Source organism: Caballeronia sp. KNU42, assembly GCF_053760385.1.
Window position 1 is genome coordinate 345,701 of sequence record NZ_CM132388.1, and the last position, 57,671, is coordinate 403,371.

50 protein-coding genes and 1 pseudogene (2 of these 51 running past the window's edge) are annotated in these 57,671 nt (G+C 60.2%); 38 read left to right on the forward strand and 13 right to left on the reverse strand.

Going from position 1 to position 57,671, the window contains the following annotated elements; all coding sequences use genetic code 11:
* The 10 genes from ACSOSP_RS01430 to ACSOSP_RS01475 all read left to right on the forward strand — a co-directional run.
* Window positions 1-1,082, forward strand: the 3' portion of a protein-coding gene (locus tag ACSOSP_RS01430) for a 1-deoxy-D-xylulose-5-phosphate reductoisomerase (RefSeq protein WP_455309154.1). The gene continues 124 nt to the left of window position 1, outside the view; 1,082 of the gene's 1,206 nt are visible here — the last part of the coding sequence; its start codon lies off the left edge, out of view; it ends in the stop codon at window positions 1,080-1,082.
* Window positions 1,083-1,089: 7 nt separating this feature from the next.
* Window positions 1,090-2,475, forward strand: a complete 1,386-nt coding sequence (gene rseP, locus ACSOSP_RS01435) for an RIP metalloprotease RseP (protein ID WP_455309155.1) — start codon at window positions 1,090-1,092, stop codon at window positions 2,473-2,475.
* A gap of 100 nt (window positions 2,476-2,575) precedes the next feature.
* A complete protein-coding gene (gene bamA, locus ACSOSP_RS01440; RefSeq protein ID WP_455309157.1) occupies window positions 2,576-4,888 on the forward strand; it encodes an outer membrane protein assembly factor BamA in 2,313 nt (770 codons plus the stop codon).
* A gap of 175 nt (window positions 4,889-5,063) precedes the next feature.
* A complete protein-coding gene (locus tag ACSOSP_RS01445; RefSeq protein ID WP_031364016.1) occupies window positions 5,064-5,582 on the forward strand; it encodes an OmpH family outer membrane protein in 519 nt (172 codons plus the stop codon).
* A 16-nt stretch (window positions 5,583-5,598) separates the two neighbouring features.
* Entirely contained in the window at window positions 5,599-6,738 is a 1,140-nt protein-coding gene (gene lpxD / locus ACSOSP_RS01450; RefSeq protein ID WP_455309158.1) for a UDP-3-O-(3-hydroxymyristoyl)glucosamine N-acyltransferase, read from the forward strand.
* A 112-nt stretch (window positions 6,739-6,850) separates the two neighbouring features.
* Window positions 6,851-7,324: a 3-hydroxyacyl-ACP dehydratase FabZ gene (gene fabZ, locus ACSOSP_RS01455; RefSeq protein ID WP_455309159.1), complete on the forward strand. Its 474-nt coding sequence runs from the start codon at window positions 6,851-6,853 to the stop codon at window positions 7,322-7,324.
* Between the two features lie 108 nt (window positions 7,325-7,432).
* A complete protein-coding gene (lpxA, locus tag ACSOSP_RS01460; RefSeq protein WP_455309160.1) occupies window positions 7,433-8,221 on the forward strand; it encodes an acyl-ACP--UDP-N-acetylglucosamine O-acyltransferase in 789 nt (262 codons plus the stop codon).
* An 11-nt stretch (window positions 8,222-8,232) separates the two neighbouring features.
* Window positions 8,233-9,399: a lipid-A-disaccharide synthase gene (lpxB, locus tag ACSOSP_RS01465; RefSeq protein WP_455309161.1), complete on the forward strand. Its 1,167-nt coding sequence runs from the start codon at window positions 8,233-8,235 to the stop codon at window positions 9,397-9,399.
* Window positions 9,399-10,136, forward strand: a complete 738-nt coding sequence (gene rnhB / locus ACSOSP_RS01470; protein ID WP_455309162.1) for a ribonuclease HII — start codon at window positions 9,399-9,401, stop codon at window positions 10,134-10,136. The genes lpxB and rnhB overlap by 1 nt, the downstream gene beginning before the upstream one ends.
* 11 nt (window positions 10,137-10,147) lie before the next feature.
* Complete coding sequence (locus ACSOSP_RS01475; protein WP_455309163.1) at window positions 10,148-10,942, forward strand: TrmH family RNA methyltransferase; 795 nt, start codon at window positions 10,148-10,150, stop codon at window positions 10,940-10,942.
* Between the two features lie 958 nt (window positions 10,943-11,900).
* On the opposite strand, the gene ppsR is transcribed toward ACSOSP_RS01475, so the two are convergent.
* Complete coding sequence (gene ppsR, locus ACSOSP_RS01480; protein WP_455309164.1) at window positions 11,901-12,719, reverse strand: posphoenolpyruvate synthetase regulatory kinase/phosphorylase PpsR; 819 nt, start codon at window positions 12,717-12,719, stop codon at window positions 11,901-11,903.
* 586 nt (window positions 12,720-13,305) lie between these two features.
* Here ppsR and ppsA point away from each other — a divergent pair.
* From ppsA to ACSOSP_RS01495, 3 genes are all read left to right on the forward strand, one after another.
* On the forward strand, window positions 13,306-15,711 hold the full coding sequence (gene ppsA, locus ACSOSP_RS01485; RefSeq protein WP_455309165.1) for a phosphoenolpyruvate synthase: 2,406 nt from the start codon (window positions 13,306-13,308) through the stop codon (window positions 15,709-15,711).
* A 97-nt stretch (window positions 15,712-15,808) separates the two neighbouring features.
* Window positions 15,809-16,237 (forward strand): NfeD family protein, encoded by a 429-nt coding sequence (locus ACSOSP_RS01490; protein ID WP_455309166.1) that lies wholly within the window; start codon window positions 15,809-15,811, stop codon window positions 16,235-16,237.
* A gap of 69 nt (window positions 16,238-16,306) precedes the next feature.
* Complete coding sequence (locus ACSOSP_RS01495; RefSeq protein WP_455309167.1) at window positions 16,307-17,248, forward strand: SPFH domain-containing protein; 942 nt, start codon at window positions 16,307-16,309, stop codon at window positions 17,246-17,248.
* A 99-nt stretch (window positions 17,249-17,347) separates the two neighbouring features.
* Here the strand turns inward: ACSOSP_RS01495 and smpB are convergent, their stop codons facing one another.
* Window positions 17,348-17,797, reverse strand: a complete 450-nt coding sequence (gene smpB / locus ACSOSP_RS01500; protein ID WP_047896703.1) for an SsrA-binding protein SmpB — start codon at window positions 17,795-17,797, stop codon at window positions 17,348-17,350.
* Between the two features lie 99 nt (window positions 17,798-17,896).
* Between smpB and ACSOSP_RS01505 the strand changes: the two genes are divergently transcribed.
* From ACSOSP_RS01505 to guaA, 5 genes are all read left to right on the forward strand, one after another.
* Window positions 17,897-18,331, forward strand: a complete 435-nt coding sequence (locus tag ACSOSP_RS01505; protein ID WP_455309168.1) for a type II toxin-antitoxin system RatA family toxin — start codon at window positions 17,897-17,899, stop codon at window positions 18,329-18,331.
* Window positions 18,331-18,660: an RnfH family protein gene (locus tag ACSOSP_RS01510; RefSeq protein ID WP_455309169.1), complete on the forward strand. Its 330-nt coding sequence runs from the start codon at window positions 18,331-18,333 to the stop codon at window positions 18,658-18,660. Before ACSOSP_RS01505 ends, ACSOSP_RS01510 begins: the two co-directional genes overlap by 1 nt.
* Before the next feature lie 224 nt (window positions 18,661-18,884).
* On the forward strand, window positions 18,885-20,345 hold the full coding sequence (guaB, locus tag ACSOSP_RS01515; protein ID WP_455309170.1) for an IMP dehydrogenase: 1,461 nt from the start codon (window positions 18,885-18,887) through the stop codon (window positions 20,343-20,345).
* 2 nt (window positions 20,346-20,347) lie between these two features.
* The gene (locus ACSOSP_RS01520; protein ID WP_455309171.1) at window positions 20,348-21,154 is read left to right on the forward strand and encodes a hypothetical protein; all 807 of its coding nucleotides are present in this window, start codon (window positions 20,348-20,350) and stop codon (window positions 21,152-21,154) included.
* Between the two features lie 206 nt (window positions 21,155-21,360).
* Window positions 21,361-22,941 (forward strand): glutamine-hydrolyzing GMP synthase, encoded by a 1,581-nt coding sequence (gene guaA / locus ACSOSP_RS01525; RefSeq protein WP_455309172.1) that lies wholly within the window; start codon window positions 21,361-21,363, stop codon window positions 22,939-22,941.
* A 107-nt stretch (window positions 22,942-23,048) separates the two neighbouring features.
* Here the strand turns inward: guaA and ACSOSP_RS01530 are convergent, their stop codons facing one another.
* The 9 genes and pseudogenes from ACSOSP_RS01530 to ACSOSP_RS01570 all read right to left on the reverse strand — a co-directional run bounded on the left by ACSOSP_RS01530 (window position 23,049) and on the right by ACSOSP_RS01570 (window position 31,244).
* Window positions 23,049-24,008 carry a TIR domain-containing protein gene (locus ACSOSP_RS01530; protein WP_455309173.1) on the reverse strand — a complete coding sequence of 320 codons (960 nt, stop codon included), beginning with the start codon at window positions 24,006-24,008 and terminating at the stop codon, window positions 23,049-23,051.
* A 158-nt stretch (window positions 24,009-24,166) separates the two neighbouring features.
* A pseudogene (locus ACSOSP_RS01535) lies at window positions 24,167-24,502 on the reverse strand (addiction module antidote protein); the annotation flags it as partial.
* A gap of 1 nt (window position 24,503) precedes the next feature.
* Complete coding sequence (locus tag ACSOSP_RS01540; RefSeq protein WP_455309174.1) at window positions 24,504-24,800, reverse strand: type II toxin-antitoxin system RelE/ParE family toxin; 297 nt, start codon at window positions 24,798-24,800, stop codon at window positions 24,504-24,506.
* Window positions 24,801-25,120: 320 nt separating this feature from the next.
* Window positions 25,121-25,564 carry a PaaI family thioesterase gene (locus tag ACSOSP_RS01545; RefSeq protein WP_455309175.1) on the reverse strand — a complete coding sequence of 148 codons (444 nt, stop codon included), beginning with the start codon at window positions 25,562-25,564 and terminating at the stop codon, window positions 25,121-25,123.
* Window positions 25,565-25,627: 63 nt separating this feature from the next.
* The gene (locus ACSOSP_RS01550; RefSeq protein ID WP_455310799.1) at window positions 25,628-26,404 is read right to left on the reverse strand and encodes an oxepin-CoA hydrolase, alternative type; all 777 of its coding nucleotides are present in this window, start codon (window positions 26,402-26,404) and stop codon (window positions 25,628-25,630) included.
* 24 nt (window positions 26,405-26,428) lie between these two features.
* Window positions 26,429-27,157 carry a TetR/AcrR family transcriptional regulator gene (locus tag ACSOSP_RS01555; protein ID WP_455309176.1) on the reverse strand — a complete coding sequence of 243 codons (729 nt, stop codon included), beginning with the start codon at window positions 27,155-27,157 and terminating at the stop codon, window positions 26,429-26,431.
* Between the two features lie 140 nt (window positions 27,158-27,297).
* Window positions 27,298-29,226 carry an acyl-CoA synthetase gene (locus tag ACSOSP_RS01560; RefSeq protein ID WP_455309177.1) on the reverse strand — a complete coding sequence of 643 codons (1,929 nt, stop codon included), beginning with the start codon at window positions 29,224-29,226 and terminating at the stop codon, window positions 27,298-27,300.
* A 2-nt stretch (window positions 29,227-29,228) separates the two neighbouring features.
* Window positions 29,229-30,038, reverse strand: coding sequence for an enoyl-CoA hydratase/isomerase family protein (locus ACSOSP_RS01565; protein ID WP_455309178.1), 810 nt, complete (start codon window positions 30,036-30,038; stop codon window positions 29,229-29,231).
* Window positions 30,039-30,059: 21 nt separating this feature from the next.
* Complete coding sequence (locus ACSOSP_RS01570) at window positions 30,060-31,244, reverse strand: acetyl-CoA C-acyltransferase (protein ID WP_455309179.1); 1,185 nt, start codon at window positions 31,242-31,244, stop codon at window positions 30,060-30,062.
* Between the two features lie 609 nt (window positions 31,245-31,853).
* On the opposite strand from ACSOSP_RS01570, the gene ACSOSP_RS01575 reads away from it, so the two are divergent.
* The 5 genes from ACSOSP_RS01575 to ACSOSP_RS01595 all read left to right on the forward strand — a co-directional run bounded on the left by ACSOSP_RS01575 (window position 31,854) and on the right by ACSOSP_RS01595 (window position 35,961).
* Window positions 31,854-33,062: a porin gene (locus tag ACSOSP_RS01575; protein ID WP_455309180.1), complete on the forward strand. Its 1,209-nt coding sequence runs from the start codon at window positions 31,854-31,856 to the stop codon at window positions 33,060-33,062.
* A gap of 26 nt (window positions 33,063-33,088) precedes the next feature.
* Window positions 33,089-34,438 carry an MFS transporter gene (locus tag ACSOSP_RS01580; RefSeq protein ID WP_455309181.1) on the forward strand — a complete coding sequence of 450 codons (1,350 nt, stop codon included), beginning with the start codon at window positions 33,089-33,091 and terminating at the stop codon, window positions 34,436-34,438.
* Between the two features lie 23 nt (window positions 34,439-34,461).
* Entirely contained in the window at window positions 34,462-34,929 is a 468-nt protein-coding gene (locus tag ACSOSP_RS01585) for a MaoC family dehydratase (RefSeq protein ID WP_455309182.1), read from the forward strand.
* 157 nt (window positions 34,930-35,086) lie between these two features.
* The gene (locus ACSOSP_RS01590; protein ID WP_455309183.1) at window positions 35,087-35,527 is read left to right on the forward strand and encodes a cupin domain-containing protein; all 441 of its coding nucleotides are present in this window, start codon (window positions 35,087-35,089) and stop codon (window positions 35,525-35,527) included.
* A 77-nt stretch (window positions 35,528-35,604) separates the two neighbouring features.
* Window positions 35,605-35,961, forward strand: coding sequence for a nuclear transport factor 2 family protein (locus ACSOSP_RS01595; protein WP_455309184.1), 357 nt, complete (start codon window positions 35,605-35,607; stop codon window positions 35,959-35,961).
* Here ACSOSP_RS01595 and ACSOSP_RS01600 read toward each other — a convergent pair.
* Window positions 35,947-36,819, reverse strand: a complete 873-nt coding sequence (locus ACSOSP_RS01600) for a helix-turn-helix domain-containing protein (protein WP_455310800.1) — start codon at window positions 36,817-36,819, stop codon at window positions 35,947-35,949. The genes ACSOSP_RS01595 and ACSOSP_RS01600 overlap by 15 nt on opposite strands.
* Before the next feature lie 316 nt (window positions 36,820-37,135).
* Between ACSOSP_RS01600 and ACSOSP_RS01605 the strand changes: the two genes are divergently transcribed.
* The 15 genes from ACSOSP_RS01605 to ACSOSP_RS01675 all read left to right on the forward strand — a co-directional run bounded on the left by ACSOSP_RS01605 (window position 37,136) and on the right by ACSOSP_RS01675 (window position 57,230).
* Window positions 37,136-38,065, forward strand: a complete 930-nt coding sequence (locus tag ACSOSP_RS01605) for a LysR family transcriptional regulator (protein WP_455309185.1) — start codon at window positions 37,136-37,138, stop codon at window positions 38,063-38,065.
* Window positions 38,066-38,191: 126 nt separating this feature from the next.
* Entirely contained in the window at window positions 38,192-38,626 is a 435-nt protein-coding gene (locus tag ACSOSP_RS01610) for a MarR family winged helix-turn-helix transcriptional regulator (protein WP_455309186.1), read from the forward strand.
* Between the two features lie 84 nt (window positions 38,627-38,710).
* Window positions 38,711-39,826: an HlyD family secretion protein gene (locus tag ACSOSP_RS01615; protein ID WP_455309187.1), complete on the forward strand. Its 1,116-nt coding sequence runs from the start codon at window positions 38,711-38,713 to the stop codon at window positions 39,824-39,826.
* Window positions 39,827-39,844: 18 nt separating this feature from the next.
* Entirely contained in the window at window positions 39,845-41,419 is a 1,575-nt protein-coding gene (locus tag ACSOSP_RS01620) for a DHA2 family efflux MFS transporter permease subunit (protein ID WP_455309188.1), read from the forward strand.
* 8 nt (window positions 41,420-41,427) lie between these two features.
* Window positions 41,428-42,852, forward strand: a complete 1,425-nt coding sequence (locus ACSOSP_RS01625; protein WP_455309189.1) for an efflux transporter outer membrane subunit — start codon at window positions 41,428-41,430, stop codon at window positions 42,850-42,852.
* 118 nt (window positions 42,853-42,970) lie between these two features.
* Window positions 42,971-46,162, forward strand: a complete 3,192-nt coding sequence (locus ACSOSP_RS01630; RefSeq protein ID WP_455309190.1) for a DEAD/DEAH box helicase — start codon at window positions 42,971-42,973, stop codon at window positions 46,160-46,162.
* A gap of 204 nt (window positions 46,163-46,366) precedes the next feature.
* Window positions 46,367-46,753, forward strand: a complete 387-nt coding sequence (locus ACSOSP_RS01635) for a helix-turn-helix domain-containing protein (RefSeq protein WP_455309191.1) — start codon at window positions 46,367-46,369, stop codon at window positions 46,751-46,753.
* Entirely contained in the window at window positions 46,750-48,027 is a 1,278-nt protein-coding gene (locus ACSOSP_RS01640) for a type II toxin-antitoxin system HipA family toxin (RefSeq protein WP_455309192.1), read from the forward strand. The genes ACSOSP_RS01635 and ACSOSP_RS01640 overlap by 4 nt, the downstream gene beginning before the upstream one ends.
* 404 nt (window positions 48,028-48,431) lie before the next feature.
* A complete protein-coding gene (locus ACSOSP_RS01645) occupies window positions 48,432-50,144 on the forward strand; it encodes a thiamine pyrophosphate-dependent enzyme (RefSeq protein WP_455309194.1) in 1,713 nt (570 codons plus the stop codon).
* Between the two features lie 458 nt (window positions 50,145-50,602).
* On the forward strand, window positions 50,603-52,273 hold the full coding sequence (locus ACSOSP_RS01650) for a fatty acid--CoA ligase (protein ID WP_455309196.1): 1,671 nt from the start codon (window positions 50,603-50,605) through the stop codon (window positions 52,271-52,273).
* Window positions 52,270-52,734 carry a MaoC family dehydratase gene (locus ACSOSP_RS01655; RefSeq protein WP_455309197.1) on the forward strand — a complete coding sequence of 155 codons (465 nt, stop codon included), beginning with the start codon at window positions 52,270-52,272 and terminating at the stop codon, window positions 52,732-52,734. The genes ACSOSP_RS01650 and ACSOSP_RS01655 overlap by 4 nt, the downstream gene beginning before the upstream one ends.
* A 66-nt stretch (window positions 52,735-52,800) precedes the next feature.
* A complete protein-coding gene (locus tag ACSOSP_RS01660) occupies window positions 52,801-54,507 on the forward strand; it encodes an alpha/beta fold hydrolase (protein WP_455309199.1) in 1,707 nt (568 codons plus the stop codon).
* 86 nt (window positions 54,508-54,593) lie between these two features.
* The gene (locus ACSOSP_RS01665) at window positions 54,594-55,016 is read left to right on the forward strand and encodes a phasin family protein (protein ID WP_455310802.1); all 423 of its coding nucleotides are present in this window, start codon (window positions 54,594-54,596) and stop codon (window positions 55,014-55,016) included.
* 79 nt (window positions 55,017-55,095) lie between these two features.
* Window positions 55,096-55,929 carry a poly(3-hydroxyalkanoate) depolymerase gene (gene phaZ, locus ACSOSP_RS01670; RefSeq protein ID WP_455309200.1) on the forward strand — a complete coding sequence of 278 codons (834 nt, stop codon included), beginning with the start codon at window positions 55,096-55,098 and terminating at the stop codon, window positions 55,927-55,929.
* Complete coding sequence (locus ACSOSP_RS01675; protein ID WP_455309201.1) at window positions 55,926-57,230, forward strand: DUF445 domain-containing protein; 1,305 nt, start codon at window positions 55,926-55,928, stop codon at window positions 57,228-57,230. The genes phaZ and ACSOSP_RS01675 overlap by 4 nt, the downstream gene beginning before the upstream one ends.
* A gap of 28 nt (window positions 57,231-57,258) precedes the next feature.
* Here the strand turns inward: ACSOSP_RS01675 and ACSOSP_RS01680 are convergent, their stop codons facing one another.
* Window positions 57,259-57,671, reverse strand: the 3' portion of a protein-coding gene (locus ACSOSP_RS01680; RefSeq protein WP_455309202.1) for a LuxR C-terminal-related transcriptional regulator. Its footprint extends 2,320 nt past the window's final position; 413 of the gene's 2,733 nt are visible here — the last part of the coding sequence; the start codon falls outside the window, past its right edge; its stop codon occupies window positions 57,259-57,261.

Genomic DNA, 57,671 nt, shown 5'->3' on the forward strand with positions numbered 1-57,671 from the left:
AGCTCGTCGACCAATGCGTGCGGTTCCAGCCGGAAGTGGCGGTGGTCGGTGACGCCGATACCGCTGCGAAGGTCTCCGCCGCGCTGCGTGCCCAAGGATGCAAGACCGAAGTGGGCTACGGCCCGCAAGCGCTAGTGGACGTCTCCGAGAGCGCAAGCTGCGACACGGTGGTCGCCGCTATTGTCGGTGCTGCGGGGCTGGCGCCCACGCTGGCTGCCGCGCGTGCGGGCAAGCGCATCCTGCTCGCCAACAAGGAAGCGCTGGTCATGTCGGGCAAGATTTTCATCGACGCCGTGCATGACAACAACGCGGTGCTGCTGCCGGTCGATAGCGAGCACAACGCGGTATTCCAGTGCATGCCGCGTGAAGTGGCGCTGCACGGCGGGGTATCGAAGATCATTTTGACGGCATCCGGCGGTCCGTTCCGCACCCGCGAGCCGTCAACGCTGCGCCACGTCACGCCCGACGAAGCCTGCAAGCATCCGAACTGGGCGATGGGCCGCAAGATTTCCGTCGATTCCGCCACGATGATGAACAAGGGCCTCGAAGTGATCGAGGCGCACTGGCTTTTCAACGTGCCGGGCTCGCGCATCGAAGTACTGATTCATCCGCAAAGCGTGATTCATTCGCTCGTTTCATACGCGGACGGTTCCGTGCTCGCGCAACTGGGCAACCCCGACATGCGCACGCCGATCGCGTATGCGCTGGCATTTCCGGAACGCGTGGATTCCGGCGTCGCGCAACTCGATCTCGCGCAAATCGCGACGCTCACCTTCGAGAAACCCGACCTGAACCGTTTCCCTTGCCTCGCGCTTGCGCTGAAAGCGCTGGAAGCCGGCGGCACCGCAAGCGCGGCGCTCAACGCGGCGAACGAGGTCGCGGTGGAAGCGTTCCTGGCTCGCCGCATCGGCTTCATGGCGATCGGGGAAGTGGTCGAGCGCGTGTTGAACGTGTTGCCGAACGGCAGCGCATCCACACTCGATGAAGTGCTCGCCGCCGATGCCGAAGCGCGTCGCCTGGCAGGCGAGTTCGCCGCTTTGCTGACAGCTGACGCGCCGCACGCCGAACGCGTCCTGCACTGAGGTCGCCATGAACTTCCTGATCGAAATCGTTGCATTTGTGGTGGCTATCGGCGTGCTGGTTGTCGTCCACGAGTTCGGCCATTACAGCGTCGCGCGGATGTGCGGCGTGAAGGTCCTGCGATTCTCGGTCGGGTTCGGCAAGCCGCTCGTGAAATGGGTCAGCAAGCGCACCGGCACCGAGTGGACGATTGCCGCGCTGCCGCTGGGCGGCTACGTGAAGATGCTCGACGAACGCGAAGCGGAAGCAAGCATTCCCGAAGCCGATCTGCCACGCGCATTCAACCGGCAGCCGGTGCTCAAGCGCATCGCGATTGTCATAGCCGGTCCGGTGGCGAACTTCATCCTCGCCATTTTGCTGTTCGCCGGCGTGTTCGCGGGCGGCGTCTCCGAACCGGCTGCGATTCTCTCGGCGCCTGCGCCCAACACCGTCGCCGCGAAGGCGGGCTTCGAGGGTGGCGAGACGATCGTTTCAATGCGCGATGTGCAGAGCGACAGCGATGCGAGCGGCGAGACGCATAAGGTGCGTTCGTGGTCCGACCTGCGCTGGAAACTGCTCGACGCGTCATTCGATCATCGTCGCGTCGTGCTCACCGCCACGACGAACCACGGTACGTTCGATTTTCCGGTGAGTGTGGGCAAGATCGACGACCAGGACGCCGATCAGGATTTCATGGATAAACTCGGCTTCGAGCCGGGTGGCGGCACGTTGGCGGTGGCCGGTGTGGAAGCGGGCAGCGCGGCGGCGAAAGCGGGCTTGCAGGCGGGTGATGTGCTGCGTGCTATCGACGGCAAAAAGATCGATAACGCGATGGGTTTTATCGATTACGTGCAGCATCGTCCGGGTACGCCGGTCTCGCTCACCGTCGAGCGCAACGGCGCGCAGCGCGCGGTGCAGATCGTGCCGGAGCTTAAGCAGGACGCTGCCACGCATCGCGATGTCGGGCGGATCGGTGCGTCGCTCGCGACCCGGATTCCATCGGTGGACGTGCGTTACGGACCGGTGGAAAGCCTGCATCTGGGCGTCAAGCGGACCTGGGACATCAGCATTTATTCGCTGCGCATGTTCGGCCGGATGATCACCGGCGAAGCGTCGCTGAAAAATCTTTCGGGGCCGGTGACGATCGCCGACTACGCGGGCAAGAGCGCGCGGCTTGGTTTGTCGGCGTTTCTGTCGTTCCTCGCGCTCGTGAGTATCAGCCTCGGCGTGTTGAACTTGTTACCGATTCCGGTTCTTGACGGTGGGCATCTGTTATATTATTTGGTTGAAGCCGCAACCGGCAAGGCCGTGTCAGATCGCTGGCAGCTGGTTTTGCAGCGGGCGGGTCTTGTTTGCATCGTCGCCTTGTCGATGATCGCGCTCTTTAATGACCTTGCGCGCCTGATCCGCTTTTGATCCGGCTGACCGTTTCACCTTGATCCTTTTTCATCCTGTCCGGCGGCGCTTGAACGAACGCCGTCCGGCTTGATGCAGCTATACACACTGGGGAAGCACGTTGTTCAAACCTCATCGCTTTGTTCCTAAGTCGGCTGTGGCCGCAGCATTGGCCGCAACCGGCATGGCGGCGCACGCGACAACGCCGTTTGTCGTGCAGGACATCCGGATTGACGGCCTCCAGCGCATTGAACCTGGTTCGGTATTCGCCTACTTGCCTATCAAGCAGGGCGACACGTTCACCGACGACAAAGCCTCCGAAGCAATTCGCGCGCTTTATGCAACGGGCTTCTTCAACGACGTCCAGATCGCCACACAGGGCAACGTGGTGGTCGTGCAGGTGCAGGAGCGTCCGGCCATTTCGCAAATCGACTTCTCGGGCATTCACGAGTTCGAAAAGGACAACCTGGCGAAGGCGTTGCGCGCGGTAGGCTTGTCGCAAGGCCGCTCGTACGACAAGGCGCTCGTCGACAAAGCCGAGCAGGAGCTCAAGCGCCAGTACCTGACGCGCGGCTTCTACGCGGCGGAAGTCACGACCACCGTCACGCCGGTCGACCGCAATCGCGTGCAGATCCTGTTCTCGGTGGCGGAAGGTCCGAGCGCGAAGATCCGCCAGATCAACTTCATCGGCAACAAGGCGGTCAGCACGAGCACGCTGCGCGACGAGATGCAGTTGTCCACGCCGAACTGGTTCTCGTGGTACACGAAGAACGACCTGTACGCGAAAGACAAGCTCACGGGCGACCTCGAAAACGTACGCTCGTACTACCTGAATCGCGGTTATCTCGAGTTCAACATCGACTCGACGCAGGTGTCCATCTCGCCCGACAAGAAGGACATGTACCTGACGATCGCGCTGCACGAAGGCGAGCCGTACAAGATCAGCGCAATCAAGCTCTCGGGCAATCTGCTCGACCGTCAGGCCGAGCTGACCAAGCTGGTCAAGATCAAACCGGGCGACCGTTTCTCGGCCGAAAAGCTGCAGGCAACCACGAAGGCCATCGTCGACAAGCTTGGCGAATATGGCTACGCGTTCGCGCAGGTCAACGCGCAGCCGCAGATCAATCAAGCCGATCACACCGTCGACCTGACGCTGAATGTGGACCCGAGCCGCCGTGTGTACGTGCGGCGCGTGAACATCGTCGGCAATACGCGTACTCGTGACGAAGTGGTGCGCCGGGAAATGCGTCAGCTCGAAAGCTCGTGGTTCGACTCGAGCCGGCTGGCGTTGTCGAAGGATCGCGTGAATCGTCTCGGTTACTTTACCGACGTCGACGTGACCACGGTTCCGGTCGAAGGCACGAATGACCAGGTGGACGTGGACGTGAAGGTCGCGGAAAAACCGACCGGCGCGATTACGCTCGGCGCGGGTTTTTCGTCGACGGACAAGGTGGTGCTGTCGGCAGGCGTGTCGCAGGACAACGTGTTCGGTTCGGGTACCAGCCTCTCGGTCAACGTCAACACGGCCAAGACGTACCGGACATTGACGGTGACGCAAGTCGATCCGTACTTCACTATCGACGGTATCAAGCGCATTACCGACCTGTATTACCGCACGTATCAGCCGCTCTATTACTCGACGGATTCCAGCTTCAAGATCGTTACCATCGGTGGTGACCTGAAGTTCGGCATTCCGTTCTCGGAGCAGGACACGGTGTACTTCGGTGCGGGTCTCGAGCAGAACACGCTCGATATCGATTCCGCTACGCCGCAAAGCTATATCGACTACGTGAAGGAATTCGGCCGCGTCGTGAACAACGTGCCGGTGACGGTTGGCTGGTCGCGCGACAATCGTGACAGCGCCTTGGTCCCGAGCCGCGGTTATTACACGCAGACGAACGCGGAATACGGTACGCCTGCGGGTAACACGACGTACGTCAAGGTTGACGCCCAGGCGCAGTATTACTACTCGTTCGCACGCGGCTTCGTGCTCGGCCTGAACTTGCAGGGCGGCTACGGTAAGGGCCTGCAAGGCCAGACCTATCCGATTTTCAAGAACTACTATGCCGGCGGTATCGGCTCGGTTCGCGGTTATGAACCGAGCTCGCTGGGTCCGCGTGATACGACCACGGGCGACCCGATCGGCGGTTCGCGCATGGCGGTGGGTAACATCGAATTGACCTTCCCGTTGCCGGGTACGGGCTATGACCGCACGTTGCGCGTCTTCACCTTCCTTGACGGTGGTAACGTCTGGGGCGATCCGGGTCAGGGCGGCACCAGCACCGGTGCGAACGGCTTGCGGTATGGTTACGGTTTCGGTCTGGCGTGGATCTCGCCAATCGGCCCGCTCAAGTTGAGCCTGGGTTTCCCGGTGACGAAGCATGCCGGCGACCAGTATCAGAAGTTCCAGTTCCAGATTGGTACGGCGTTCTAAATCCGATCGGAATGTGTGATGTGGGTGCCCGGTTTCCGTTCTTGTCGCGGAACCGGGACGCCTGATGCAGTCGCTTGACTTGATTGAGCAAGATAAGTCAGTGGTGTAAATAAGCAACGTGAGGAAGACTTTGCGAACCGGTAAGCTTTCGAAACATGTAGCGTTGGCGCTTGTTATGTCGGTGACGCTCGGCCTGATGGGTGCCGCCAAGGCAGAGGCGCAGGAGACCCGGATTGCAGCCGTCAACTCCGATCGCATCTTGCGTGAGTCATCGGCGGCCAAGGCTGCGCAGACGAAGCTCGAACAAGAGTTTTCGAAGCGGGACAAGGCGTTGCAGGACATGGCAGCGCGCCTGAAGACCATGTCGGACGCAATGGACAAGAACGGCGCCTCCATGGCGCCTGCCGACCGTGCCGCCAAGCAACGTGATTTGTCGCAACTCGACCAGGACTTCCAGCGCAAACAACGCGAGTTTCGCGAAGACCTGAACCAACGTCGCAACGAAGAACTCGCTGCGGTGCTGGACAAGGCTAACAAGGTCATCAAGCAGATTGCCGAGGCGCAGCATTACGACCTGATCGTGCAGGAAGCGGTATATGTCAGTCCGCGTATCGATATCACCGATCAGGTGCTGAAGGCGCTGGCCGCGAACCAGGCGAGCCTGTCGATCAATCCAGCTAGTAGTTCGAACTGATCGGGAGCGGGTCCGGATGGCATCTGACAGCGCGATCACGCTCGGTGAACTGACACAGCGCTTCGGCGGAGACATAGCAGGCGATGCGGCGCATCGAGTGAACGGCCTCGCGCCGCTCGACAAAGCCGGTCCCACGCATCTCGCCTTTCTCGCGAACCAGAAATACCTGTCTCAGGTGGAAAGCACGCGGGCAGGTGCGGTGCTGATCTCGCCAGCGGATCTGGAAAAAGTGGCGGCGCCGGAAGGGCGTAACTTTATCGTCACGGCTAACCCCTACGCTTATTTTGCGCGCGTGGCGCAGGTTTTCATCGACCTCGCGACGCCGCCGGTCGAACCTGGCGTGCATCCCACGGCGTTTATCCATCCTGGCGCGAAGGTAGCTGCCACCGCGGTGATCGGGCCGCACGTCAGTGTGGAAGTGGGCGCGGAGATTGGCGAGCGGGTGAGGCTGGATGCGGGCGTGACGATTGGCCGGGGCGTGAAACTGGCTGACGATGTCCATCTTTATCCCCACGTCACCGTCTATCATGGTTGTAAGCTTGGCGCGCGCGTGATCGTGCATGCAGGCGCGGTGATCGGTGCGGACGGATTTGGTTTTGCTCCGGATTTCGTCGGCGATGGCGACGCACGCACCGGCAACTGGGTCAAGATTCCGCAAGTCGGCGCCGTGGTCGTGGCGCAGGACGTGGAAATTGGCGCGAACACGACGATCGACCGGGGCGCGATGGCCGACACGGTGATCGAGGAAGGCGTAAAGATCGATAATCTGGTCCAGATCGGGCATAACTGCCGGATTGGCGCGTTCACGGTGATCGCCGGCTGCGCGGGCATTGCGGGCAGCACGAATATCGGGCGGCACTGCATGATCGGCGGCGCGGTGGGCATTGCGGGCCACGTGACGCTGGCGGACTACGTGATTGTCACGGCGCAGTCGGGCGTGTCGAAATCGCTGCTGAAGCCGGGCATGTACACGAGCGCATTCCCAGCCGTGAACCACGCCGACTGGAACAAAAGCGCTGCCATTGTGCGTAATCTGGACAAGTTGCGCGAACGCATCAAGACGCTCGAAGCGGCCGTGGCCGCGGGCACTGAGGCAGATAACACCCCGGATAACATCCCGGGCAGCACTTCAGGCGGCAATTCAGGCAAGCATTAAGACGGTAAAAACCGGCATCCCACGCGACACCGCTTGTTGTTCGTGGCTTTACGAGCCAACGAGCGGTGTCGCAGTCAACACCCGCGCTGCGAAGCGCGCGAGCAGAACGACTATGAGCACCGAAAAAATCAATCTAGACATCCATAAGATTCTCACGTTGCTGCCGCATCGGTATCCGATCCTGCTCGTCGACCGTGTACTCGAACTCACGCCGCATCAGAGCATCAAAGCGCTGAAGAACGTGACGATCAACGAGCCATATTTTCAGGGTCACTTCCCGACACGGCCCGTGATGCCCGGCGTGCTGATTCTCGAAGCGCTTGCGCAGGCAGCCGCGCTGCTTACGTTTGCCGAGGAGAAGGAACCACACGATCCGGAAACGACTCTGTATTACTTCGTGGGCATCGACAAGGCGCGCTTCAAGCGCGTGGTCGAACCCGGCGACCAGCTGATCCTGAACGTGAACTTCGAGCGCTACATGCGCGGCATCTGGAAGTTCAGCGCGCGCGCCGAAGTGGACGGTGCGGTGGCAGCCGAAGCCGAGCTGATGTGCACCGTCAAGAACACGGCCGCTGACGCGAAGTAACAGTGACGCCAGCCGTGCCCAGCCGTGCCTTAAGCGCTGGCGCGGCAGAGCAGAGCAAACTCAGCAACAGACAGCAACAGACAGCAACAGAACACCAAGCGAGGGCGCATGAGCAAGATTCACCCTACCGCGATTATCGAGCCGGGCGCGCAGCTCGACGAATCCGTCGAAGTCGGCCCGTACGCGATCATCGGACCGCACGTGCAGATTGGCGCGCGCACGACTGTCGGCTCGCACAGCGTAATCGAAGGCCATACGGTCCTCGGCAGCGACAACCGCATCGGCCACTACGCATCCGTCGGTGGTCGGCCGCAGGACATGAAGTACAAGGATGAGCCCACCCGGCTCGTGATCGGCGACCGCAATACCATCCGCGAATTCACCACCATCCATACCGGGACGGTGCAGGACACGGGCGTGACCACCATCGGCGACGACAACTGGATCATGGCGTACGTGCACGTAGGCCATGACTGCCAGCTTGGCAGCAACATCGTCATGTCGAGCAACGCGCAGCTGGCGGGGCACGTGATCATTGGCGACCATGCGATCGTTGGCGGCATGTCGGGCGTGCATCAGTTCGTGCGCATCGGCGCGCATTCCATGCTGGGCGGCGCGTCAGCGCTAGTGCAGGACATCCCGCCGTTCGTGATCGCCGCAGGTAACAAGGCTGAACCGCACGGTATCAATGTAGAAGGGCTGCGCCGGCGCGGCTTTTCGGCCGAGGCTATTTCGGCGCTGCGTTCGGCGTACCGCGTGTTGTACAAGAGCGGTGCGACGCTGGAAGAAGCGAAGGCGCAATTGCGCGAACTCGCTTCCGCGGGCGGCGACGGCGACGCGCCCGTGACGGCGCTGGCTGATTTTATCGACGCGTCGCAGCGCGGCATCATCCGTTGACCGAGCGCCCGATGTCGCTGGCTCCCGCCCCTTTGCGCGTAGCGATGGTGGCGGGCGAGCCGTCAGGCGATCTGCTTGCCGCGTCGCTACTCGAGGGCCTGAACGAGCGCTTGCCGGCTGGCACGCAGTTCAACGGCATTGGCGGTCCGCGCATGACGGCCGCCGGTTTCGATGCCCATTGGCCCATGGACAAGCTCACGGTGCGGGGTTATGTCGAAGCGCTGAAGCATATTCCCGAGATTCTGGGCATCCGCAACGAGCTCAAGCGGCAACTGCTCGCGGAGCCGCCGTCGGTGTTCATTGGCGTGGATGCGCCCGATTTCAATTTTGGTCTCGAACACGCGTTGCGTGACGCCGGTATTCCGACGGTGCATTTCGTGTGTCCGTCGATCTGGGCGTGGCGCGGCGGGCGGATCAAGAAGATCGTCAAAGCCGTCGATCACATGCTGTGCGTGTTCCCGTTCGAAACGGCGCTCATGGAGAAGGCGGGTATTGCGTCCACGTACGTGGGCCACCCGCTCGCCGATGAAATTCCGCTCGTGCCTGACGTTGAAGGTGCGCGCCGCGCGTTGGGCTTGCCGGAAGGCGGCCCGATCATCGCCGTGTTGCCGGGCAGCCGGCGTTCGGAGATCGCGCTGATCGGCCCGACGTTTTTCGACGCGATGGAGCTCATGCAGCTTCGCGAACCCGGTGTGCGTTTCGTCATGCCGGCAGCGAATGCCGGGTTGCGCGAGTTGTTGCAGCCGCTGGTTGCCGCGCATCCGAATCTCGCGCTGACGATCACTGAAGGCAACGCTCAGGTCGCGATGACCGCCGCCGACGCCATCCTGGTCAAGAGCGGCACGGTCACGCTGGAAGCGGCATTGCTCAAGAAGCCGATGGTCATCTCGTACAAGGTGCCCTGGCTGACGGGCCAGATCATGCAACGGCAGGGTTATTTGCCGTATGTCGGTTTGCCGAACATCCTGGCCGGGCGGTTTGTCGTGCCGGAGATTCTCCAGCATTTCGCGACGCCTGAGGCGCTCGCCGACGCCACGCTGCAACAGTTGAACGACGAAGCGAACCGCGCGACACTGACGGAAATCTTCACGGAAATGCACCACGCGCTGCGTCAGAACACGGCTCAACGTGCTTCGGAGGCCGTGGCGCAAGTGCTGGAAACGAGGAGGCCGCGGTAATGGCGAAGATCGTCGTGAAGGGTGTGGTTCGGCGCGCGGGCAGGCAAACCCTGCAGCCTGCGTTCGACTTCGATGTCGATACGCCCTCCGACGTCATCTGCGGTGTGGACGAAGCCGGTCGTGGCCCGCTGGCGGGTCCGGTGGTGGCGGCAGCGGTGATCTTCGATCCATCGAAGCCAAAAATTCGCGGACTCGACGACTCGAAGGTCCTGAGCGCGAAGAAGCGCGAGGAACTGTACGAGAAGATCATCGACCGTGCGCTGGCCTATTGCGTGGCTTCGGCGACGGTCGAGGAAATCGACACGATCAACATTCTCCACGCCACCATGCTCGCGATGAAACGCGCGGTGGAAGGGCTCTCGGTCACGCCGACGGTGGCGAAGATCGATGGCAACCGGTGTCCCCAGTTGTCGATGCGCTCGGTGGCCGTCATTGGCGGCGACGCGTTGATTGCGCAGATTTCGGCTGCATCCATTCTGGCCAAGGTCACACGTGACCGGATGCTGCTGCAATTGCATGAAGTCCACCCCGTTTATGGATTCGATGCCCACGCCGGTTACGGCACGCCGCAGCACCTGAGGGCGTTGCTTGAACATGGGCCTTGCGAGCATCATCGGCGTTCGTTTGCGCCTGTTCGTGAAGCGCATGCGCGAATGGGCACGGTGTTGCCGGTCGTTGCCGCTGCGGCGCTGGAAGCGGCTGCCGTGGAGCAGGGTATCGACGCTCCTCCGTTCTGAATTCTCCCCAAGTGAAAGCCATTACCTCGCGGGATAACCCGCTTTACAAGCGCCTGAAGGCGCTCGCCGGATCGACCGCGCAGCAGCGGCGCAGCGGCCACGCGTTGCTGGAAGGGCTGCATCTCGCCAGTGCTTATCTCGATGCTGCGGGGCAGCCTGAGACGTGCGTCGTCACCGAAGGCGCGCTTCATCACGAAGAAGCACGGCAGATTGTCGGGCGCATCGATCCCGCGCACGTTTATACGTTGCCCGATGCTTTGTTCGGACAGCTATCGAGTGTCGTGCATGGTGTGGGGATGGTGCTGCTGGTCGAGAAGCTCGAACCACCTTTGCCTGAACGCATTGCCGGGACGTGCCTGATTCTCGATGGCATCCAGGACGCCGGCAATGTCGGATCCATTTTGCGAAGTGCGGCAGCGGCCGGCATTCAGCATGTATTTTGCGCGCCGGGGACGGTGTATGCATGGTCGTCGAAGGTGCTGCGCTCGGGCATGGGCGCGCATTTCCTGCTTGGCATTTACGAGGATGTTGAGCCGGCGGAATTGATTTCGCTGCTTGGCTCTGAGGTACAGGTGACCGTCACTGATTCGCACGGCGCCCAAGCGATCTACGATGCGGATTTGTCCGGGCCCGTGGCCTGGGTCATGGGTAATGAGGGCGCGGGTGTCTCGTCGTTCTGGCGCGAGCGCGCGACGCTTCGGGTGACTATTCCTCAGCCGGGCGGCATGGAGTCGCTGAATGTGGCGGCGGCTGCCGCGATTTGCATCTTTGAACAGTGTCGGCAGGGGAGAGGGCGCTCGCGCTAGGGGTTCGTGCGGTAGCGGTCGGAGTCAGTGCTGGGTTGCTGCTTTCAAGGTTAGTGGTCTGCTTAGGTTTGCTAATCTCTTTATCACTATTAGCCACTGCGCGTGGCGGCGCGTCATTTCTTTGTCCAAAGCGACAAAGAAACGAAGCAAAGAAAGCGCTTTCAAAACGAGGGCTCATAAGTTGACCCAGCGTGCAGTTTCCACGTTTTTGGCACCCCAAAAGCACGGTGCTCGCCAGAGCGACGGATGTGTGAAACCCTCCTTCTCCGAACACGGATACCCACACGCTTCGCCACCAGTGACTGAACCTGCCACAGGTGCACCCCGCGCTATCCGCGAAAAACCATCTTCCGAATTTGTACGCACGCCGAACCACGTCGCCAACCCACCACGAAACAAGTTGCTCGGATAGATGAGGCCTTACCAGCAAAAAAAGCCGGGGCCGATCATGCCGACAAGCAGCTAAACTGCGAAGAGCCGCGGCATCAAACAGACGTGAGGCCGTGCGGGTTTCCTTGGCAATAGTGCTTGCCCGAGAGCGTGCGGGGCGAAGCGTGTGCGTGTAAGAATTCGCGAGAAGGAGGGGTTCAAACATCCGTGGCTCTGGCGAGCACCGTGCTTTTGGGGTGCCAAAAACGCACAGGGTGCACGCTAGGTCAACTTATGAGCCCGCGTTTTGAAAGCGCTTTCTTTGCTTCGTTTCTTTGTCGCTTTGGACAAAGAAATGACGCGCCGCCACGCGCAGTGGCTAATAGTGATAAAGAAAATAGCTCGCTCACGCAGACCACTAACCCCGAAAGCAGCAACCCGGCAATGACCCCGACCGCTAGCGCCAGAACCTAGCAACCCGGCAATGACCCCGACCGCTAGCGCCAGAACCTAGCAACCCGGCATTGACCCCGACCGCTAACCCGGAAACCACCAAAACCCCAAAACCGTCCACCGGCGCGAGCAAAACCTAGTAATACGAAGGCCGCTCCAACCGAATCTCCTGCAAAATGGTCGTAGCGATTTCCTCAATCGACTTATGCGTCGACGATAACCACTTGACCCCCTCGCGTTTCATCATTGCTTCGGCTTCGTTGATCTCATAGCGGCAATTCTCCAGCGCCGCATACTTGCTCCCCGGGCGCCGCTCATTGCGAATCTCCGCGAGCCGTTGCGGATCGATCGACAAGCCGAACATCTTTTCCTTGTACGGCAGCAACGGCGTCGGCAACCGCCCGCGCTCAAAATCTTCCGGAATCAACGGATAATTCGCTGCCTTCACGCCGTACTGCATCGCCAGATAAAGCGACGTCGGCGTCTTGCCGCTGCGCGACACGCCGACCAGGATCACATCGGCGTCCGACAGGTTGCGATTCGACTGGCCGTCGTCGTGCGCCAGCGAAAAATTGATCGCTTCGATCCGCTTCTTGTATTCATCCGTATCCGCGTTCTGGTGGACCCGGCCCATCGCGTGCGTCGACTTGATGTCGAGTTCCAGTTCCAACGGCTCGATAAACGTCTGGAACATGTTCAGCACCAGCGCGTTGGACCGCTGCACGATCTCGTTCGACGCACTGTCCACCAGCGTGGTGAACACAATCGGCCGACGGCCATCGAGCGAAACCGCCTCGTTGATCTTCGCGATGGTCGCGCGCGCCTTGTCGGTCGAATCGACAAACGGCACGCGCACGAGCCGGAATTTCTGGTCGAACTGGGACAGGATCGAATGCGCGAAGGTCTCGGCAGTGATCCCGGTGCCATCGGAAACGATGAATACGGTAGGCGGCATCGGCGTGAAGGTGCGTGAAATTACGTGAAATGAATTGACGGTGATTATGGCCGATTAAAAAACCCGCCATATTGACGCAAACGCGTGAATATCACTACCCACCAACGCCGTGGCGCGCATGGCGTCGGGCGAATAGCTCCAAACTAAGCGTCCGCTAAAACGCGCGATGTGCGCCGCCACACCATGCGCGTGTGAGGGGTCTCATTACGCAGCGTTTTTATGCCCTGCCATGAAACATTTTCAAGAGGTAGCACGGTAGAATAGCGGCAACCTGTTCGATAAGCAATTGCGGGCGATTAATCATCGATTCACGGAAGTTACCGCCTATTCGTGCGTTTTCGAAACAAAACGTAGATTTTGTAGGCAGTTTTAACCGATATCGATGTGTTTCGACGGCGTGCTTTTCAGCGTCGCAAGGTGGTTCATGGAAGGCTTCACGCCCCAGGTGCCGCACCTTCGAATACGCGTAGAGAAGCGGCATGTGCTTATCAAACAGGTTATGCAGGTTGCGTACGCGCTTCCAATGAGCGCCGCCGCTTCGAGCCCACTTGCATGATCGTGAATTCCATCCACCTTAGGGGCTTACATGACTAACGAAGCTAACGTTGCAAAGGACCAGGCGTATGTAGTGCCATTCGAGCAGTTGCGAATGACCGATGTCGACATTGTCGGCGGCAAGAACGCGTCGCTCGGCGAAATGATCAGCCAGCTCGCCGAAGCCGGCGTGCAGGTGCCGACTGGTTTTGCGACGACGGCGCAGGCGTTTCGCGATTTCCTGCATCACAACAACCTGACCGAGCGCATCGCCAAACGTCTGGAACTCTTCGACGTAGACGACGTGAAAGCACTTGCCGAAGCCGGCAAGGAGATCCGCCAATGGATCGTCGACGCGCCGATGCAACCGCGCCTCGAAGAACTGATTCGCAAAGGCTTCGACACGCTGCAAAACGGCTCGCCGGAGGAGCTTTCGTTCGCCGTGCGCTCTTCGGCGACCGCTGAGGACTTGCCGGACGCATCGTTCGCGGGTCAGCAGGAAAGCTACCTGAACGTGGTCGGCATCGAGGAAGTGCTCGACCGCATGAAGCACGTGTTCGCGTCGCTGTATAACGACCGCGCTATTTCGTATCGCGTGCACAAGGGTTTCACGCACGCTGAAGTTGCGTTGTCGGCGGGCGTGCAGCGCATGGTCCGCTCGGACGTGGGCGCGGCCGGCGTGATGTTCACGCTCGATACCGAATCAGGCTTCAAGGACGCCGTGTTCATTACGTCGAGCTATGGTCTCGGCGAAACGGTCGTGCAGGGCGCAGTCAACCCGGACGAGTTCTACGTCTTCAAGACCACGCTCGAACAAGGCAAGTACCCGATCATCCGCCGCTCGATCGGCTCGAAGCTCATCAAGATGGAATTCACGAGCGCTGGCGAAGCCGGCCGCGTGAAGACCGTCGACGTGACGCACGAGCAGCGCAACCGCTTCTCCATCACCGACGAAGACGTGATCCAGCTCGCGAAGTACGCGGTGATCATCGAAAAGCATTATCAGCGTCCGATGGATATCGAGTGGGGCAAGGACGGCCGCGACGGCAAGATCTTCATCCTCCAGGCGCGTCCTGAAACGGTGAAGAGCCAGGCTGCGGGCAAGGCCGAAATGCGCTTCAAGCTGAAGGGCCAGTCGAACGTGCTGGCCACGGGCCGCGCTATCGGCCAGAAGATTGGTGCAGGTCCCGTGCGCGTGATTCACGATCCGTCGGAGATGGATCGCGTTCAGCCCGGTGACGTGCTGGTCGCCGACATGACCGACCCGAACTGGGAGCCGGTGATGAAGCGTGCATCGGCCATCGTGACGAATCGCGGCGGCCGGACCTGCCACGCGGCCATCATCGCGCGCGAACTGGGCGTGCCGGCAGTGGTCGGTTGCGGTGACGCCACCGACGTGCTGAAGGAAGGCCAGTTGGTGACGGTGTCGTGCGCTGAAGGCGATGAAGGCAAGATCTACGACGGCTTGCTCGAAACCGAAGTGACCGAAGTCGAACGCGGCGATCTGCCCGAGATTCCGGTCAAGATCATGATGAACGTCGGCAATCCGCAACTCGCGTTCGACTTCTCGCATCTGCCGAATGCAGGCGTGGGCCTGGCGCGGCTCGAGTTCATCATCAACAACAACATCGGCGTGCATCCGAGGGCGATCCTCGAGTACCCGAACATCGATGCCGACCTGAAGAAGGCCGTGGAAAGCGTCGCGCGCGGTCATGCATCGCCGCGAGCGTTTTATGTCGACAAGCTGACCGAAGGCATCGCGACGATCGCGGCGGCGTTCTATCCGAAGCCGGTGATCGTGCGCTTGTCCGACTTCAAGTCGAACGAGTACAAGAAGCTGATCGGCGGTTCGCGTTACGAGCCGGACGAAGAAAACCCCATGCTCGGCTTCCGGGGCGCATCGCGTTACATCTCGGAGGATTTCGCCGAAGCCTTCCAGATGGAATGCGTCGCGTTGAAGAAGGTGCGCGAAGAGATGGGCCTCGACAACGTCGAGATCATGGTGCCGTTCGTGCGTACGCTGGCGCAGGCTGAGAAGGTCGTTGGCCTGCTCGAGAAGTTCGGCCTGAAACGCGGCGTGAACGGTCTGCGGCTGATCATGATGTGCGAGATTCCGTCGAACGCGATTCTTGCCGAAGAGTTCCTGCAGTTCTTCGACGGCTTCTCGATCGGATCGAACGACCTGACGCAGCTCACGCTGGGCCTGGACCGCGATTCGGGCATGGAGCTGCTCGCAGTCGACTTCGACGAGCGCGACCCGGCTGTGCAGTTCATGCTCAAGCGCGCGATCGAAACGTGTTTGCGGCTCGGCAAGTACGTGGGTATTTGCGGTCAAGGTCCGTCGGACCATCCAGACCTCGCCGAATGGCTTGCGAAGGAAGGCATTGAGTCGATGTCGCTGAATCCGGACACGATCATCGACACATGGAAGACGCTGGCCAAGGCTTTGAATAAGTAAAACATGCGGCTGCATCGAAAGTGGATCAAGCTTTCAAAACAGTAAGCGTGCTATAACACCCCGGACGTTCCGGGGTGTTTTTGTTTGGAGGTAACGCATGGCTGCTAACGGATATTTTTGGTGGATCGGCGCCGGGGTGCTCGTGTTGCTCGAGCTGATGTCCGGTACGTTTTATCTATTGATGGTGGCGATTGGTTTTATCGCGGGCGGCATCGCGCATTTGCTTGGCGCGGGGCTGGAGATCGAGCTGCTCGTGGCCGCGCTGGTCGCGATGATCGCGGTCACTGTATTGCGGCGCTCGAAGCTGGGGCACATCACGCGGCGCGATGCATCGCATGATCCGGGCGTGAACCTGGACATCGGCGAGACGCTGAAGGTGAACGAGTGGCACGAGGGCCGCGCGCGGGCGTTGTATCGCGGGGCGGAGTGGGACATTGAACTCGCGCCGGGGGAGACCGAAGGCGCGCATATGTACAGGATCACGGCGTTTTCCGGCAACACGCTGGTGGTGGCGGCAAAACGCTGAGATGTTGGACCGGGGTTTGAGCCTGCATAAGCAGCTCAATAGGCAAGACACGCATAACAAGGAGTAGAGATGGACGTGACTATCATCGGGGCAATTTTGCTGATCATCGTCATCGCGATTGCCGCGCAGACGATCAAGATCGTGCCGCAACAACATGCATGGGTGCTGGAGCGGCTCGGGCGCTATCACGCGACGCTGACGCCGGGGCTGACCATCGTCGTGCCGTTCGTCGACCGCGTGGCCTACAAGCACGTGCTCAAGGAAATTCCGCTCGAAGTGCCAAGCCAAGTATGTATCACGCGCGACAACACGCAGCTGCAGGTGGACGGCGTGCTGTACTTCCAGGTGACCGACGCCATGAAGGCGTCGTATGGGTCGAGCAACTTCATCTACGCGATCACGCAGTTGTCGCAGACCACGTTGCGTTCGGTCATCGGTAAGCTCGAACTCGACAAGACTTTCGAAGAACGCGACTACATCAACCACAGCATTGTCACGTCGCTCGATCAGGCCGCGGCGAACTGGGGCGTGAAGGTGCTGCGCTATGAAATCAAGGATTTGACGCCGCCGAAGGAAATCCTGCACGCAATGCAGGCGCAAATTACGGCCGAGCGTGAGAAGCGGGCGGTGATTGCTGCGTCCGAAGGTCGCAAGCAGGAGCAGATCAATATTGCATGGGGCGCGCGCGAGGCGGCCATTCATAAGTCCGAAGGCGAGCGTCAGGCGCAGATCAATCAGGCTGAAGGCGAGGCATCGGCCATTCTGGCGGTGGCTGTGGCGAATGCTCAGGCGATTGAGAAGATCGGCGCGGCGATACAAACAGCCGGCGGCGTGGAAGCGGTGAACCTGAAGGTTGCCGAGCAATATGTGACGGCGTTCGGGAACATCGCGAAGCAGGGCAATACGCTGATCGTGCCGGGGAATTTGTCGGAGATGAGCTCGATGATCGCGTCGGCGCTGAGCATCATCAAGGGCGATGGAACGGCCGGCAGCGTGATTCGTAAGAGCTGAAGCCTTACGTAGAATCAGCAGCCGCATGAAAAAAGGGCGTCGACTTATATGGTCGACGCCCTTTTTGATTGGATATGCTCCCGATCATGCTGGTGGTGCTCAATGCTTGGCGCCGCGCATGATTTGCGCTTTTTCGCGTTCCCAGTCGCGCTTTTTCTCGGTTTCGCGTTTGTCGTGCAGCTTCTTGCCCTTGGCCAGACCAATCTCGCACTTCACGCGGCCGCCTTTGTAGTGGAAGTTCAGCGGAACAAGCGTATGCCCTTTCTGCTCGACCTTGCCGATGAGCTTCGAGATCTCTTCGCTGTGCAGCAGCAGCTTGCGGGTGCGGACCGGGTCCGGATGGATGTGGGTCGACGCTTCCGGCAACGGGCTGATATGCGCGCCGATCAGGAACAATTCTCCGTCGCGAATGATGACGTAGCCTTCCTTGATCTGGCCGCGGCCGGCCCGCAACGCCTTGACTTCCCACCCTTCCAGCACGAGCCCCGCCTCGTAGCGATCTTCGATGAAGTAGTCGAAGAAGGCTTTTCTGTTGTCGATGATGCTCATGAATGAAAAGTGCCTAACTCGTTTAAAATCCTGATTTTAGCAGCGCGGGCGAGGTAAAGCCCGCAAAGCTTCCCACTCTTGCCACGCGTTGCGCCCTTTATGGCAGATGTCCAGAAAACTGTATTGATCCGTCATTCTGCAGAGCAGATGTTCGACCTCGTCACCGATGTCGCCGATTACCCGAATTTCTTGCCATGGTGTGGAGGTGTGGAAGTAGGTCGACACGACGAACACAGCATGGAAGCGAAGATCCACATCAACTTCAAGGGCATCAAGCAGCATTTCGCCACACGTAATGTGCATACACGACCGACTACCATCGATATGGAGTTCATGGACGGCCCTTTCAAGAAGTTCACCGGGTACTGGCGTTTTACACCGCTGCGGGCGGACGCCTGCAAGATCGAGTTCGCGTTGCACTACGAGTTTTCGAACATCATTCTCGAGAAAATCATCGGGCCGGTTTTCAATCACATTGCGCACACGTTCGTGGATTCGTTCGTGAAGCGCGCCGATCAGCGGTACGGCAAGTGATGACTCTTTCCGTTGAGGTTTGTTATGCGCTGCCGGAGGGGAAGAGTGCTGTGCGCGCGCTTTCCCTGGGCGAAGGCGTGACTGTGCGGGAGGCAATCGATGCAAGTGGTTTGCTTGCACAGTTTCCCGAGATCGACCTGAACGTGCAGAAAGTGGGCGTTTTCGGGAAGATCCAGGCGCTGGATGCGGTTCTCGCCGATCACGACCGGGTGGAAATTTATCGGCCGCTGAAGGTTGATCCGAAGCTGGCGCGGCAAAGGCGGGTTGAAAAGACGCGGCGCGGCGGGTCTATTGAAGGGCGGCGGTGGACGCGCAAGGAAGCGCGGTAAGAAGCGCGGTAAGAAGTGCGATAAGGCTGATCTGGGCGCGCGCGGCATCTTTGCAGGTATCCGCAAAACCGAACTTGTACCGAACACAAATCGAGCGAAAAACCGAATCGGCGAGGCGCGTAAATTGCGGTAAAAAATGGGGAACACCGCGTAAGCTGCTGTTCGGGCAGTGAAAATCCGGGGAACTATCGGTATAATTCGGTTTTGCGCCCATAGGATTTGCCATGCGTCTGATCCAGAAAGCACTCACGTTCGATGACGTGCTCCTCGTGCCCGCGTTTTCCAACGTTCTCCCGCGCGACACCAGCCTGAAAACACAGGTTACCCGCAAGATCTCCCTGAATATGCCCCTGCTGTCCGCCGCCATGGACACAGTCACCGAAGGCCGGCTCGCTATTGCGATGGCCCAGCTCGGCGGTGTCGGCATCATTCACAAGAACCTTACCGCTGCCGAACAAGCCCGCGAAGTCGCGAAAGTAAAGCGCTTCGAATCCGGCGTGGTGCGCGATCCGATTACCGTTCCGCCGCAAATGAAAGTGCGCGATGTGATCGCTCTCACGCGGCAGCACGGCATTTCCGGCTTTCCGGTGGTGGAAGGGCCGAAACTGATCGGCATCGTGACGAACCGGGACTTGCGCTTCGAAGAACGTCTCGACGACGAAGTGCGCAAGATCATGACGCCGCGTGAACGTCTCGTGACCGTCAAGGAAGGCACGCCGCTCGCCGAAGCCAAGGCGCTGATGCACAGCCATCGGCTGGAACGTGTGCTGGTGGTCAACGACGCGTTCGAATTGCGCGGCCTCATGACCGTCAAGGACATCACCAAGCAGACCGAACACCCGGATGCCTGCAAGGACGAACACGGCAAGCTGCGCGCTGGCGCGGCAGTGGGCGTGGGTCCGGAGAATGAAGAGCGCGTTGAGCTGCTGTCGGCGGCGGGCGTGGACATCATCGTCGTGGATACGGCGCATGGTCATAGCCAGGGCGTGCTTGAACGTGTGCGCTGGGTGAAGCAGAACTATCCGCACATTGAAGTGATCGGCGGGAATATCGCTACGGCCGCAGCCGCCAAGGCGCTCGTGGAATATGGCGCCGATGGCGTGAAGGTCGGTATCGGGCCGGGTTCGATCTGCACGACGCGGATCGTGGCGGGTGTGGGTGTACCGCAAATCACGGCGGTGGCGAATGTTTCGGACGCGTTGCGCGGTTCGGGCGTGCCGGTGATCTCCGACGGTGGCGTTCGTTTTTCCGGTGATGTCAGCAAGGCGCTTGCCGCCGGCGCGGACGCCGTGATGATGGGCAGCATGCTGGCCGGCACGGAAGAATCCCCCGGCGACGTGTTCCTGTTCCAGGGCCGCCAGTTCAAGGCGTACCGCGGTATGGGTTCGGTCGGCGCGATGAAGGACGGCGCGGCGGACCGGTATTTCCAGGACAACTCGGCGAATATCGACAAGCTCGTGCCTGAAGGCATCGAAGGGCAGGTGGCTTACAAGGGCTCCGTCAACGCCATCCTGTTCCAGGTGGTCGGCGGCGTCCGGGCGAGCATGGGGTATTGCGGCTGCCGCAATATCGGTGAAATGCACGACAAGGCCGAATTCGTCCAGATCACGGGCGCGGGCATGCGCGAGTCGCACGTGCACGACGTGCAGATCACGAAGGAAGCGCCCAACTACCACGTGGACTGACCATGAAACCGCTGCTGCGCGCTGTTCTTGTCATCAATGCACTGATTTTCCTGGCCTTTGGCGTGCTGTTCCTGCTCACGCCATGGACAGCGTTGTGGGCATCGATGCATCTCGTGACCGTGCAGCCGCCGTTTGTCGGACAATTGTTCGGGATCGCGCTGATCGGGATTGCGTGGCTGGCGGTTCATGCGGCTATCGATGGCGCTTTGACTGCGACCGCGGCCAAGGTGTCGGGGCATGTGGAGTGGCTGTCGGGCCTGGTGATGATGGTCTGGCTGCTTGGGTTGCGTACACCCGAGCTGACGGGGTTTGGTCAGGTGATCGCGGCGCTGGTCGGCGTGGCCATGCTGGTCCTGGGACTGGGCAGCGTGAGGCTGTCAGGGGCGGTGCGGCGGCGTGAACGCGCTGCGCTGGCTGGCGCTGCCGCGGCTGGCCGCGCCGAGAAGCGTGCTGCGAAGACCAAGGCGGACGAGCGTGTCGAGCGTGTCACTCCGCAGCCAAGGCCTTTGTCGTCGGACCCCGTCGCTCCGGCGAATCCGCGTTGGGATAGTGAACCCGTTGTGGGGGAGGCTATTGCGCGTCCCCTTGCGCCGGCGCCATCGGCGACTGCTTTTGATCCTGCTACCGGACATGTCATCGATCCGGCCACGGGGCGCTCGCTGGACCCCGCCACTGGTCGCGCGTTCGATCCCGTCAGCGGTCATAAGCTCGATCCTGAAACGGGTCGCCCGATCGATCCTGTCACAGGGCGCACGGTCGATCCGGTGACCGGCCAGTTCATCGATCCGGTTCGACGCGATCCGCGCTGACCGTTTGGGCGTGCAGGGTCGATCGAATGCCTGTCGAGACACGGAGCGTTGCGTTTCGTTGTCTCGATGAACCTGTCTTGCTGCGGTCGGCGTCAAGCGCCGGCCGTTGAACTTTCTGCGTAATGCGATGCGCGGGACTTGGTTCCTGCTGCTTGTGTTTTCGCTTTTACCAACCATTTCCGTTCACTTGCCTTCCGGCCGCTGCCATGCACGACAAGATCCTGATTCTCGATTTCGGCTCCCAAGTCACCCAGTTGATCGCAAGACGCATCCGCGAATCACATGTGTATTCGGAGATCCATCCGTACGACGTCGATGAGGCGTTCATTCGCGAGTTCGCGCCGAAGGGCATCATTTTGTCGGGCGGCCCGAATTCGGTCACCGAACACGGCTCGCCGCGCGCGCCGCAAATCGTCTTCGATCTCGGCGTGCCGGTGCTCGGCATTTGCTACGGCATGCAGACGATGGCCGAACAGCTCGGCGGCAAGGTCGAACTCGGCAACGTCCGTGAATTTGGTTACGCTGAAGTTCGGGCGCATAACCATACGAGCTTCCTGAATAACATCGAAGACTTCCAGACGCCCGAAGGTCACGGCATGCTGAAAGTGTGGATGAGCCACGGCGACAAGGTGTCGGACATGCCGGTCGGATTCAAGCTGATGGCATCCACACCGTCTTGCCCGATCGCTGCGATGGCCGATGACGAGCGCCATTTCTACGGCCTGCAGTGGCATCCGGAAGTCACGCACACCGTGCAGGGACGCGCGATGCTCGACCGCTTCGTGCTCGAGTTGTGCGGCGCGCGGGCGGATTGGGAGATGGGGCATTACATCGATGAAGCGGTGGAGAAGATCCGCGCGCAAGTCGGTGATGAGCATGTGATTCTCGGGTTGTCGGGCGGCGTGGATTCGTCGGTGGCCGCGGCGCTTTTGCATCGTGCGATTGGCGCGCAATTGACGTGTGTTTTTGTTGACCATGGGTTGCTGCGGCTGAATGAGGCCGAGCAGGTCATGACGACGTTCGCTGATCACCTGGGCGTGAAGGTGATTCATGTTGATGCCAGCGATGTGTTTTTATCGAAGCTTGCCGGGGTGACGGATCCTGAAGCGAAGCGGAAGATTATTGGCGCCGAGTTTGTTGAAGTGTTCCAGACGGAAGCTAATAAGCTGAAGGACGCGAAGTGGCTCGCGCAAGGGACGATTTATCCGGATGTGATCGAGTCGGCAGGCAAGGGCAAGAAGGGTCATACGATCAAGAGTCATCACAACGTGGGTGGTTTGCCGGAGACGCTGAACCTCAAGTTGCTTGAACCGCTTCGTGAGTTGTTCAAGGACGAAGTGCGCGAGTTGGGCGTTAAGTTGGGGCTGCCACCGGCGATGGTTTATCGGCATCCGTTCCCGGGTCCGGGGCTGGGTGTGCGGATTCTGGGTGAGGTGAAGAAGGAGTTCGCCGAGCTGCTGCGTCACGCCGATGCGATTTTTATCGAAACGTTGAGGAATACGGTTGATAAGGAATCGGGGAAGTCTTGGTATGAGCTGACCAGCCAGGCTTTTGCGGTGTTCTTGCCAGTGAAAAGCGTGGGTGTGATGGGCGATGGGCGCACTTATGAGTATGTGGTTGCTCTCCGGGCCGTGCAGACGCTGGACTTCATGACCGCGCAGTGGGCTCACCTGCCGCATGAGCTGTTAGGGCATGTTTCGAACCGGATCATTAATGAGGTTCGCGGGATTAATCGCGTTGTTTATGATATTTCGGGGAAGCCGCCGGCTACGATTGAGTGGGAATGATGGCTCTTGAAATTCCCTTTTGAATCAAGGGCTTGTGGTGGTCGATAAACCACGCTGAAGTGCTTCGCTATTTTGCCGATTGCCATAGACGCCGGTGGCCGGCCTCTTCACGACACAGGAGCAGTCACGGGCGGTGACGAAAGAAGTCGTTCCAAAAGATCAATGCCCCCGTGCCTGCTTATCAGTGCGCTGACAAGATCGTCCGGATCCAGAATGAAGGACTCCGTCTTCTTCACGAATCTGAAATAGCTTTCTGCAAGTAGTAGTCCGGCCCTTTCGATCGCATCGATATCGTCAATGTCAGTCTTATTTGAAAAGAACGCGGCGCAAGCCGCTGTTCCCAAGGCGCACATGCCTCGAGATGGCGACCAACGGTCCCAGTGCCAGATGCCCTTGGATGGACAAAAGGTCTCCTCTTCGTCAGACAGCATGTATTTCCACTGACTGCTATTGCACATCCATTGCGGTGGAAGCAGAGCGTCGCCTCGGCTATCTTTCACCACATGAGTGAGGCCGTTGCCGCGAAGCGTTGTTGGCAGATGGCTAAAATAGGTTCGTGCTTTTTCTCGCACATCAGCGGTGCGCAGTTGGTCGGACAACAAGGCGACTAGCTGAGCTTGCGTACCTCCGGTCGTGACGGCCAACATCGCATAACACAAGGACAGCCCCCTGCTATGTAGTGACGACAGATCCAAATATGCTCTTCCTGCAAGCGCTGCTGGGAGATCGGAACGACACTCTCGATCGAGAATGATCGGGATGACGCGAACATTCTCTGAGTCCACAATCTGAGCCAACATTGTGAGTTCGCGATGTAAGCCAGAACCGACTTTAGATGCCGAGGCTATATATTCCTGGTCGCACAGGCAAAGGACGGTAAGTGGCCTTTCGGCCAAAGCTTTTGATATGGCTTCGTCAACCGTTTCGCCAAACGTGATGCTGTCCCGATCCCAGAATACCGAAAACTCGCTCGAAAGATGCAACACGATATCGTCGCGCAGCCACTCTTTTTTTGCGAGTGGTCCACCCCACGCGTATGAAATGAACACTGTTTTCTTATCGTCCATTTAATATTTCCGTCGAGTTTCTACGCGACCTCTTGGAAGGCGAAAATTCAGGGGAAGTTCATTGAGAGTCAGGTGTGTGCTGCACTGCTGGCTCGGGTACGGCCTTTCGAGGTCGTGCTGCCCACTCGCTTCGTGACTGGCCGTGCTTTTTTCTCCACGACGGCCTTCGTCGCGGTTTTGGTTTTCACGGCCGCCTTCGGCACTGCTTCGGGCTTTGCCAGCGTGAGGTGCAGGCCCATTGCCCCGATCACCTTCATGATCGTCGCGAATTCGGCATTTCCCTTGTTGGAGAGCGCGCGGTACAACGCTTCGCGTGCGATGCCCGACTCGCGTGCGAGTGTCGTCATACCACGTGCTTTGGCAACGTCGCCAAGTGCCGCCTGGATCTCGACCGGATCTCCACCTTCAAATGCTTGTGCAAGATACAACCTGTAGTCGTTTTCATCCTTCAGGTACTTCGACGCGTCGAACTCCATCAACTCGCTGACTTTCATGTCAAAGCTCCAACTCTTTTACGATGACCTTGGCGCGCTTGATGTCTGCGGCCTGCGTAGATTTGTCGCCGCCGCATAAGATGATCACCAGCACGTCAACACGCTGCGTGAAATAGACACGGTAGCCCTTGCCCACATCGATTTTCATCTCCGAGACACCGTCGCCTACCGCGCGCCAGTGTCCAAGGTTGCCTAACCGTGCCCGGCTGAGCCGACCAGTGATCGCCGTCGCCGCATGGCGGTCCCGCACGCGGGAGAGCCAAGTGTCAAATTCGGGCGTATTGATCAGCTTCGTCATGCTCAAATTGTAACTTATGGGTTACGGAATTATCAAGCCCCTGCACCGACCGGTGAAACCCTGTTGATCGCTAGGCATGGGGCGATCGTCCCAATGACGATCGCGTTGGACGGAGTCTGACGGTATCGATGACGGTATCGACGTCACGCGAGCGGCGGAAACGCCCCAGACGCAGGGCTCCAGCATCGGATTGACAATCGAATGGGAGTGAAATCGGTTCCCTCTCCAGTGAAAGTCCAATAGCCGAAGTGCGGTCAAAAGTCACCGGAAGTAACCGAGCAACTTCAATTCGCGTTTTCTCAATACCACGCGTAACCACGTCATCGCGGAAGGACCATCAACGTTGACGTCGCCGATGCGTAGAGACGCCCTGACATGTCGGTCAGCCGGCCCTCGGTGAACGCGATGCGTTTTCCGATCGAGATGACCTTCGCTTCTGCCCGAACCGGACCTGTCCTGACCGTGATCGGGCGATGGTAAGAAACCTTCAGTTCAATCGTCGTATAGCCTTGTTCGGCGCTCAGGCACGAGTGGACCGCGCAACCGCATGCCGAATCCAGCAACGCCGCTGAAAAGCCGCCGTGAACGGTCCCTTGCGGGTTGTAGGTTTTGGTTGCCGGCGAGGCCGCAAAGACCGCGACGCCTTCGTCTATTTCGATGAGTTGAAAATCCAGTGTCTCGCCCATCGGCGCTCGTCGACCTTCGTCGATTTGACGCCGCAACGTTTCAAGGCCACTCATTGCGTGTTCAGCAGTGGGAGTCATTCGAAGATCGGTCCTGGTCAGTCAAAAATGAAGTGTTCAATGCGGAGGGTTGTGTTTGTCAAATCAATAGGATGCCTGACGTTTTTCAAGAAAAGCAGTGATGCCTTCGCCACCATCCCTGTGATAAAGCGCGTCCAGAAACGTCATCTTTTCGCGCTCCAGATAGGCAGTTCGATCTTGCGATCCCGCTTGCTGGATCAGTCGCTTCATCAAAGCCAACGCGTGTGGCGAACGCTGTCCCAAGGACTGGGCGAGTTCTTTCGCAGCGTCGATTGCGGACCCGGGCGGGACAGTGCGGTTCACGACCCCGTACGCGGCAAGTTGCCCGGCGTCCAAAGCCGCTCCGTTTAACAGGGCGTCACTCACCGCCGCCTTCGGCAGGCTTCGCACGAGCTCCCATGCACCGCCTCCGTCGGGTGTCAGCGCTACCTTGATATAGGACATGACGAATTTCGCGTTATCGGCGGCAATGATGAAGTCGCATGCCAGGGCGATGGAGAATCCAGCACCGGCTGCGAACCCTTCTACGGCGGCTATCACCGGCTTCGGACAAGCACGAATTGCGGCCGTGCACCGGTTGAGCCCCTCGATGCTGTCAGCCTGGACCGAGCGGGGACGCGACCGGTTGCCGAGCAGCCGCACAAGGTTCCCGCCCGCGCTGAATACACCATCGGCACCGCTCAGGATCACGCAGCGGATGGCGTCGTCCAGAGCCGTGTCCGACAATGCCTTCGCGAGCGCGTCGTACAGCGCCGGCCCCAGCGCATTTCTCGCTGCGGGGTTCGATAGAGTCAGAAACAGCGTGCCGTCGCGCTGTTCAGATAACAGGTGCCCTTGCATAGTGCGGATCGTCTCCACAGGAAGTCATGCCGTGCCGGCGCCTTCGACCGGCCCCCTTTTTGCGCGCGGTTTTGCCACTTTTTTGGCCGGTGGCGGCGGGTTGCCTGTGTCGTTGCTGTCGTCCTCGAAGGCGATCAACCCGGTCAGGATGAATTTGAGCAATCCCTGACGCCACTTCTCGAACGACACCTTGCGTTTAAGGCTGGGTCCGACCGGACGGTCGCTGTAGAACATACTGAGCCCGTGAACGGCCGACCACGCGCATCGTACTTTCAACTCGTCGAAACGCTCGCTTGCGCCACGCTCGGCGAAGTAATCCTCCACGGCCCCATGCAGTAACTCATACGAAGCGTTGCCCGCGGCGAGCAACTCAGGATAGTGCTCCTTACCCACGATCTGCGGCCCGAACATCAGGAAGAACAGGGCAGGTTGCGTAATCGCAAACTCAATATAGCCATCCATCACCACGAGCAAGCGTGCCTCTGCGGTCATTTCGGGCAGCAGGCGCGCACGCCGAACGGTAATCAATTCCCAGAAGCCCTCGGTGGCGATCGCAGCCAGCAGTCCTTCCTTGTCCGCGAACTGGTTGCGCGGCGCGCCGTGAGATACGCCGGCGAGCCGCGCGGCGGAGCGCAACGTCAGTCCGTGGATGCCCTCGCTGGCGAGAATCTCCCGGCCGCAGCGGATCATCTCTTCGCGCAGATTGCCGTGGTGATACGGGCGTCGAACGGCGGCAGGCAAGGCTTTGGTCATGGCGAATGAGAGTCGAGTGAAGGTCGGCAGGGGGATAACGGGAGGTCAAGTTTAACGCGGACGCCGCAGCGAAAAAAGGTGTGCCAGACGGGTCCGGACCAGCCCCGCCGAGCGATGCAACTCCCCCTGACATGCCAACGTCATTCGAACAGAAACTCGTACTTGACGACCATCGTAGCGAAAACACTGCGAACCTTGGCGATCGCCTCATCTCTTTGCTCGGCCGTCAGTGTTGCGGGCATCACCAGCGTCGACAAGACGCCGCGGTCCCCCCGGTCATCGACGCGAATATCCACCACGGGCACCGGCGGCTGTCCCTGCGCATCGGCCAGCATCTGCCATTGAACGCGGCGAATGGCGTCGTTGCGCAAGCTGTTCTTCTGAATCTTGCCGACCGATGTCTTCGGAATCGCATCGACGACATAGAACTGTTTCGGTACTGCAGCACGCTCAGGAATGACTTCGTACGCGTAGTGCTTGAGACGTCCGAGCGGATACGTCGAGCCCGCATTCAACGCCACATACACGACCGGCAATTCGCCGGCGTGCGCGTCGGGAATGCCGACCGCTGCCGCGTCGAACACTTCGGGATGCCGGTACAGGGCTTCCTCAATCATGCGAGGGTCGATATTGTTGCCACCGCGAATGATCAGGTCCTTCGCACGCCCCGTGAGCCAGAAGTAACCTTCCTCATCGGCATATCCGAGGTCACCCGTATTGAACCAGGTGCCGTCCAGCCAGATATCCTCGTTGTGAGCGCTGCCGAGATAGCCAGGAAAAATGTTGGGACCACGCACCACGACAATGCCCGGTTCAAGCGGCGCGCAATCGCGCAGGATACGGCCGTTCGCCACCTTCACCGCCTTCAGTTCTTCATAGGCGAAGCGAAAGCCGATCGATCCCACGCGTGCTTCCCCATAGCGCGGGTTGGTCGCGCTCAGTGCAGTACCTTCGGTCAGGCCATAGCCTTCGATCAGCGTCGCGCCGGTCTTCTCGGTGAACGCCTCGGCGACAGCGGCCGAGAGGGGCGCTGTGCCACAGGTAGCTGCCTTCAACGAGCTGATATCGGCGCCTTGCAGCGGGATGTTCAGCAACAAATTGACGACCGTCGGCACCATGCTGAGCGTGGTGACACGAAAGCGCTCAACGATTTTCCACATGTTTCGGATGACTGATGGATCGCGCCAGCCGCTGGCCGACAACAACACCACCGACGCGCCGACCGCGAGCGGCATCAGGCAACTGGTCAGGACGCCCGTGACATGGAACATGGGGACGCCGCATACGCGAACGTCGGAGGGTCGAACGTCGTACTGCAAACCACTGATCCACGCCATGAAGACTTCGTTGGCATGTGTGTGCAACGCGAGCTTGGGCGTGCCGGTCGTGCCGCCAGTGTGGAACATGGAGGCAATGTCGGACGGCGCGATAATCCGGCCGCTGTCCAGGCTGTTGCCGTTGAATTCGGGTAGGCGCGCGAGCAAATCGACGATGCTGCCGTCGCGAACTGCCGCGCCGCCCGCCTTGATCCAGTGCCTGACCTCCGGGAGGTCCTGACGGATCTGCATGGTCTTGTGCCATGCTTCGATATCGCCGTCCGGGCCATAAGCAATCACTGCCTTGGCTCCCGCTTGCCGCAGCAATGCAGCAATGATTTCTGGCTCGAGCATCCAGCTTACCGGGCAGACGATGCCGGCGGCCTCCGCGCCCCAAATGGCGTATTGCGACTCAGGCGTGATGGGCATGATCACGCCCACCACATCGGTCGGACCGATGCCGAGGGAGTGAAGCAGGTTGGCTGTCTGCGTGATCCTTTCAAACAATTGCCCGTGCGTGATCGTGCTCGCCCGGTCCAGTTCGTCGCCGGAGTCGAAGTAATGCAGCGCCGCCGCGCCCGACTGCCGTATGCTTGTCTCGCGCAGCATCGCGTAGGTGCTGTCGGGCAGGTGCCGCTCGGCAAGCGGCGTTTGTTCGAACGCCTCGACATCCGCCATGGTGCGGACCATGAGCCGCAGGTCATCGCTGGATGCCGGCGTTTCAACGCACGATTCAATCACCGTTTTAGACATGTTCAGGAACCCTTGTAAACTGGCCGGCGCTTGTTGAGGAATGCGTTTCCGCCCTCGTGCATGTCATCGGTGCTAAAGAGCGCCGAGAACGCGAGGGACTCCATCATTAGCGCAACGTCGAGATTGGCGTCCTGGCCGGCATGGATCAGGAGCTTGGCCAGCGCGATGGAGTGAGGAGACTTCTCTGCAATCTTGCGTACATAGTTCTTCGCCTCATCAAGCAACTCGGCGGGACGAACCACCTTGTTCACGAGACCGATCCGGTACGCCTCGTCTGGCGTAATCACCTCGCCAGTGAAGATCATCTCCTTCGCCTTGGTCGCGCCTACCAGCCGGACAAGCCGCTGCGTGCCTCCGCGCCCCGGAATGAGCCCGACATTCGTCTCGGTCTGGCCGATCTGCGCATTGTCCGCGGCTACCCGCAGATCACACGCCATCGCCAGTTCCAGACCACCGCCGAAGCAGGGTCCCGCAATGGCGGCGACAATAGGCACGATGCTGTTGTGGATAAGCGCCCACAAATCGGGTGTGCCGCTTGTCGGCGTGAAGACATCCATGGGACGCCGCACCAGCATCTCGTTCAGATCTCCGCCTGCAACGAACGCCTTCGTACCGCCCCACAGCACAATGCCCCGCACTGACCGGTCCGCGATCAGCGCGGACAAAGCTTCATAGAGGTCGCTGCGCAACGCGTTGTTGATGGCGTTGTATTTTTCAAGCCGGTTCATTGTGACGACAGCACAACTTCCGTCCCGGTCGACGAACACGGTGCCGTATTCCGTCTTTGCTGCGTTAGCCGTTGAATCAGACATGACTGAGTCGCCTCCCAAGGTTCAATGGATGAATTCGAACAAACCGGCCGCACCCATTCCACCTGCGGCGCACATGGTGACGACGCCATATCTCGCTTTGCGCCGGCGTCCTTCCATCAAAATATGGCCGACCTGGCGCGCACCCGTCATGCCGTATGGATGTCCGATCGCGATGGCGCCACCGTTCACGTTGAGACGCTCCTCAGGCAAACCGAGGACATCGATGCAATAGGTCGCCTGGCAACCAAATGCTTCGTTCAGCTCCCAGAGATCAATGTCGTCGATGCCCAGGTTGTTGCGCTCGAGCAGGCGCGGCACGGCCTTGATCGGTCCCACGCCCATCTCGTCGGGCTCCACACCTGCTGTAGCGAGGCTGATGAAGTAGCCGAGCGGTGTAAGGCCGCGGCGCTCGGCCTCCTGCTCTGACATGATGACGAGCGCCGCGGCGCCGTCGGAGAACTGGCTCGCATTACCGGCCGTGACCTGGAATCCTGCACCCTTGACGGGCGGTAGCCCCGCGAGGGTCTCGAGCGTGGTGTCCGGACGGTTGCCTTCGTCCCGCGTCAGCAGGCACTCCACCGTGGTTGTTTCCCCGGTCGCTTTATCGACGATTCCTTTCAGAGACGCCAGGGGCACGATTTCATCGTCGAAGATACCGGCCGCTTGCGCACGGGCCGTACGTTGCTGGCTTTGCAGGGAGAACGCATCCGAACGCTCGCGCGTGACGTGGTAACGGCTCGCCAGCGTTTCGGCGGTTTCGATCATGTGGGTATAGACATCCGGGCGATGCTCGGCAAGCCACGCTTCGCGTTGCGCCGTCTTGAGCGTGACCGGCTGCGACAGGCTGATGGACTCGACGCCGCCCGCCACCATGACGGGAACCTTGTCTACCAGCACGCGCTGCGCTGCAAAGGCGACCGCCTGTAGTCCCGACGCGCAGAAACGAGTCAATGTAGTACCGCTCACGGACACCGGCAAACCGGCGCGAATGCCGGAAGCGCGCGCGATGTTGCCGCCGGTTGCTGCTATGGGCTGGCCGCAGCCAAACACGATGTCTTCCACTTCGGCGCCATCGAGATTGGCACGCGCGACAGCGTGTTTGATCACATGGCCGGCCATGGTCGCGCCGTGAGTTTGGTTGAACGCGCCGCGCGTCGCTTTGCCGATTGGGGTGCGTGCGTACGACACGATAACTGCTCGGTTCATGGATATCTCCAGGTTACGGTTATGCAAGCACGCCGGATAAGGCGTGCAATGTGGACGGCGGATACATTCGTCGTATAAACAGTTGAATATTGCTTATGTATCCATTGTCTATATCGTAGTAATTCGCCAAGCTCATCGTCAACCTAAAACGTGATGCATTGGGGTATACGTTGACTCTCATGCGAATCCAAAAAATCTCAGAATCGCCATGAAAGCCTTATTGCATAAGCATTTTCAAGAGATCGTGAACGTTTCTTCGTGATGAATTGATGTGCCGGCACGCCATAGGTGTTAGCCCTGAAGTGAGATCCCGCTGCTTGACGGACGTTCTCCCCGTTACTAGGATGTAGACGGTGGATATATAGATGGATTTGAGGCACGGATGCGGCTATCAACTCCATCGCGGTGAGACTGGACAGCAGTCTCGGGGACGTGATCGAAAAGGCAGCGTCGCCAGACGATCGAAAAACAACCGATCGGGGATTTTTTCGTTTTTCTCGAGCAAGTTTCACGTATCTGATTATTAGTATTACGAAATAATTAATATCAGAATTCAAGAAAACAAACGTTCGCAACTGTAAATCAATGACGAAGCGCCAGGAGATGAGAATGTTCAGGAGGAGACAGTGGAATTCGAGAGGTGGCAGAAGCGGGACGCATCGCACGGTCGCCCGGTCGCTGGGTGCGCTCGGCGTCCTGCTGGGAACAGCGGGGCACGGGGCGCACGCGCAATCGTCGGTGACGCTCTATGGTCTCATCGACGCCGGGCTGGTGTATCGAACCAACGCCGGTGTTGCAGACGGCAAGTCGGCGAGCGCGATATCGTTTTCCGGCAACAATCATGCAACCAGCCGATGGGGCTTGATCGGCTTCGAGGACATTGGCGGTGGGACCCGGATCACGTTCAGGCTTGAAAGCGGTTTTAATCCCTCGAGCGGCGCCGGCGACTTCGGGTTGCCATTTCCCAACGCGACGAACTCGCTGTTCGATCGCGGGGCGATCGTGGGGGTCGTCGCGCCGTGGGGTGCGCTCAAGCTTGGGCGCAACTGGACACCGCTTTACGACGCCTATGACGCGGCAGACATCACCGGTTTCTCGCTGACCGGGTCGCTCGCAAATGCCATTTTCCAGAACTCGTCGAACATCAATCCAGCGCTTTCGGCAGCGGCCGCTGCGACGGGCGCAAATAGCGCAGTGAACGGCGGGTTCCTCTATCAGTGGCTGAACAACTCGGTCAAATACGAACTCCCCGCGAATCGTTTCGGCTTTTCGGGAAGCGCCTTGTACTCGTTCGGCGGGACCGCCGGAGAATTCCAGAACAAGCAAGCATGGTCTGCAAACCTGAACTGGAAAGGCGGGCAGCTGGAATTGCTAACCGCTTATTACGACGCACGCGATCCGACGGGCGCTACCAGCGAGAACTGGCTACGTGCCTACACGCTGGCCGTCAACTACACCTTCGGCCCAGTAAAAACCGGCTTTGATTTCATCAAATTCCGCAACCCGACCACGGGAGCGAACCAGAATTACTACTTCACGGCAGTCGCGTGGCAGGTAACCCCCGCATTGCGTGTCACGGGTGACTGGCTGTACTTGCAGGACCTGCAGCAGAGCACAGCGGGAGCTAATCTATACCGCGTGGGCGGGGAGTATTTCCTTTCGAAGCGCACGTCCCTCTATACGGATGTCGCGTTCGTGAACAACAAGCCGCGCGGCACGCTGGGCGCCGGCGTGAACAGCAGTCCGGTCAGTTCCAATGCCGCGACCATCGGGCGGAATCAGACTGCAATCACCGTCGGCATGCGCACGACTTTCTGAGCGAGCCGGCCGCCATGGAAACGAACATGAATTCACCAATCGATACAATCCGCCCGGCGCTGCATCAGGATGCCGACGCAACCTTGAAGCGGGCGTACGCGCGCGCCGAGTGGCGCATCGTTCCGCTGCTGTTCGCGCTCTGGCTGCTTGCGTGGGTCGACCGTGCGAACGTGTCCTTCGCCAAGCTGCAGATGCTGTCGGACCTGCATTTCAGCGAGGCCGCGTACGGTTTCGGCGCCGGGCTGTTCTTCCTGGGCTACGTGATCTTCGGCGTGCCCAGCACGTTGTTCCAGCAACGCGTGGGCGCCCGGAAAACCATTGCCGCGATTACGATCGGATGGGGTACGACGAGTATCGCGATGACGTTCATTCACGGACCGATGACCTTCTATGCGTTGCGATTCCTGCTTGGTGTTTTCGAAGCGGGGTTTTATCCCGGCGTCATCCTGTACTTCACCTACTGGTTTCCGGCCAAACGCCGCACGCGGAACTTCAGCATTTTCCATTCAGCCGCTATCTGCTCGACGGTTGTCGTCGGCCTGACAGGCTCCGCGGTGCTCGAACACATGAGCGGGTATCTGGGCGTCGCAGGGTGGCGCTGGATGTTCCTCTTCCAGGCCGCGCCAACGCTGTTGCTCGGGTGCGTCGCGGTATTCGTGCTGCCTGATCGTCCGGCTGGGGCACGCTGGTTGACCGACGAACAAAAGTGCTTGATCGAGAGTGATCTTGCGCAGGAAAACAGCAAGATGGCCGGCCGCGAAGACAGGCCTTGGGCATCGCTGCGAACGCCAAGGATCTGGAACCTGATCCTCATCTACTTTTGCATCCTGAGCGCGAATGCGGCGTTGTCCTTCTACATACCGACCATTCTGAAAGAAGCGGGTTTCGGGGGGTACTCGGCTATCGGCAACGCGCTTGCGGCCATTTGCCTTCTGGGGGCGCTCCTGAACGTGGCCTTCTCGTCCCACGCGGCTCGCCGCGACGAGATTCGCTACCACTGCGCGGTGGCTTCGGTGGTCAGTGTGGTGAGCCTGATCGCGCTCGTGTTTGTCTGGCATGAAAACCGGGTGGCGACGTTTGTCCTCTTGGTCACTGCGCTGGCGGGGACAGGTGCGGGCATTTCCCTGTTCTGGCAAATTCCGGGGCGCATCCTGAGGGGGAGTGCGGCCGCGGTTGGAATCTCATTCATCAGTTCTGCTGCAAATATGGCGGGCTTTTTTACGCCCTGGCTCACCGGTCTGGTGAGAACACTGACCGGCCACTACACGAGCAGTTTCCTCACCGTCGCCTGCATTCAAGCCATCGCGGCAATCGCGCTATTCGCATGGACGCCAGTGCCAGGCAGCGAAAAATGCGCACCCGGGCAGGATCTGTAACAACCAATTCATGGGGCAACACGATGCAACATACACAGGGTGCAATTTTGCTGGGGCAGGGGTTCTATTGGCAAGACATCGACCCGGGGCAACGCTTTCGAACGCACCGGCGCACGGTCACCGAGAGCGACCTGATAGGTTTCATCAACGCCACGGGGATGCTTGAAGCCATCTTCATTGATGCGGACTACGAACACGGCGCCATGCGCGGACGTCCGGTTCCTGCGGCATTGACGGTCGGTTTGATCGAGGGAATGCTATTCCAGACCATGATCCAGGGTACGGGCCTCGCGCTTCTCGAGATGGCGCTCAAGACTCACCTCCCCGTGGAAGTCGGCGACAAGATCGATGCGATCATTGAGGTGCAGGAAGTCAAGCCGACGTCGAAAGGCAACCGCGCCGTTGTCACCAGTCAAGTCGATGTACGCAATCAGCGGGGCGAGCTCGTCGTGTCTTACACCGCGAAGCGACTGCTAGCGGGTCGCCCTTGACCGGCGCAATGAGAAGGAGGTCCGCCGGCGTTCGTACTGCACTGACAGACAACCCGGCATGCGCTACGGGGCAATGCTTGTGTCTTTTCCTGAGCTATCGTTCATTCACCTACAGAGTGAGCCGAATCCACCGTTGATCGGCGCAAACCAGGAGACGATGATGGAAATCAAGCCGAAAGTCCGCGAAGAAGCAGTTCAGATCAATGACATTGCGTGGAAGACATTCCCGGACGCGCTTTCGCAAGGAGGCGTTCGATGGAAGATGCTGCACGCATCCCCAGAAATGGGCGCGTGGACTGCGATTTTCGATTGCCCTGCGGGCTCGTCCTTCAATGCGCATCTTCACGTCGGACCCGGTGAATACCTGCTGACGAAAGGGCGCATGGACGTTCGTGGAGGTCACGAACAAGGTGGCGATACGGTCGTTGCCCCCGCCTACGGCTACGAGTCAGCAAACGCACGACACGACAAGACCTATTTCCCCGTAGACAGCGAGTTCTACATGACCTTCCTCGGTCCGCTGGCCTTCATCAATGAAGACGGCAGCCCCATTGTGGTCGTCACGTGGGACGAAGCGCAGCGCGCCTACGCCGGCTGACGCCACAACAGGTACAGCATGCACTGGCGATGCACGGCATCGCCAGTACCGGAACTCGCTTCTCAAGGAAACTTACCATGTCAAATTCTCCTGACCACGCGCAAGCTGCGACCAGGCAGGTGCTTGAGCATCATCTCGGCGCATTTGCGCAGGGTGTAGATGAAATTCTCAAGGACTACGATGAAAGTTCCACGATCATCACGCCGGACAAGTCCTTTAACGGCCTGGAGGAGATAAGGGGATTCTTCACGGCTTTCCTGGACGGTGCGGACCCCGCTTTTTGGCCAGCGTTCAAAATCACGAGCCAGAGCATCGCCGGAGAAGTTGCCTATCTGGCCTGGGAAGCCAAGCCGTGGGTCTGCCTTGCGACGGACACGCTTTTCGTGCGCAATGGGAAAATCGTGGTGCAGACCTTTACCTCATTCACGGCCTGACGGCGCATGTAAAACGGCTCTGCGGATTTCACCGGGTGAGGCTCCGTACTTTTCCTTGAAAGTCCGGCAGAAATGACTTGTCGAATTAAAGCCCCATCGAAACGCGATTTCCGCTATCTGCTGCCGGCTGTACGCAGGATCCGTAAGGGCCTGCTTGCAGGCATGCAGACGTCTGTCCAGTATCCAGCCCGAAACCGTCGCGTCGTTTCGCTGGAATAGCATATGCAAATATCGCAGTGAGATGCGATTCGCTTCTGCGATGCGGGCCGGGCCAAGATCGTCTTCGTGCAAGTGCTGCAAGATGTAGTCTTGGGCGCGTCGCAGCATCGCCGCACTTGCGTCGAACGAGGCGGATGGTTGCTGACCTGACAAGGCGATGCCTAGCAATTCCAGGGTGGAGCGGCACACGGAGCCTTGCACACCGGGATCGAGCGTCGCAATCTCATTTGACAGCGCCAGCAGATGAACGGCCAGCAAGGAACCCACTCCCGTCCGGCTTTGTATTTTCCCGCCCACAGGCGGCTGCTTTCGCTCGGGAAAGTGTTCCCGCATGACAGACCACGGAATCATCAGGGTTACCTTGTGCAGGCGCTCCATCACCTCGAACTCAACAGATTGATCGGTCGTCCAGACCACGACGTCGCCCGACGCGACCTCGATCCCGGAGTCTCCAATCTTGAAGCGTTCCCGGCCTTCCGTGGTCAGCTGTACGCCAATATAAGGTTCGTCATCATGGCGCAACTGGGCACGCATACGTTGCCCCGAGCATGGGTCGCAAACCGTTTCGACAATGTCCGCGCCAGCGAAGTCATGCGTTTTGACGTGAGCAAAAAACGTGGCGGGAAGACGACGTGGTATTTGCCACTCGCGATAGCTGCTGCTCAACACCGATTGCCAGGCGTCTGTCAGGTCACCGATGGGCACGTTCTTGCTCGACCATTCGATTGCTTGATTTCGCACGTCATGTCTCCGTTTCGCATCATGCGCCGCCTGCTGTCACAGGATCAAATTCTGCATGCGGTCCACATCGATAAAGGCTAGCGCGCTGACTTGCAGCCGGGCAGTAGGATGTACCCTATCGATGCTTGCCTCTTACATTCCACGCGTATCCTCGCGCATCTATTCTGGCGCTCGTCCAATTCGTTGCACCAATGAACTTAGGCCAAGGAGCCGTATGGAATATCTTGAGAGTTTGCGAGTTTTCCGCTCGGTCGTCGAAGCGAAAAGCTTTACGCGCGCCGCGGACATGCTGGGCGTTACCGCGCCGGTCGTGTCCCGCGCCATCGCAGGACTCGAGCAGCGTCTGGGCAGCCGTCTGTTTCACCGCACTACGCGCCAGGTTTCGCTGACAGAAGCGGGGGAACACTTCTATGAAGGCTGCTCGCGGATTCTCGACGATCTGGAGGCGCTGGAAGCGCAGGCGTCAAAGCAGACGCATGAGGCGAGCGGTGTGCTGAGACTCGTCGCCCATACGACGGCGACCGTGAACCGGCTTGTGCCGCTGATCTCGACCTTCAAGCACAAGCATCCGAAGGTGAGTCTCGACATCACGCTGACCGAGCGCCCGGTCGATCTGGTGGCGGACGGCTACGACCTCGGGGTCGTGGTGCCCTTCATGTTGAATAGCGACACGACAGTCACGCGATTGCTGGAGCGTATTCCCCTTGGCATTGTCGCGGCGCCGCAGTATCTGCAGACACATTCGCGGCCCCGGCATCCGTCCGAACTAACCGAACATATGTTCGTCGTGATGTCGCCGTCCCTGCGCAAACCTGTCCTGACGTTCCGCGTGGGGCAGGATGATCTGATCATCCCGATGACGTACGACATTGCATCGAACAATCCGATCTTCAATCGGGAAATGGTGTTGCAGGGGTTCGGGATCGGCGTGGTCCCAGTTGCGCTGGTGCAGACCGAGCTGGCCACTGGCCAACTGGTATCCATCCTTGACGAGTTCGATATTGTTGACGGAGCTATCGAGATCCGCCTTGCGTACAACACGCGAACGCTGCTGCCGGCGAAGGTGAGGGCGTTTATCGAGCATGCCTGCGCGTTCTTTGAAGAAGTGTCCGGCGCGCCGACGGCGTCGGACCAAGATGTCTGAGGATTCATCAGATCCCGGTGTGTGGCCTGCGTTAGCCCATGCGCGAGCCCGAGTCTTCCATGGCGGATATAAATTGTTGCGCCGGCGAGCATTGATCGCCTATGGCCGCGCCACTACTCTGTGCGCATGCACACTCAATCACCCGAAAACGACGACTGTTTTGCTGTTCGCCAGGCTGCCAGGCACATCTCGCAGCTTTACGAGCGGCATCTGTCCGAGGCTGACATCACACCGACGCAGTTCAGCATCCTGAGCGCGCTCGGGCGCGGTTCAAGTTTGACGATGGTCGAGTTGGCGCAGGCAATGGTGATGGATCGAACCACGCTGGTGCGCGTGCTCGGGCGGTTGCTGCGCGGTGGTTTTGTCGCCGATGAGCCTGACGGGCAAGGCAAGCGGCGTCTCCAACTGGTCCTGACCACCCGCGGCCACGCGAAGCTTGAAGAGGCCATGGTGCGCTGGCGCGCGGCCCAGGACGAATTCGAGCGCAAGTTCGGGCATCAGCAGGCGGCCTACCTCAGACGCGAGCTTTTCCGCGTCACGCGCGACGTTTCGAAAGCTTAAAGAAATATTGGGCCGCTGAACCACTCATCAGGTGCAGTCGTCCATTTAAATCCCTTTAAATTAGTGCATATACACAGGTGAATCATGTCGAGTCCTTCCTTACCCGTTTCCGATACTCCCGAGCCGCCCGCCGAACGCACGCAGGCTAGGCGCATTCCGTGGATGCGCCTGGCCGTGGGGGCGGTGATGCTGGTGCTCGCCGCCGCAGCCGGCTACTGGTTTTTCGTGCTGCGCTTTGAGCAATCCACCGACGATGCCTACGTCGGCGGCAACGTCACCGTGATGGCGCCGAAAGTGAATGGCTTCATCACGGACATCCTGGTGCAGGACAACCAGCGTGTGAAGGCGAACCAGGTCCTGATCCGTCTGGATTCGCGCGACTACGACGCGAAGCTCGCCCAGGCGAGTGCAGAGGTCGAGAGCGCCCGCGCCGCTGTCACGGAGTTGCAGGCCCAGCAGGTTCTTCAGGCCGCGGTGATCAATCAGCATCAGGCGCAAGTGCGGGCATCGTCGGCTGAATTGACGCGCAGCGGCCAGGACCGGGCGCGCTATCGCGAACTTGTCAAGGACGATGCGGTTTCCAATCAGATCGTCGAGCGTGCGGATGCGGACTTCTTCAAGGCGCAGGCCGCGGTGCAGAGCAACGATGCCGCCGTGCTCGCGGCACAACGGCAACTCTCAGTGCTGGGCGCGCAGATCACCGACGCGCAGGCGCGGGTCAATACGGCACTCGCAGCGCGACGGGTGGCTGAACTCAACGTGGAGTACACCACCATCCGCTCGCCGGTGGACGGCTATATCGGCAACCGCACCGGCCGGGTAGGGATGCTTGCCAATACAGGCGTACCGCTGCTGACTGTCGTGCCGGCAAGCGATCTTTGGGTGGACGCCAATTTCAAGGAAGACCAGTTGAAGAAGATGCACGTCGGCGACAAGGCAGACGTCGCACTGGATGCGTCGAGCGTGCCGTTCCACGGTTACGTGGAGAGTCTTGCGCCGGCGACGGGGGCCACCTTCAGCGTGCTGCCGCCGGAAAACGCGACCGGCAACTTCACCAAGATCGTGCAGCGCGTGCCGGTGCGAATCCGCCTGAACGTCCCGGACGGCACGCAAGCGACGCAAAGCGTGCTGCGTCCGGGCCTTTCGGCAACGGTCGAAGTTCATCTCGCCGACGGCACGCAGACATCGAGCGCTCACTGAGCGCACGGGATCCCCATCATGACAACTTCTCATCCGTTCGATCCCGCACTACAGCCCATGAAGCAGCGGGTATTTGCTTTCGCGTTGATGTGCCTCGGTTTCTTCATGGCCACCCTGGATATCCAGATCGTTGCGTCCTCGCTCAGGGACATCGGCGGCGGGCTCTCCGCGAGTCAGGACGAACTGTCGTGGGTGCAGACCGCGTATCTGATTGCGGAGATCCTTGTGATCCCGATGTCCGGCTGGCTTTCGAAGGTGTTCTCGACGCGCTGGCTATTCGTCGCCTCCGCCGTGGGTTTCACCCTCACCAGCATGCTGTGCGGGATGGCGTGGGACATCAACTCGATGATCCTGTTTCGCGGCTTGCAGGGCGCGTTAGGCGCCGCAATGATCCCGACCGTGTTCACGACCGCATTCGTGCTGTTCCCGGGCAAGCAGCGCCTGGTTGCCTCCACCACGATCGGTGCGCTGGCTTCGCTCGCACCGGCCATCGGTCCGGTGATCGGCGGCTGGATCACGGACCAGTGGTCATGGCACTGGCTGTTCTATCTGAACGTCGTGCCGGGAGTGGCGGTTGCGGCGCTGGTCCCGAAGTATGTGCATATCGACGAACCCGATCTGTCGTTGCTGAAGAAAGGGGACTACCTCGGCATGCTGCTGCTGTCCGGCTTTCTGGGCTGTCTCGAGTACGTGCTTGAAGAAGGGCCGCGAAAGAACTGGTTTGGAGACCATATTATCATTGCATGTACGTGGGTGTCGGCGGTCTGCGGTTTCCTGTTCATCGTGCATGCGCTCACAGCGGAAGACCCGATCGTGGACTTGCGTGCTCTCGCGGTGCGAAATTTCGGCATCGGCAGCCTGCTGTCGTTTGTTACCGGCACCGGGATCTTCGTGGCGGTCTTCCTCACGCCGCTCTTCCTGAGCCAGGTGCGCGGTTTCAATTCGCTGCAGATCGGCATTGCGTTGCTGTCGGTGGGTGGATTTCAATTGCTGGCGCTGGCCGCCTATGCGATCGCAGCCCGGTTCATCAGCATGCGTGCGCTGCTGATGTTCGGTCTCGTCTGTTTTGGCCTGGGCTGCTACCTGTACGTGCCTCTGACTCATGACTGGGGTTGGCAGCAACTGCTTCTGCCACAGGCGCTGCGCGGCATCGGTCAGCAGTTTGCGGTGCCGCCGATCGTCACGATGGCGCTTGGATCGCTGCCGCAATCGCGCCTGAAGTCCGCCAGCGGCCTGTTCAACCTGATGCGTAACCTGGGCGGCGCGATCGGCATTGCCGTCAGCGCGACGATGCTCAACGACCGTTTGAATTTCCACTATCTGCGCCTGAACGAAAGCGTCACGGTCGGGCGGCCGGAAGTGGAAGCGGTACTGTCGCAGCAGACATCTCACTGGTCGATGGTCGCAGGCGATGCGCTGAACGCGACGCAATCGGGGCTCGCCAACCTGCATGCGCTCGTGTTGCGCGAGGCCCTGGTGCTGACGTATTCCGACACCTTCTATGTCCTGTCGTTGTGCTTCCTCGTGGCCATCGTCAGTGTCTTCTTCTCACAGCCTATCTCCAACGCCGCGCCGCCGCCGGACGCGCATTGAGGTCAATCATGAAAAAGCTCTTCATCGGAATTCTGACCAGTCTCGCCCTCGCTGCGTGTGCCGTGCAACCGGCTAGCCATGAGGACCTGCCGGACACTGTCAAGACGATCGCACCCGTGAACTGGAGCGTCGAGACGCCCAAGGACGCTGTCGATGCAAAGACCTGGTGGTCGCAGTTCGGCGACCCGGTGCTGGACGAACTGGTGAATTCGGTGCTGACCAGCAATCTTGACTTGCAGGCAGCGGCCGAACGCGTCAAGCAGGCGCAAGCGCTCACCACGCAAAAACATGCGGCGCTTCTGCCGGAACTCGATGCGACGGCCTCGGCCGCAGATGCGCGGCAAAACACCCCGCCTCCACTGGGCTACGTGCGCCAGGGCGGCATCGGTCTCGCGTTGAACTGGTCACCCGACGTATTCGGCGGTGAGCGGCTCGACCTGCTCGCGGCCCAGGCGAAACTCGTCGGGCAACAGCATGTCGAGGATGAACTCAGGCTCGCACTTGCCGCCGACGCTGCGTCCGCGTATGTGAACCTGCGTTGGGCGCAGGCGGAGTTGCAGATCTTGCAGGACAACCTCGGGATCAGGCAGCGCGCGTTGCAACTCACCCAGGAGCGGTTGAAGTATGGCCTGTCGACCCAACTCGATGTCGCGCGTGCGCAGAACCAACTGGATGAACTGCAGGCTAGAATTCCGCGCGCCCGGTCGACGATCGAGCATGAACTAAGCCTGATCGCGGTGTATTCAGGGCGCACGCCGGAATCGGTCGACAAGCTGGTGCTGGCGACGCCGGGTCCCATTCCCAACCCCGAAGGTGCCGCGCCGCAGACCTTGCCGTCCGAAGCGCTGCTGCGTCGTCCGGACGTGCTGTTGGCCTACGCCACAGTTGAACAGCGTGCCGCCGAGGTTGGTGTATCGAGAGCGGAGCGTTATCCGAAGTTCTCTCTGAACCTGAGTGATGGCTTGCTCGCGGCGTCGTATCTCGGCATGCCCGCGCTCACCGACAATCTTTTCAGCGCTGCGTTAAACGCCACCAGTCCGATTTTCAACGCAGGCCGGATTACCGCCGATATCCAGCAGAGCGAAAGCAAGATGCGTGAATCGCAACTGAACCTGCAGCAAACGATGCTTCAGGCGCTCAAGGAAGTGGAGGACACCCGCAGCGACCTCGTCAGTACGACTGAGTCAACGCAGAGGCTGACGGATGCATTGAGTGCTTCGGACCAGTCGCTGAAGCTCGCGAACCAGCTCTATAAGGGCGGTGCGACGGACTTCCTGGACGTACTGTCAGCACAGCAGACTTATTTGCAGGACTCGGATCTGCTCAATCAGGCGAAACAGGAACATGCACTTGCTGCGGTGGCTTTGTATCGATCGCTTGGTGGTGGCTGGAGTCAGACGGCTCCGGTTATCGCTGTCAGCGCTGATCATTGAAGTGGCTGGACGAATGAGCGGGTTGCGCTCCACGGTAGTGCCCATGAACAGGCCCCATATCGGTTAATCTATCTGCTTTCCCGGCAATAGTGCGTAGCTCATTGTGACGATTCAAAAGATGTCCCGCATCCTCGACTACTGGCACAGCGTCGAATTTTTCAACAGCTACAGCCTCGATGATCAACTCGAGGAAGCCAGGGAGTCGAACCGGAAAACGGTTTGCATCCGGACGACAACCACTGGGTTGATTCGTGGCTTGAACGAAGTGTCCGGGCATTCGGGAGAGCTGTACCTGGTTCCGTTTGACGTGGCGCAAGCAACGTCGGTGGTGGAACATTATGTCGCGGCAAGGTCGAAAGCGTGTTCTGTGATCGAGCAGATTCGCGATGATGAAATGGCCCCGGAAGGTTTGACGTGCTTTGCGAAAGTGAAGCTGGGACAAGGTGGCCGGGTGAGTGCCGATAGCCTCAGCGTGTCAGCCTTGCCATGGGCCCTCGGCCGCCTGCAAAGCGGGGAGCTGGAAGATCTTTCTGCTGACACGTTCGAATCGAGCCTGACAGCACTCAGGGATGATCTGGCGGCGCTTGTCGCCGAGGACAAGCCCTTCGATGCGACGCAGTTGATCGGGATGGTGCAGCGGCTTCATGAATGGGCGCGCTACAAACCCGTCAGTGATGGTCTTGCGTGGATGGTCATATCACCGGTGCGAACACAGCCGGCAAGGGCGCAGGGCCGCCGTACGGATGAGGGCGCAGCGGCAAGGCAGTCCACCGATGCATCGGCTGAGGAACAGGAGGCTGAAGAGGAACGGGATCTGCCGATCCTGAACAGCTTCTACGTTCATGACCTGATCCAGGCGCAGCGCGAGTTGGACGGATCGTGCGTGCCGCGTGCTCTGAAGGCTTATCTTTCGCTGCAGGACGCATCGAAGCTCGATCTGGATGCGCCTGACGGCCAACGGACCATTCTCGAGACGCTGCGGCCTCGCAATGGAATCGTGGGGCGTTGGCCATCGCCCGCCGGCCATTTTCAGGCGTTGATGCAGCAGTACGCGCTGAACCGGATGAAGACTCTCGCAGAGGGCGAGATCCTCGCTGTGAACGGCCCGCCGGGTACCGGAAAGACCACGCTGCTTCGGGATCTCGTTGCCCATCTCGTGGTCGAGCGGGCGAGTGTATTGGCGTCACTTGGTAGTGCCAAGGACGGCTTGTCCGGTGCGACCATCGATGCGGTCTTCTCAGGTGGCAAGTCTTATACGCTGCCGGTGCTGTCAGCGGCGCTGACGGGATTCGAGATCGTGGTGGCCTCGAGCAACAACGGAGCGGTGGAAAACCTGTCGCTCGAACTGCCCCAAAGTCGGCACCTCGATCCCGCGCAACTCGATACGCTCAGCTACTTCAAACCTGTCGCAACCCGCTATGCCGGCACCCACGCGACGAAGCAGTGGAAGGCTCCCAAAGAGCCCGTGTGGGGGCTGGTATCCGCTGCGCTGGGCAAGCGGGACAACCGCACACGGTTTGGCGACGTGTTTTCGAACCGCGCCGCGAAGCCGGATGAGCGGCCGGGCGACCGGTTTCTCCGGAACGATGAGGTCGATTTCGCGAGTTGGGACGCGGCGGGCGCGATGACCTACTGGCGGTATCGCGAACAGGCGCGTGGCACGCGTGCGGGTTTTCGTGCGTCGCAGGAACGCTTCAAGGCGGCGCATGCGGCCTGGCAGGCAGAGCACAGGCGTCTCGAAGCGCTTGATGCCGCGTTGACCGAACTGGAGGGAAAGTGGGCAAACGTGACGCAACGTTGTCCCGATCTGCTTCATCCCGATACGAGTGACACGACGCTGGATCGGCTGAGCGTGATGGTGCGCGAACTGGATAAGGAGGCAGACCTGATCGGGCAACGCCTTGGTCCGCCGTTTATCCGATGGCTGTCCAGATGGTTCCGTGCCGGTCAGTATCGGCGATGGTGCGAGACTGCGGAAGCCGCCTTTTCCCTTGGTGTCGTGTGCGACAGACTGCGGACCATGAGGTCGCTGCTGGCTCAGACGGAGGTGACCGTATGGGAGGGCACCGAGCTTGCGGAGGAGGCTTGCCAGGCCCGGGCATTCTGGCAGGGCGAGAAGCTGAACAGGCTGCGCAACGAGCTCTTTTCAGCCGCCATGGCGTTGCATGAGGCGTTCTTTCACGAGATCCAGACGCGGGATCTGGTGTTCGCGCTGTCGAAGATGCTTTCGCGAGGTCCAGTTGGCGAGGCGCGCAAGGTACTCTGGCAGTGGTTTTTCATGCTGGTGCCAGTGGTTTCAAGTACCTTCGCGTCGTTTCGGCGACAGTTCGCCGGGATCGGGCCGGAGGAGCTGGGCTGGTTGATCGTCGATGAAGCCGGGCAAGCCGCGCCGCAGGCGGCCGTAGGGGCGATCATGCGCGCGCGGCGCGTGGTGGTGGTGGGCGACCCTCTCCAGATCGAACCAGTCGTCACGCAGTCAACGCGTCTGTTGATGCGCCTTGGAGAATACTGGCTGCAGGAAGCGCGGCCACGTTATGCGGTGGACGCACAGTCCGTCCAGACTCTGGCTGACCGGTGCTATCCATACGGTGTGCGGCATCCGCTTGAGCGCGATCAGTTCATTGGTATTCCGCTTGTCATGCACCGACGGTGCGCGAGCCCGATGTTCGAAATCGCCAACGCGATTGCCTACGATGGACGAATGAAGCATGCGAAGAAGGGCATGCCAGCCGCGCATCGGGTGCTCGGTCATAGTGCATGGTGGCATGTGGCCGGCGATAGCAGCGATGGAACGAAGTACGTCGCCACGCAGGGCCAGCGCGTATTTGAGGCGCTGGTCAGGCTGTACATCGAAGAGCCGGATCTGGCTGACCCGAAGCGGCCGCAACTACCGGATGCGTTCGTCATCACGCCGTTCCGGCAGGTCAGGAAGGGTCTGAGTTCGATTGTGGGCGATCATGATGCATGGCGTGCCGCACTGTCCGGAACGGGACGGGGCGTCCCAGACAAGCTCGCGGAATGGATAAAGAAGCGGATCGGGACGGTCCACACGTTCCAGGGTAAGGAAAGCGAAGTGGTCTTCTTCGTTCTGGGTTGTGATGCGGAGCACACTGGAGCGATAGATTGGGCTGCTGCAGCCCCGAACCTGCTCAACGTCGCGGTTACACGGGCGAAAAGTTACCTATACATCATTGGCGATCGCGACCTGTGGGGGCCCCGCCAATATTTTGATACCGCGCTTGCGATGCTTGATGCACATGGTCAGGTTTACATGCCGTTCCCAACTAGTGTGGGTGTTCATGCAGGGTAGATGATGGCCGGACACCTCGCAAGAACCCAGCCACTTGATTGATGATCGGGTGGAAGTAAAAAGGATAATATTCTTTCCTTTTTGGCCTAATAAGGTTGTAATATTATCTTTATGGCCAAAAAGACTGCTCCTTTGCTCCCCGCTACCGAACTGCGACTGCAGCAACTCGGGGAGCGCTTGCGCCTGGCCCGCCTGCGCCGCCGCTTGACCGGCAAGCAGGTCGCCGAGCGTGCAGGTATGACGCCGATTACGCTGCGCAGCCTGGAAAAAGGCAGCTCGGGGGTCACTATCGGTGCTTACCTGGCGGTTATGCAAGCGCTGGGAGCAGAGAAAGACCTCGATCTCCTGCTGAAGGACGACACGCTCGGTCGCGACTTGCAAGATGCAGCGCTGGTGCCGCGCTCACGCCGAACCAAGCAAGCCGTTGCTTCGCCACCAGAGCGTCGAGCATCGCTTTCTCCTCAAGACTCAACCGTACAAGAGCCAGTCGCGAGAAGCGAATGGATGGCGGATGACACATTCGTGAGTGCTGAAAGCCTGGCGTCTCTTCTCAAGCCTCCCAGTTCAAAGAAAAAGGGACCGGCGAGATGAACGAGGGTTCCGTTGGAATTTATGCAGACTGGGACGGTCTTGCCGAGCCGCTGCGCTTGGGCAGGCTCTATTCGCATCGTGCGGCTGCCCGGGAAGTATTCGAGTACGAATTTGACGCCGACGTGCTGGCGCGTCCCGATATGGCAGGTCTTAAACTCGATCCGCGACTCGGTTGGTTTGCAGGCCGGCAGTATCCGCCTGCAGGCCAGGAGACGTTTGGCGTATTCGCCGACGCCAGCCCGGATCGCTGGGGGCGCGTGCTGATGCGCCGCCGTCTTGAGCGCGCACAGCGTGCCGGCCAGATTGATCCCAAGACCCGACTCTATGAATCCGACTATCTCTTAGGTGTGCATGACATGTATCGCGCGGGAGCGCTTCGTTTTCGACGCGACGATGAAGGCCCGTTCCTGGACGATCAGAACGATATCGCTGCGCCTCCCTTCGTGCAGTTGCGCGCTCTGGAGGCCGCGAGCCTGGCTCTGGAGCGCGACGAAAACAATACGGCGAGCGAAGCGGATGAATGGCTGCGAATGCTGATCGCACCCGGTGGCTCTTTGGGTGGTGCGCGGCCCAAGGCCAGCGTGGTCGATCCGAATGGTCATCTGTGGATTGCGAAGTTTCCCAGCGTTCGAGATGAGTCCGACGTCGGAGCATGGGAAATGGTGGTGTATACGCTTGCCAAGGCCTGCGGGCTTAATGTTCCCGACGCACTGGTAAGGCGGTTCAACAGCAACTATCACACCTTCCTGGTCAAACGCTTCGATCGCACAGTAGTGGGACGGCGGCGACACTTTGCTTCTGCGATGAACCTGACTGGTCATCAGGATGGCGACGATGCTTCGACCGGTGCCGGCTATCTGGAGATCGCGCAAGTGTTGATGACAGACGGTGCACGGACCTATGCTGATCTGCGCGAACTATGGTCGCGCATCGTGTTTAATCTGTTGGTATCGAACACGGATGACCACCTGCGTAACCACGGATTCTTGCTTGAACCGGGCAAGGGGTGGGCGCTGTCGCCGGCGTTCGATATGAATCCCGTGCCGCACGCGCATGGGCTGAAACTGAATATCAGTGAGGCGGACAACGCGATGGATTTGGAGTTGGCTCGGTCGGTGGCGCCTTATTTCCGGTTGTCCACGAACCACGCTAACGAAATCATCAGTCAGCAGCAGCAACTCATTTCGCAATGGCGAACTATCGCGACATCCTTGGGGATTTCGATCCAGCAGCAACGTCAATTTTCGACCGCCTTTCGGTTGTCTGAGCAATAGACGAACGGATCGGCTTACCGATCGCGTGTCCATCTTCGAGAGCAAGGCCTCAGATTGCTCGAAGAACCGTGTGGACAGCGATGACATCCCCAGCAAGGCGGCCTCTACCTGTGCTCCAGTCACGCCATTTGACGAGCACGCCACTGTTTCACCTTCTGTCCGACGCCCGGTTTGTACGAAATCGACACGTCGTCTGGGAATTCTGATTTCAAGCGTAAAACACAGGTGGTCCACCGCATCGCCGATCCCCCCTTCGGGTGATATCGGGTGATAAGGAGTCGACGCAAGATAAATGAATCTTCCCACCGATGGAACCCGCGCGACCGGCAGTGACGAACTCCGTGCCCGCGGTTCACAACGGTTGCTGATCATTTCACGCATAGATCACCCTCAGGAGCACCTGCATGACCAAAAAAGTTGCTGAGATCATTGTGCACACGCTCGCCTCGGCGGGCGTCAAGCATTGCTACGGGATCGTGGGCGATACGCTCAACCTCATCGCTCACCATATCAACGAGAGCGATATCGAGTGGGTCCATGTGCGCCATGAGGAGGCAGGAGCGTTCGCTGCCGAAGGCGAAGCCATGTTGACCGGCAACCTGACGGCCGTTGCAGGAAGTTGCGGCCCGGGCAGCCTCCACTTCATCAACGGCCTGGTGGATGCCAACCGCAACCGCGCTCCGGTCATCCTGATCGCCACCCAGGTAGCGAGCGAGGAACTCGGCTTCAACTTTCCGCAGGAAGTCGACTTCAAGGCGATCTACGGATCGTGCAGCGTGTTCTGCGACATGATCATCACGCCGGAGCAGGCACGCCGCAAAACCGTGATTGCCTGTCAGACCGCGATTGCAAAAGGGGGCGTCGCCGTGCTGATCGTTCCGGTCGACATCGCCCATGCCAATGCGAGCGATGACGTCCCGTATTCGGTCCACACGAATGTGCCGATGGTCCGGCCGAGTGACGCTGACCTTGACCGTGTCGCTGACATCCTCAACTCGGGCGGTGACAAGATCGCGATCTATGGCGGTTCGGGATGCCGTGGCGCCCATGCCGAAATCCTGGCCGTAGCCGAGCGGCTCAAGGCGCCCATCGCCCACACGTCGCGCGCCAAGGATGCGCTTGAACACGACAACCCGTACAACGTTGGCATGACCGGCATCATCGGCGGGGAGGCGGGTTATCTGGCGGTATCCGAATGCGAGACCTTGCTGTTGCTGGGTGCTGACTTCGCGTGGCGGCAGTTCTACCCGGAGAAGGCCAAAATCGTTCAGATCGATCTCGCACCCGATCATCTCGGCCGCCGGCATCCGGTCACGCTAGGGTTGGTTGGAGACATCAAGTCCACGATGGAAGCCTTGTTGCCGCGCCTCAAACCTCGCGTGTCAACCGAGTTCCGCGACAAGCTCGTCGGACGGCATGTCCGCGCAGCGGAAATTCATCGCTCCAAGGCGGTCGCGTCGAGCCGCGGAACGATTCCGCCCATCTATCTGACCGAGCTCATCAACCGGCACGCAGCGAGCGATGCGCTCTTCTGCGCCGATGACGGAACGCCCACGGTCTGGCTTTATCGGCATATCGACACGAACGGAAAGCGCCGGGTGTTTTCGAGTCTTCTCCACGGCACGATGGCCGCGGCCCTGCCGATGTCAATGGGGCTGCAGAAGTGCCAGCCAGGACGCCAGGTGATCTCCATGTCCGGCGACGGTGGTCTGGCGATGCTGTTCGGTGAGCTGATGACGGTGGTGCAGGAGAAGCTGCCCGTCAAGGTGGTCGTGTTCGACAACGGCAAGCTTGGATTTATCGATATCGAGCAAAAGTCCGAAGGCATGCTCCCGCTCTATACCGGTCTGCAGAATCCGGACTTCGGCAAGGTCGCCGAGGCGATCGGACTATGGGGTCGCACGGTGACGAAAGCCGATGAGCTCGAAGAAGCCGTCATCGCATGGTTGAACGAGCCCGGCCCCGCGCTGCTGAACGTCAAGGTCGATCCGATGACGCTCGTGATGCCGCCCAAAATCGAATGGGGGGCTGCGTACGGGATGGCGCTGTATTCCGCGAAAGCGATGCTGCACGGGCAGTCCGCCGACGTATTCGCCATGATCCGCGAAAACTTATAGGACTTGACCAGCCAGGCAGGGCGGCAGACGAGCAAGGCGTAAGCGTTAACGCGAGTTCAACGGCCGCTCGCCCATACCGCGTCCAACTTCCTATACCACTACCGCATTAGCGGACGGCGAGAAACACCGGCGGTCGATCGATAGGATAGGGGAAGACCCTCGCTCGCCACGGCGCTTGCGATCCGGCTCGCACCGATCGCTTCGCCGCGCGGCCCGCCGATCCGTCAAAACCGCCCTCATCTTCCCGCCGCGATCCATGCCCCGTGCGGCCTGCGTCCAAGCCTGCAGCCGCTCCGGGATCCTCACCAATCGGCGGCATCCAAAAAGCTCCCCTGTTCGGGGGATGGTTCCTACCTGCGAACAATCCGATGATGGCATCAACCGGGAGGCCACCGCGTGCGACATGCAACGACGGATTTGTGTCATCCCGATCCATTTCTCGACTTGAGGAGACGTAGATGCAGGACGCCGTGCAGGGCTCGACGCCAACCCCCTATGCTTATCCGCTGCTGATCAAGCAATTGCTGCATACACCGTTCGTTCAGGCGCCGGAACAGGAAATCGTGTACCGCGGCCAGGTGCGCATGACCTATACCACGCTGAGGGAACGCATCGCCCGGCTTGCCAATGGGCTTAACGGGCTCGGCGTGCGGCACGGCAGCACCGTGGCGGTCATGGACTGGGACAGCCACCGCTATCTGGAAGCATACTTTGCAGTCCCGATGATGGGCGCCGTGCTTCAGACGGTCAACGTGAGGTTGTCGGAGGCGGAGATTGCCTACACGATCAACCACGCCGGCGCAGAGGTGCTGTTCGTCCACACCGACTTCCTGCCCGTGGTCGAAGCGATCAAGGATCAGCTTGAAACGGTCCGCACTTTCGTGTGGATCGACGAGCCGGACAGTGAAGCGTGCCCGCACACCATTGCGTTCGCCACGGAATACGAGGCAATGCTCTCGGCGAGCGCGACGACCTACGATTTCCCCGACTTCGACGAGAACACCCGCGCCACGACCTTCTACACGACGGGAACCACCGGCCTGCCCAAGGGGGTGTACTTCTCGCACCGCCAACTGGTCTTGCACACCATCACGCTGATGGCGGCGTTGGCGAGCCCGGTCTCGGGACAGCGTTTCCATCGTGGCGACGTGTACATGCCGCTCACCCCGATGTTCCACGTCCATGCATGGGGCATGCCGTACATCGCGACGGTTCTGGGTGTGAAGCAGGTTTATCCCGGACGCTATGTGCCTGACCGGCTCGCACGGCTCGTGCGCGAAGAGGGCGTCACGTTCTCGCATTGCGTCGGCACGATCCTGCACATGCTGCTCGCATGTGAGGAGGGTAAGGCGACGGACATGAGCGAGTGGAAGATCATCATCGGTGGCGGCGCGTTGCCGCAAGGCCTCGCTCAGGCGGCGCTGGATCGCGGCATCGATGTGTTCGTCGGCTACGGCATGTCGGAAACCTGCCCGGTACTCAGTCTCGCGCAGCTTCCGCCCGGCGCCGAAAAGCTCCCCGCCGACGAGCAGCTTCGCCTGCGCTGCAAGACCGGCCGGCCTGTTCCCCTGGTTGACCTGCGTGTCGTCGACGACGACATGAGCGAGCTCGCCCGCGATGGCAAAGCCACCGGCGAAATTGTCGCGCGGGCGCCGTGGCTCACGCAGGGTTATCTGAACAATCCCGAGGCCTCCGAGCTGCTTTGGACCGGCGGCTATCTCCATACGCAGGACATTGCCAATATCGATCCGACGGGCAACATACAAATTACCGACCGCATCAAGGACGTGATCAAGTCCGGCGGCGAGTGGGTGTCGTCGCTCGAGATAGAAGACCTGATCTCGCAATACGAGGGCGTGTCCGAGGTGGCCGTCATCGGCATCAAGGATGACAAGTGGGGGGAACGGCCGGTGGCGCTGGTCGTGCTCAGGGAGGGGACGGCAGTCACGGAGGACGATATCAAGCAGCACGTACTGTCGTTCAGCGTATCCGGACAGATATCGAAATACGCGGTGCCGCAGGTCGTGACGTTCGTCGATGCACTCGCAAAAACGAGTGTTGGCAAGATCAACAAGAAGGGGCTGCGCGAGCAGTTCGCCAGTACCGTCGCCCGGGAGCAGACACGATGAGCATCAAGGGATACAGCATCGCCACGATCGACGACTTCGTTGGCCGCGAACTGGGCATATCGGACTGGGTCGTCATCGATCAGGCGCGCATCAATGCGTTCGCCGAGTGCACGGGCGACAAGCAATGGATTCATGTGAACGAGGAGCGTGCGAAGCGCGAGAGTCCGTTCGGCGGCACGATCGCACACGGCTATCTGACGCTTTCACTATTGGCGGCGCTCGCGATGGAGATCGGACTCATTCCTGAAGACGCATCGGCCGGGCTGAACTATGGGCTGGACAAGGTGCGCTTCATGACAGCGGTGAGGGCGGGCGCGCGGGTGAGAAATCGCGTGACGCTGACGTCGGTGGAAAAGAAGAGCGGCGGCCGGATCATCGTCAAGACGATGAACGAACTGCAGATAGAGGGCGAGGAGAAGCCGGCGCTCGTCGCCGAGACCTTGGCGATGCTGGTCGCGTAAGCGGCAGGCAACTGTGATGGCACAGCGGACAAAGACAGCGGACGGCGACGTTTGAGGAGCGGCAAGATGGCGGCAAATGATAAAAGCAAGGCACGCGGCGAGGAGCAGAACGACCTCGCGGCGTCTGCCGCGGAAGGCATACTCGGACCGAATCCGTTCGTGGGATTACGCCCGCGAGACATTCTGGCAACCGCGCAGCAGATCGGTACCCAGGCGTTGCGGCAACCGACCTTGCTCATGGAGCAGGAGGCGGCGCTCGTCCGCGATCTGATGGCGGTGCTTGCCGGCAGCGCGGACAGCGCGCCGCCTCAGGGCGACAAACGCTTCACAGACACCGCGTGGCAGGACAACGCGCTTTACCGCATGGCGCTGCAGAGTTACGTCGCGTGGCGTAGTGCGCTGACAGGGTTTGTCGATCGCTCGGCGCTCGACGCAAAGAGCAAGGAACGCGCGCAGTTCGTCCTGTCGCTGTACACCGACGCCATGTCGCCGACAAACACACTGCTCGGCAATCCGGCTGCGCTCAAGAAGGTCATCGAGTCGGGCGGTGCAAGCCTGCTCGGCGGCATGAAGAACCTCGTGACGGACATGCTGCAGAACCAGGGGATGCCCGCGCAAGTCGACCGGTCGGCGTTCAAGGTGGGTGGCAATCTCGCCACGTCGCCGGGCTCGGTGGTCTTTCGCAACGAAGTGCTCGAGCTGATCCAGTACGCGCCGGCAACGGAACAGGTGTACGCCCGCCCGCAGCTGATCGTGCCGCCGCAGATCAACAAGTTCTACATTTTCGATTTGTCGGACGGCAAGAGCATCGTCGACTATCTGGTGAAGAGCGAGTTCCAGGTGTTCGTGGTGAGCTGGCGCAATCCCACTGCCGCCCAGAGGCACTGGGATCTCGATACCTATGTTGCCGCGCTCCTCGAAGCGATCGCCGCAGTGCGTGACATTACCGGCAGCGACGACGTCAACCTGCACGGCGCCTGCTCGGGCGCCATGACCATATCCGCGCTCCTGGGTCACCTTGCAAGCCGTGGCGACAAGAGCGTCAATGCCGCCACGCTGATGGTCGCCGTGCTGGACAATACGGCTGACTCGCAGCTCGGTCTCTTTGCGACGCCGGAAGCCATCGCGGCAGCGAAGCAGAACAGCGCATCGAAGGGTGTGCTCGCCGGAGAAGAAATGGGCCGCGTGTTCGCCTGGATGAGACCCAACGATCTCGTCTGGAACTACTGGGTCAATAACTATCTGCTCGGTAAAACGCCGCCCGCGTTCGACATCCTTTATTGGAACAACGACGCGACCCGGCTGCCCGCGGCGATGCATGGACAACTGCTCGATATCTTCACGGGCAATCTGTTCAGCAAGCCTCGCGCGCTGACGGTCCTGGGTACGCCGATCGACTTGACCGAAGTGACGTGCGACAAATACGTGGTCGCAGGCATGACCGATCACATCACACCGTGGAAGGGCGTGTACAACACGGCGCGCACGTTTGGCGGAGAGACGCGCTTCGTGCTGAGTTCGAGCGGTCATATCCAGAGCCTGATCAACCCGCCGGGCAATCCGAAGGCGAAGTTCTTCCTCAATCCCGATTTATCCGCCAATGCCGATACATGGCTCACCAGTGCCCGGGTCGAAAAAGAAACGTGGTGGCTCGACTGGCGCACCTGGCTCGCCGATCGTTCCGGCGAGCGGCAGCCCGCACCGGCAACGCTTGGCAACAAGCAGCACCCAGCGGGCGTGAAAGCGCCGGGAACGTATGTCGTGGAAGCATAAGGCACACGCCGGCACCGGCCCCGGTTCACTCGTTGATAGCACGGTGGTCAACATTTTCTCAACGTAGTTTAATTGGAGTACTGATGATGGATTCAACCAACCCGAACAACATTTTCGCCGAATACCAAAAGGTCGTTGGACAGTTCAAGCTGCCCGGCGTCGACGTCAACGCAATCCTCGAGACGCGCCGCAAGGATATCGAGGCGATCGCCGAAGCCAACACGACCGCGCTTGCAGGCGTGCAGTCGCTGGCCCAGAAGCAGGCTGAGATCCTGCGCACGACGCTGACCGAATTGCAGTCGTTCGCGAGCCGCGCGGCCCAGTCGGGAGGCCAGCCCGCCGCCAACACGGGCGAAGTGGTCCAGCAGGCCTTGCAAAAGGCGCTCCTGGACATGCAGGAACTCGCGGGCACGGCATACCGTGCGCAGTCGGACAGCTTCGCCGTGGTGACCAAGCGCGTCGCCGAGCACGTCGAGGAACTGAAGACACTCCTTCAGCCGAAGAAGTAATAGTGGTGTGACGCAGCTCCTGCGCAATGCCGACGCCTCGAACGAAATGTCCGTCCTGAAGATGATCCGGAAACAAAAAATGCACACGAGCCCCGAGTCTCTTCGTACCATGCAAATCCAGACGATCGATCTGGATGGCCAGACGCTGCGTGTCGCGACATGGCGCGGCAGTGATGCTTCGCCGCCGTTGCTCATTTTCAACGGCATCGGCGCCAACCTCGAACTGGTGGAGCCGTTCGTCACGGCGCTCGACGATGTGAGCGTCATCATCTTCGACGTTCCTGGCGTAGGCGGCTCGCCTGCGCCAGTCGTGCCGTATCGCTTCCCGACGTTGTCCGTGCTGGCCGACAAGCTGCTGACGCGGCTCGGACATGAGGGGGCCATCGATGTGCTTGGCGTATCGTGGGGCGGCGCGCTGGCGCAGCAGTTTGCGCATCTGTATCCGGGGCGCTGCCGCAGGCTGGTTCTAGCGGCAACCTCTCCCGGCGTCATCATGGTGCCGGCCAGGCTGTCGGTGTTGTCAAAGCTGATTGGCCCACGCCGCTACACAGATCCCGCTTACCTGCAACAGGTGGGCGCGGAGATCTACGGAGGCGCTTACCGGCGCGATCCGGCGCTGCTGAAGGCGCACAGCGAGCATATCCAGCCGCCGCGCGGGCGGGGCTACGTGTATCAGCTGCTGGCCGCGGCAGGCTGGAGCAGCTTGCCGTGGCTCGGTTCGTTGCGCCAGAAGACCCTGGTCATGCACGGCAACGACGACCCTATTGTGCCGCTGACCAACGCGAAGATTCTCGCGGCCCGTATCCGCGATGCGACGCTCTATGTGATCGATGACGGTCACCTGTTTCTCATCGCGCGCGCGAGCGAAGTCGGGCCGGTGGTGCGCAAGTTTCTCCGGCAGGAGGGGAGTTGAGTTTCCCGGTTGGCGATGGCGGCGATGGCGGCGGTGATAGTGCATTGCCGGCCATGGCGAATGCACATGAAGACAGCAAGGCGAGCGGCCTGAAGCGCATGCGGCGAACGGCGATGTGCCTGCTCGCCTTCATGATCGCGCTGCTGTTCGCGTGTGTCGCCTGGCAGGCAGACCATTCATGGCTCGCGTGGCCGCGCGCGTTTGCGGAGGCCGGCACGGTCGGCGCGATCGCGGACTGGTACGCAGTCGTCGCGCTGTTCCGTCATCCCCTGGGTCTGCGGATCCCGCATACGGCGATCATTCCGCAAAACCAGCAGCGCATTGCCGAGAGCCTCGGCAGCTTCGTCGAAGAAAATTTTCTGACACCGGAACTCATCATCGGCAGGCTGAGCGGCCACGATGCCGCACAGGCGCTTGCCCAGTGGCTGGCGCACCCGGCGAATAGCCGCGGGGTCGCCGATATCGTGGCGGACGCCGTTGCAGGATTGCTTGAGGGCATTGACGAAGCAGACCTCGAGTGGTTTTTCGACCGGCTGGTGATACCGCAGTTGCGTACACTCGACGTATCCCGCGTGGCCGGCGACGTCCTCAAGATACTGACCGAAGGCGAGCGGCATCAGCCGTGGCTGGTTCACGGGCTCGAAGCGCTTGAGAAGTGGCTGACGGCGAACGTCGACATGATCAAGGCCAAATTCAGCGAGACCTCGCGATATACACCCGCGCCGCTCGACGACTATATCGTCAGGAAATTTATCGACGGCATCATTGTGCTTCTCCATGAAGCGGCGGCGAGTCCGGATCACGCGCTTCGCCGTCAGTTCGATGAGACCTTGCAGACGCTGACCGTACAATTGCAGACATCGGCCACGCACCGCCGTATCGGCAGGTCGCTGCTGCGCGACTGCATCCGTCATTTCAGGCATGCAGATTATTATCGCGTGCTGCTGCAGCGCTTGCGCAGGCGTATGAGCGCCGATCTCGGCCGTGAGCAGTCCGCCGTGCGCGATGCACTAGCGAACATGCTGGCTTCGCTCGGCAAGCGGATCGGCCGTGAGCCTGCAATTCGACACAAGCTGAACGCATGGTGGCTAGCGCTCGCGCGTGAACTCGTCGTGCGCTACAGGCGCCAGCTCTCCGCGCTCATCACCGAGGTCGTAAAAGGCTGGAATGCGGGCGAAGTGAGCCAGAAGATCGAAGCGGAAATCGGCCGCGACCTGCAGTATGTCCGGATCAACGGCACCTTCGTGGGTGGCATGGCCGGCGTGCTGCTTCACGCCGCCACACTCGCCGTCGTGCGGTGACGTGCGGCGGCATGAGTCGGCACGCGCGCTAACCGGCCGCAACCAGTCCCATAGCCTGTGCTCGCGCAACGGCATGCGCGCGCTTGTCAACGGCCAGTTTCACGAAGATGTTCTTCACGTGAGTCTTGACCGTTTCGGGCGTGATCCCCAGGGTGCGCGCGATCTCCTTGTTCGACTGCCCCTGCGCAATCAGCTCGACAATGCCGCGCTCCCGCGCGCTCAGCGACTCGCGCTCCGGCTCACGCCTCGCGCCGGCAGCGGGCTCGTACAGCGCTCGCCAGCCGTCCAGCAGGCGATCGATGTAAGCAACGGTCTCCTTCGTCTGCGGCGTGCAGCGCGTGTCGTCGCGAACCGCGCGCAGGAGCGGCCCCATCTCCGGCCCCTGGTCGAGAATCGAGCGGTAGATGTCGCTATTGGCGTTCAGGACTTCGCGAAAGATTT

What these genes read in the sequence shown, in the direction of transcription:
- ACSOSP_RS01620 (WP_455309188.1), top strand. Translation starts at nt 39,845, where the DNA reads ATGACAACTTCTCATCCGTTCGATCCCGCACTACAGCCCATGAAGCAG.
- ACSOSP_RS01490 (WP_455309166.1), top strand. Translation starts at nt 15,809, where the DNA reads ATGGCTGCTAACGGATATTTTTGGTGGATCGGCGCCGGGGTGCTCGTG.
- guaB (WP_455309170.1), top strand. Translation starts at nt 18,885, where the DNA reads ATGCGTCTGATCCAGAAAGCACTCACGTTCGATGACGTGCTCCTCGTG.
- ACSOSP_RS01445 (WP_031364016.1), top strand. Translation starts at nt 5,064, where the DNA reads ATGTCGGTGACGCTCGGCCTGATGGGTGCCGCCAAGGCAGAGGCGCAG.
- ppsR (WP_455309164.1), bottom strand. Translation starts at nt 12,719, where the DNA reads ATGCCGCCTACCGTATTCATCGTTTCCGATGGCACCGGGATCACTGCC.
- ACSOSP_RS01560 (WP_455309177.1), bottom strand. Translation starts at nt 29,226, where the DNA reads ATGTCTAAAACGGTGATTGAATCGTGCGTTGAAACGCCGGCATCCAGC.
- ACSOSP_RS01565 (WP_455309178.1), bottom strand. Translation starts at nt 30,038, where the DNA reads ATGTCTGATTCAACGGCTAACGCAGCAAAGACGGAATACGGCACCGTG.
- ACSOSP_RS01510 (WP_455309169.1), top strand. Translation starts at nt 18,331, where the DNA reads ATGACTCTTTCCGTTGAGGTTTGTTATGCGCTGCCGGAGGGGAAGAGT.
- ACSOSP_RS01615 (WP_455309187.1), top strand. Translation starts at nt 38,711, where the DNA reads ATGTCGAGTCCTTCCTTACCCGTTTCCGATACTCCCGAGCCGCCCGCC.
- ACSOSP_RS01585 (WP_455309182.1), top strand. Translation starts at nt 34,462, where the DNA reads ATGCAACATACACAGGGTGCAATTTTGCTGGGGCAGGGGTTCTATTGG.
- ACSOSP_RS01570 (WP_455309179.1), bottom strand. Translation starts at nt 31,244, where the DNA reads ATGAACCGAGCAGTTATCGTGTCGTACGCACGCACCCCAATCGGCAAA.
- smpB (WP_047896703.1), bottom strand. Translation starts at nt 17,797, where the DNA reads ATGAGCATCATCGACAACAGAAAAGCCTTCTTCGACTACTTCATCGAA.
- fabZ (WP_455309159.1), top strand. Translation starts at nt 6,851, where the DNA reads ATGAGCACCGAAAAAATCAATCTAGACATCCATAAGATTCTCACGTTG.
- ACSOSP_RS01650 (WP_455309196.1), top strand. Translation starts at nt 50,603, where the DNA reads ATGCAGGACGCCGTGCAGGGCTCGACGCCAACCCCCTATGCTTATCCG.
- ACSOSP_RS01555 (WP_455309176.1), bottom strand. Translation starts at nt 27,157, where the DNA reads ATGACCAAAGCCTTGCCTGCCGCCGTTCGACGCCCGTATCACCACGGC.
- ACSOSP_RS01520 (WP_455309171.1), top strand. Translation starts at nt 20,348, where the DNA reads ATGAAACCGCTGCTGCGCGCTGTTCTTGTCATCAATGCACTGATTTTC.
- ACSOSP_RS01605 (WP_455309185.1), top strand. Translation starts at nt 37,136, where the DNA reads ATGGAATATCTTGAGAGTTTGCGAGTTTTCCGCTCGGTCGTCGAAGCG.
- guaA (WP_455309172.1), top strand. Translation starts at nt 21,361, where the DNA reads ATGCACGACAAGATCCTGATTCTCGATTTCGGCTCCCAAGTCACCCAG.
- ACSOSP_RS01550 (WP_455310799.1), bottom strand. Translation starts at nt 26,404, where the DNA reads ATGCAAGGGCACCTGTTATCTGAACAGCGCGACGGCACGCTGTTTCTG.
- ACSOSP_RS01545 (WP_455309175.1), bottom strand. Translation starts at nt 25,564, where the DNA reads ATGACTCCCACTGCTGAACACGCAATGAGTGGCCTTGAAACGTTGCGG.
- ACSOSP_RS01665 (WP_455310802.1), top strand. Translation starts at nt 54,594, where the DNA reads ATGGATTCAACCAACCCGAACAACATTTTCGCCGAATACCAAAAGGTC.
- ACSOSP_RS01640 (WP_455309192.1), top strand. Translation starts at nt 46,750, where the DNA reads ATGAACGAGGGTTCCGTTGGAATTTATGCAGACTGGGACGGTCTTGCC.
- ACSOSP_RS01495 (WP_455309167.1), top strand. Translation starts at nt 16,307, where the DNA reads ATGGACGTGACTATCATCGGGGCAATTTTGCTGATCATCGTCATCGCG.
- ACSOSP_RS01580 (WP_455309181.1), top strand. Translation starts at nt 33,089, where the DNA reads ATGAATTCACCAATCGATACAATCCGCCCGGCGCTGCATCAGGATGCC.
- ACSOSP_RS01575 (WP_455309180.1), top strand. Translation starts at nt 31,854, where the DNA reads ATGTTCAGGAGGAGACAGTGGAATTCGAGAGGTGGCAGAAGCGGGACG.
- lpxD (WP_455309158.1), top strand. Translation starts at nt 5,599, where the DNA reads ATGGCATCTGACAGCGCGATCACGCTCGGTGAACTGACACAGCGCTTC.
- ACSOSP_RS01645 (WP_455309194.1), top strand. Translation starts at nt 48,432, where the DNA reads ATGACCAAAAAAGTTGCTGAGATCATTGTGCACACGCTCGCCTCGGCG.
- lpxB (WP_455309161.1), top strand. Translation starts at nt 8,233, where the DNA reads ATGTCGCTGGCTCCCGCCCCTTTGCGCGTAGCGATGGTGGCGGGCGAG.
- rnhB (WP_455309162.1), top strand. Translation starts at nt 9,399, where the DNA reads ATGGCGAAGATCGTCGTGAAGGGTGTGGTTCGGCGCGCGGGCAGGCAA.
- ppsA (WP_455309165.1), top strand. Translation starts at nt 13,306, where the DNA reads ATGACTAACGAAGCTAACGTTGCAAAGGACCAGGCGTATGTAGTGCCA.
- rseP (WP_455309155.1), top strand. Translation starts at nt 1,090, where the DNA reads ATGAACTTCCTGATCGAAATCGTTGCATTTGTGGTGGCTATCGGCGTG.
- ACSOSP_RS01595 (WP_455309184.1), top strand. Translation starts at nt 35,605, where the DNA reads ATGTCAAATTCTCCTGACCACGCGCAAGCTGCGACCAGGCAGGTGCTT.
- lpxA (WP_455309160.1), top strand. Translation starts at nt 7,433, where the DNA reads ATGAGCAAGATTCACCCTACCGCGATTATCGAGCCGGGCGCGCAGCTC.
- ACSOSP_RS01530 (WP_455309173.1), bottom strand. Translation starts at nt 24,008, where the DNA reads ATGGACGATAAGAAAACAGTGTTCATTTCATACGCGTGGGGTGGACCA.
- ACSOSP_RS01660 (WP_455309199.1), top strand. Translation starts at nt 52,801, where the DNA reads ATGGCGGCAAATGATAAAAGCAAGGCACGCGGCGAGGAGCAGAACGAC.
- ACSOSP_RS01590 (WP_455309183.1), top strand. Translation starts at nt 35,087, where the DNA reads ATGATGGAAATCAAGCCGAAAGTCCGCGAAGAAGCAGTTCAGATCAAT.
- ACSOSP_RS01505 (WP_455309168.1), top strand. Translation starts at nt 17,897, where the DNA reads ATGGCAGATGTCCAGAAAACTGTATTGATCCGTCATTCTGCAGAGCAG.
- phaZ (WP_455309200.1), top strand. Translation starts at nt 55,096, where the DNA reads ATGCACACGAGCCCCGAGTCTCTTCGTACCATGCAAATCCAGACGATC.
- ACSOSP_RS01625 (WP_455309189.1), top strand. Translation starts at nt 41,428, where the DNA reads ATGAAAAAGCTCTTCATCGGAATTCTGACCAGTCTCGCCCTCGCTGCG.
- ACSOSP_RS01630 (WP_455309190.1), top strand. Translation starts at nt 42,971, where the DNA reads ATGTCCCGCATCCTCGACTACTGGCACAGCGTCGAATTTTTCAACAGC.
- ACSOSP_RS01610 (WP_455309186.1), top strand. Translation starts at nt 38,192, where the DNA reads ATGCACACTCAATCACCCGAAAACGACGACTGTTTTGCTGTTCGCCAG.
- ACSOSP_RS01655 (WP_455309197.1), top strand. Translation starts at nt 52,270, where the DNA reads ATGAGCATCAAGGGATACAGCATCGCCACGATCGACGACTTCGTTGGC.
- ACSOSP_RS01540 (WP_455309174.1), bottom strand. Translation starts at nt 24,800, where the DNA reads ATGACGAAGCTGATCAATACGCCCGAATTTGACACTTGGCTCTCCCGC.